The sequence below is a fragment of the Corynebacterium sp. LaCa_205 genome, assembly GCF_057458085.1.
Map to the genome: position 1 here is coordinate 447,310 of NZ_CP190931.1, position 55,529 is coordinate 502,838.

General features: G+C 61.2%; 55 protein-coding genes and 1 pseudogene (1 of these 56 running past the window's edge). 35 read left to right on the plus strand and 21 right to left on the minus strand.

The features are described 5' to 3' along the window. On the plus strand, positions 1 to 528 hold the 3' portion of the coding sequence (rpsI, locus tag ACP8J1_RS02280; protein ID WP_023020604.1) for a 30S ribosomal protein S9. 6 nt of this gene lie to the left of the window's left edge; only the last 528 of its 534 coding nucleotides appear in the window; the start codon falls outside the window, past its left edge; it ends in the stop codon at positions 526 to 528. A 218-nt stretch (positions 529 to 746) separates the two neighbouring features. Here rpsI and ACP8J1_RS02285 read toward each other — a convergent pair whose 3' ends face one another. After that, positions 747 to 2,666 (minus strand): BCCT family transporter, encoded by a 1,920-nt coding sequence (locus tag ACP8J1_RS02285; RefSeq protein WP_486696954.1) that lies wholly within the window; start codon positions 2,664 to 2,666, stop codon positions 747 to 749. Positions 2,667 to 2,848: 182 nt separating this feature from the next. Between ACP8J1_RS02285 and glmM the strand changes: the two genes are divergently transcribed. The 4 genes from glmM to ACP8J1_RS02305 all read left to right on the plus strand — a co-directional run bounded on the left by glmM (position 2,849) and on the right by ACP8J1_RS02305 (position 6,653). Further along, positions 2,849 to 4,192, plus strand: a complete 1,344-nt coding sequence (gene glmM, locus ACP8J1_RS02290) for a phosphoglucosamine mutase (protein ID WP_023020606.1) — start codon at positions 2,849 to 2,851, stop codon at positions 4,190 to 4,192. Positions 4,193 to 4,304: 112 nt separating this feature from the next. Next, complete coding sequence (locus tag ACP8J1_RS02295) at positions 4,305 to 4,619, plus strand: hypothetical protein (protein ID WP_023020607.1); 315 nt, start codon at positions 4,305 to 4,307, stop codon at positions 4,617 to 4,619. Between the two features lie 94 nt (positions 4,620 to 4,713). Next, complete coding sequence (locus ACP8J1_RS02300) at positions 4,714 to 6,396, plus strand: hypothetical protein (protein ID WP_486696957.1); 1,683 nt, start codon at positions 4,714 to 4,716, stop codon at positions 6,394 to 6,396. Then, positions 6,396 to 6,653 (plus strand): hypothetical protein, encoded by a 258-nt coding sequence (locus ACP8J1_RS02305; RefSeq protein ID WP_034655755.1) that lies wholly within the window; start codon positions 6,396 to 6,398, stop codon positions 6,651 to 6,653. The genes ACP8J1_RS02300 and ACP8J1_RS02305 overlap by 1 nt, the downstream gene beginning before the upstream one ends. A 4-nt stretch (positions 6,654 to 6,657) precedes the next feature. Here ACP8J1_RS02305 and ACP8J1_RS02310 read toward each other — a convergent pair whose 3' ends face one another. Further along, the gene (locus tag ACP8J1_RS02310; protein WP_023020609.1) at positions 6,658 to 7,491 is read right to left on the minus strand and encodes a dienelactone hydrolase family protein; all 834 of its coding nucleotides are present in this window, start codon (positions 7,489 to 7,491) and stop codon (positions 6,658 to 6,660) included. Between the two features lie 201 nt (positions 7,492 to 7,692). Between ACP8J1_RS02310 and ACP8J1_RS02315 the strand changes: the two genes are divergently transcribed. The 11 genes from ACP8J1_RS02315 (at position 7,693) to ACP8J1_RS02365 (ending at position 20,899) form a co-directional block, all read left to right on the plus strand. Continuing rightward, entirely contained in the window at positions 7,693 to 10,497 is a 2,805-nt protein-coding gene (locus ACP8J1_RS02315) for an FAD-binding and (Fe-S)-binding domain-containing protein (protein ID WP_034655758.1), read from the plus strand. Between the two features lie 95 nt (positions 10,498 to 10,592). Beyond that, complete coding sequence (glmS, locus tag ACP8J1_RS02320) at positions 10,593 to 12,464, plus strand: glutamine--fructose-6-phosphate transaminase (isomerizing) (protein ID WP_023020611.1); 1,872 nt, start codon at positions 10,593 to 10,595, stop codon at positions 12,462 to 12,464. Positions 12,465 to 12,626: 162 nt separating this feature from the next. After that, on the plus strand, positions 12,627 to 13,730 hold the full coding sequence (gene alr / locus ACP8J1_RS02325; RefSeq protein WP_034656247.1) for an alanine racemase: 1,104 nt from the start codon (positions 12,627 to 12,629) through the stop codon (positions 13,728 to 13,730). Then, the gene (gene tsaE, locus ACP8J1_RS02330; RefSeq protein ID WP_023020613.1) at positions 13,720 to 14,220 is read left to right on the plus strand and encodes a tRNA (adenosine(37)-N6)-threonylcarbamoyltransferase complex ATPase subunit type 1 TsaE; all 501 of its coding nucleotides are present in this window, start codon (positions 13,720 to 13,722) and stop codon (positions 14,218 to 14,220) included. Before alr ends, tsaE begins: the two co-directional genes overlap by 11 nt. An 89-nt stretch (positions 14,221 to 14,309) precedes the next feature. Continuing rightward, the gene (locus tag ACP8J1_RS02335; protein ID WP_023020614.1) at positions 14,310 to 15,899 is read left to right on the plus strand and encodes an aspartate:alanine exchanger family transporter; all 1,590 of its coding nucleotides are present in this window, start codon (positions 14,310 to 14,312) and stop codon (positions 15,897 to 15,899) included. 162 nt (positions 15,900 to 16,061) lie between these two features. Beyond that, positions 16,062 to 16,571 carry a hypothetical protein gene (locus ACP8J1_RS02340; protein ID WP_023020615.1) on the plus strand — a complete coding sequence of 170 codons (510 nt, stop codon included), beginning with the start codon at positions 16,062 to 16,064 and terminating at the stop codon, positions 16,569 to 16,571. Next, positions 16,571 to 17,278 (plus strand): tRNA (adenosine(37)-N6)-threonylcarbamoyltransferase complex dimerization subunit type 1 TsaB, encoded by a 708-nt coding sequence (gene tsaB, locus ACP8J1_RS02345; RefSeq protein ID WP_023020616.1) that lies wholly within the window; start codon positions 16,571 to 16,573, stop codon positions 17,276 to 17,278. Before ACP8J1_RS02340 ends, tsaB begins: the two co-directional genes overlap by 1 nt. Further along, entirely contained in the window at positions 17,275 to 17,757 is a 483-nt protein-coding gene (locus ACP8J1_RS02350) for a GNAT family N-acetyltransferase (protein ID WP_023020617.1), read from the plus strand. Before tsaB ends, ACP8J1_RS02350 begins: the two co-directional genes overlap by 4 nt. Before the next feature lie 19 nt (positions 17,758 to 17,776). Then, positions 17,777 to 18,820, plus strand: a complete 1,044-nt coding sequence (gene tsaD / locus ACP8J1_RS02355; RefSeq protein WP_023020618.1) for a tRNA (adenosine(37)-N6)-threonylcarbamoyltransferase complex transferase subunit TsaD — start codon at positions 17,777 to 17,779, stop codon at positions 18,818 to 18,820. Positions 18,821 to 18,911: 91 nt separating this feature from the next. Next, positions 18,912 to 19,340: a hypothetical protein gene (locus ACP8J1_RS02360; RefSeq protein WP_023020619.1), complete on the plus strand. Its 429-nt coding sequence runs from the start codon at positions 18,912 to 18,914 to the stop codon at positions 19,338 to 19,340. 122 nt (positions 19,341 to 19,462) lie between these two features. Beyond that, a complete protein-coding gene (locus ACP8J1_RS02365; protein ID WP_023020620.1) occupies positions 19,463 to 20,899 on the plus strand; it encodes a purple acid phosphatase family protein in 1,437 nt (478 codons plus the stop codon). Positions 20,900 to 20,917: 18 nt separating this feature from the next. Here the strand turns inward: ACP8J1_RS02365 and ACP8J1_RS02370 are convergent, their stop codons facing one another. Together ACP8J1_RS02370 and ACP8J1_RS02375 are read right to left on the minus strand one after the other, a co-directional pair. Then, positions 20,918 to 21,553 carry a response regulator transcription factor gene (locus ACP8J1_RS02370; RefSeq protein WP_023020621.1) on the minus strand — a complete coding sequence of 212 codons (636 nt, stop codon included), beginning with the start codon at positions 21,551 to 21,553 and terminating at the stop codon, positions 20,918 to 20,920. After that, on the minus strand, positions 21,550 to 22,698 hold the full coding sequence (locus ACP8J1_RS02375; RefSeq protein WP_023020622.1) for a sensor histidine kinase: 1,149 nt from the start codon (positions 22,696 to 22,698) through the stop codon (positions 21,550 to 21,552). The genes ACP8J1_RS02370 and ACP8J1_RS02375 overlap by 4 nt, the downstream gene beginning before the upstream one ends. A 112-nt stretch (positions 22,699 to 22,810) precedes the next feature. Here ACP8J1_RS02375 and ACP8J1_RS02380 point away from each other — a divergent pair, with 112 nt between their 5' ends. The 5 genes and pseudogenes from ACP8J1_RS02380 to ACP8J1_RS02400 form a co-directional block, all read left to right on the plus strand. Beyond that, entirely contained in the window at positions 22,811 to 23,416 is a 606-nt protein-coding gene (locus ACP8J1_RS02380; protein WP_023020623.1) for an ABC transporter ATP-binding protein, read from the plus strand. Beyond that, complete coding sequence (locus tag ACP8J1_RS02385; protein WP_486696965.1) at positions 23,400 to 24,641, plus strand: FtsX-like permease family protein; 1,242 nt, start codon at positions 23,400 to 23,402, stop codon at positions 24,639 to 24,641. Before ACP8J1_RS02380 ends, ACP8J1_RS02385 begins: the two co-directional genes overlap by 17 nt. Positions 24,642 to 24,827: 186 nt before the next feature. Beyond that, complete coding sequence (gene groES / locus ACP8J1_RS02390) at positions 24,828 to 25,121, plus strand: co-chaperone GroES (protein ID WP_005322702.1); 294 nt, start codon at positions 24,828 to 24,830, stop codon at positions 25,119 to 25,121. 8 nt (positions 25,122 to 25,129) lie between these two features. Then, a complete protein-coding gene (gene groL, locus ACP8J1_RS02395; protein ID WP_023020625.1) occupies positions 25,130 to 26,746 on the plus strand; it encodes a chaperonin GroEL in 1,617 nt (538 codons plus the stop codon). Positions 26,747 to 26,830: 84 nt separating this feature from the next. Continuing rightward, a pseudogene (locus tag ACP8J1_RS02400) lies at positions 26,831 to 27,184 on the plus strand (hypothetical protein); the annotation flags it as partial. Here the strand turns inward: ACP8J1_RS02400 and ACP8J1_RS02405 are convergent. Beyond that, the gene (locus ACP8J1_RS02405; RefSeq protein ID WP_023020627.1) at positions 27,181 to 27,483 is read right to left on the minus strand and encodes a WhiB family transcriptional regulator; all 303 of its coding nucleotides are present in this window, start codon (positions 27,481 to 27,483) and stop codon (positions 27,181 to 27,183) included. The pseudogene ACP8J1_RS02400 and the gene ACP8J1_RS02405 sit on opposite strands and share 4 nt — an antisense overlap. A 306-nt stretch (positions 27,484 to 27,789) precedes the next feature. Between ACP8J1_RS02405 and ACP8J1_RS02410 the strand changes: the two genes are divergently transcribed. Continuing rightward, positions 27,790 to 28,362: a sigma-70 family RNA polymerase sigma factor gene (locus ACP8J1_RS02410; protein WP_023020628.1), complete on the plus strand. Its 573-nt coding sequence runs from the start codon at positions 27,790 to 27,792 to the stop codon at positions 28,360 to 28,362. A gap of 65 nt (positions 28,363 to 28,427) precedes the next feature. Then, entirely contained in the window at positions 28,428 to 29,183 is a 756-nt protein-coding gene (locus ACP8J1_RS02415) for a hypothetical protein (protein WP_023020629.1), read from the plus strand. A 3-nt stretch (positions 29,184 to 29,186) separates the two neighbouring features. On the opposite strand, the gene ACP8J1_RS02420 is transcribed toward ACP8J1_RS02415, so the two are convergent. After that, positions 29,187 to 29,558, minus strand: a complete 372-nt coding sequence (locus ACP8J1_RS02420; RefSeq protein WP_005326826.1) for a DUF5319 domain-containing protein — start codon at positions 29,556 to 29,558, stop codon at positions 29,187 to 29,189. A 118-nt stretch (positions 29,559 to 29,676) separates the two neighbouring features. Between ACP8J1_RS02420 and guaB the strand changes: the two genes are divergently transcribed. Then, positions 29,677 to 31,197: an IMP dehydrogenase gene (gene guaB / locus ACP8J1_RS02425; protein WP_023020630.1), complete on the plus strand. Its 1,521-nt coding sequence runs from the start codon at positions 29,677 to 29,679 to the stop codon at positions 31,195 to 31,197. Between the two features lie 7 nt (positions 31,198 to 31,204). Next, the gene (locus ACP8J1_RS02430) at positions 31,205 to 32,368 is read left to right on the plus strand and encodes a GuaB3 family IMP dehydrogenase-related protein (RefSeq protein WP_023020631.1); all 1,164 of its coding nucleotides are present in this window, start codon (positions 31,205 to 31,207) and stop codon (positions 32,366 to 32,368) included. A gap of 103 nt (positions 32,369 to 32,471) precedes the next feature. Here ACP8J1_RS02430 and ACP8J1_RS02435 read toward each other — a convergent pair whose 3' ends face one another. Next, complete coding sequence (locus ACP8J1_RS02435) at positions 32,472 to 32,843, minus strand: hypothetical protein (RefSeq protein WP_023020632.1); 372 nt, start codon at positions 32,841 to 32,843, stop codon at positions 32,472 to 32,474. A gap of 33 nt (positions 32,844 to 32,876) precedes the next feature. Here ACP8J1_RS02435 and guaA point away from each other — a divergent pair, with 33 nt between their 5' ends. Continuing rightward, positions 32,877 to 34,451 (plus strand): glutamine-hydrolyzing GMP synthase, encoded by a 1,575-nt coding sequence (gene guaA, locus ACP8J1_RS02440; protein ID WP_023020633.1) that lies wholly within the window; start codon positions 32,877 to 32,879, stop codon positions 34,449 to 34,451. Positions 34,452 to 34,516: 65 nt separating this feature from the next. Here guaA and ACP8J1_RS02445 read toward each other — a convergent pair whose 3' ends face one another. Then, on the minus strand, positions 34,517 to 35,554 hold the full coding sequence (locus tag ACP8J1_RS02445; RefSeq protein WP_023020634.1) for an HNH endonuclease signature motif containing protein: 1,038 nt from the start codon (positions 35,552 to 35,554) through the stop codon (positions 34,517 to 34,519). A 137-nt stretch (positions 35,555 to 35,691) separates the two neighbouring features. Further along, positions 35,692 to 36,111: a hypothetical protein gene (locus ACP8J1_RS02450; RefSeq protein WP_023020635.1), complete on the minus strand. Its 420-nt coding sequence runs from the start codon at positions 36,109 to 36,111 to the stop codon at positions 35,692 to 35,694. A 130-nt stretch (positions 36,112 to 36,241) separates the two neighbouring features. Here ACP8J1_RS02450 and ACP8J1_RS02455 point away from each other — a divergent pair, with 130 nt between their 5' ends. Together ACP8J1_RS02455 and ACP8J1_RS02460 are read left to right on the plus strand one after the other, a co-directional pair. Next, entirely contained in the window at positions 36,242 to 36,838 is a 597-nt protein-coding gene (locus tag ACP8J1_RS02455) for a hypothetical protein (RefSeq protein WP_023020636.1), read from the plus strand. Continuing rightward, positions 36,835 to 38,358, plus strand: coding sequence for a Y-family DNA polymerase (locus ACP8J1_RS02460; protein ID WP_023020637.1), 1,524 nt, complete (start codon positions 36,835 to 36,837; stop codon positions 38,356 to 38,358). Before ACP8J1_RS02455 ends, ACP8J1_RS02460 begins: the two co-directional genes overlap by 4 nt. Here ACP8J1_RS02460 and ACP8J1_RS02465 read toward each other — a convergent pair. Continuing rightward, entirely contained in the window at positions 38,355 to 38,912 is a 558-nt protein-coding gene (locus ACP8J1_RS02465; protein ID WP_023020638.1) for an AMIN-like domain-containing (lipo)protein, read from the minus strand. The genes ACP8J1_RS02460 and ACP8J1_RS02465 overlap by 4 nt on opposite strands. A gap of 110 nt (positions 38,913 to 39,022) precedes the next feature. Here ACP8J1_RS02465 and ACP8J1_RS02470 point away from each other — a divergent pair, with 110 nt between their 5' ends. Beyond that, positions 39,023 to 39,883 carry a ferredoxin family protein gene (locus ACP8J1_RS02470; RefSeq protein WP_023020639.1) on the plus strand — a complete coding sequence of 287 codons (861 nt, stop codon included), beginning with the start codon at positions 39,023 to 39,025 and terminating at the stop codon, positions 39,881 to 39,883. A 21-nt stretch (positions 39,884 to 39,904) separates the two neighbouring features. Here the strand turns inward: ACP8J1_RS02470 and ACP8J1_RS02475 are convergent, their stop codons facing one another. From ACP8J1_RS02475 to ACP8J1_RS02485, 3 genes are all read right to left on the minus strand, one after another. Further along, positions 39,905 to 40,585 (minus strand): methionine ABC transporter permease, encoded by a 681-nt coding sequence (locus ACP8J1_RS02475; RefSeq protein WP_023020640.1) that lies wholly within the window; start codon positions 40,583 to 40,585, stop codon positions 39,905 to 39,907. Then, the gene (locus tag ACP8J1_RS02480) at positions 40,582 to 41,619 is read right to left on the minus strand and encodes a methionine ABC transporter ATP-binding protein (RefSeq protein ID WP_023020641.1); all 1,038 of its coding nucleotides are present in this window, start codon (positions 41,617 to 41,619) and stop codon (positions 40,582 to 40,584) included. The genes ACP8J1_RS02475 and ACP8J1_RS02480 overlap by 4 nt, the downstream gene beginning before the upstream one ends. A 70-nt stretch (positions 41,620 to 41,689) precedes the next feature. Beyond that, positions 41,690 to 42,547: a MetQ/NlpA family ABC transporter substrate-binding protein gene (locus ACP8J1_RS02485; RefSeq protein ID WP_023020642.1), complete on the minus strand. Its 858-nt coding sequence runs from the start codon at positions 42,545 to 42,547 to the stop codon at positions 41,690 to 41,692. 137 nt (positions 42,548 to 42,684) lie between these two features. On the opposite strand from ACP8J1_RS02485, the gene ACP8J1_RS02490 reads away from it, so the two are divergent. Beyond that, a complete protein-coding gene (locus ACP8J1_RS02490) occupies positions 42,685 to 45,804 on the plus strand; it encodes an error-prone DNA polymerase (RefSeq protein ID WP_023020643.1) in 3,120 nt (1,039 codons plus the stop codon). On the opposite strand, the gene ACP8J1_RS02495 is transcribed toward ACP8J1_RS02490, so the two are convergent. The 3 genes from ACP8J1_RS02495 to ACP8J1_RS02505 are packed head-to-tail and all read right to left on the minus strand — an operon-like array spanning position 45,801 to position 46,753. Next, entirely contained in the window at positions 45,801 to 46,298 is a 498-nt protein-coding gene (locus ACP8J1_RS02495) for a hypothetical protein (protein WP_023020644.1), read from the minus strand. The genes ACP8J1_RS02490 and ACP8J1_RS02495 overlap by 4 nt on opposite strands. Next, on the minus strand, positions 46,298 to 46,561 hold the full coding sequence (locus tag ACP8J1_RS02500; RefSeq protein WP_023020645.1) for a helix-turn-helix transcriptional regulator: 264 nt from the start codon (positions 46,559 to 46,561) through the stop codon (positions 46,298 to 46,300). The genes ACP8J1_RS02495 and ACP8J1_RS02500 overlap by 1 nt, the downstream gene beginning before the upstream one ends. Positions 46,562 to 46,603: 42 nt before the next feature. Then, the gene (locus ACP8J1_RS02505) at positions 46,604 to 46,753 is read right to left on the minus strand and encodes a helix-turn-helix domain-containing protein (RefSeq protein ID WP_080972300.1); all 150 of its coding nucleotides are present in this window, start codon (positions 46,751 to 46,753) and stop codon (positions 46,604 to 46,606) included. A gap of 87 nt (positions 46,754 to 46,840) precedes the next feature. On the opposite strand from ACP8J1_RS02505, the gene ACP8J1_RS02510 reads away from it, so the two are divergent. Both ACP8J1_RS02510 and ACP8J1_RS02515 read left to right on the plus strand, forming a co-directional pair. Then, entirely contained in the window at positions 46,841 to 47,302 is a 462-nt protein-coding gene (locus ACP8J1_RS02510; protein WP_084278972.1) for a PH domain-containing protein, read from the plus strand. Further along, positions 47,299 to 48,624, plus strand: coding sequence for a PH domain-containing protein (locus tag ACP8J1_RS02515; RefSeq protein ID WP_023027814.1), 1,326 nt, complete (start codon positions 47,299 to 47,301; stop codon positions 48,622 to 48,624). Before ACP8J1_RS02510 ends, ACP8J1_RS02515 begins: the two co-directional genes overlap by 4 nt. On the opposite strand, the gene ACP8J1_RS02520 is transcribed toward ACP8J1_RS02515, so the two are convergent. After that, positions 48,608 to 49,078, minus strand: a complete 471-nt coding sequence (locus ACP8J1_RS02520; RefSeq protein WP_023020648.1) for a tRNA (cytidine(34)-2'-O)-methyltransferase — start codon at positions 49,076 to 49,078, stop codon at positions 48,608 to 48,610. The genes ACP8J1_RS02515 and ACP8J1_RS02520 overlap by 17 nt on opposite strands. Positions 49,079 to 49,101: 23 nt before the next feature. On the opposite strand from ACP8J1_RS02520, the gene ACP8J1_RS02525 reads away from it, so the two are divergent. The 3 genes from ACP8J1_RS02525 (at position 49,102) to ACP8J1_RS02535 (ending at position 51,367) form a co-directional block, all read left to right on the plus strand. Further along, positions 49,102 to 49,950: a bifunctional methylenetetrahydrofolate dehydrogenase/methenyltetrahydrofolate cyclohydrolase gene (locus ACP8J1_RS02525; protein WP_023020649.1), complete on the plus strand. Its 849-nt coding sequence runs from the start codon at positions 49,102 to 49,104 to the stop codon at positions 49,948 to 49,950. Further along, a complete protein-coding gene (locus tag ACP8J1_RS02530; RefSeq protein ID WP_023020650.1) occupies positions 49,947 to 50,261 on the plus strand; it encodes a DUF3017 domain-containing protein in 315 nt (104 codons plus the stop codon). The genes ACP8J1_RS02525 and ACP8J1_RS02530 overlap by 4 nt, the downstream gene beginning before the upstream one ends. Before the next feature lie 125 nt (positions 50,262 to 50,386). After that, positions 50,387 to 51,367, plus strand: a complete 981-nt coding sequence (locus ACP8J1_RS02535; protein WP_023020651.1) for an HNH endonuclease signature motif containing protein — start codon at positions 50,387 to 50,389, stop codon at positions 51,365 to 51,367. 81 nt (positions 51,368 to 51,448) lie between these two features. Here ACP8J1_RS02535 and metX read toward each other — a convergent pair whose 3' ends face one another. From metX to pdxR, 4 genes are all read right to left on the minus strand, one after another. Beyond that, complete coding sequence (gene metX, locus ACP8J1_RS02540; protein ID WP_023020652.1) at positions 51,449 to 52,567, minus strand: homoserine O-acetyltransferase MetX; 1,119 nt, start codon at positions 52,565 to 52,567, stop codon at positions 51,449 to 51,451. Continuing rightward, positions 52,564 to 53,880: an O-acetylhomoserine/O-acetylserine sulfhydrylase gene (locus ACP8J1_RS02545; protein WP_023020653.1), complete on the minus strand. Its 1,317-nt coding sequence runs from the start codon at positions 53,878 to 53,880 to the stop codon at positions 52,564 to 52,566. The genes metX and ACP8J1_RS02545 overlap by 4 nt, the downstream gene beginning before the upstream one ends. Before the next feature lie 123 nt (positions 53,881 to 54,003). Next, the gene (locus ACP8J1_RS02550) at positions 54,004 to 54,165 is read right to left on the minus strand and encodes a hypothetical protein (RefSeq protein ID WP_023020654.1); all 162 of its coding nucleotides are present in this window, start codon (positions 54,163 to 54,165) and stop codon (positions 54,004 to 54,006) included. A 37-nt stretch (positions 54,166 to 54,202) separates the two neighbouring features. Further along, a complete protein-coding gene (pdxR, locus tag ACP8J1_RS02555; protein ID WP_023020655.1) occupies positions 54,203 to 55,507 on the minus strand; it encodes a MocR-like pyridoxine biosynthesis transcription factor PdxR in 1,305 nt (434 codons plus the stop codon). Positions 55,508 to 55,529: the final 22 nt, after the last annotated feature.

The following is a 55,529-nucleotide window of genomic DNA, read 5'->3' on the forward strand; positions in this document are numbered from 1 at the left end:
GAGCAGAACATCGACAACAACGTAGCCGACGCTGCTGACATCGCTGCAGCAAGCGCCGCTACCGAAGAGTTCACCAACACCATCGGTGATTCCATCGCACCGGCCGAGACCGAAGAGGTTGAGGCTGCCGCTCCGGTACACGAGGGCCCGATCCAGACCGTCGGACGCCGTAAGCGCGCCGTCGCTCGTGTTCGCCTTGTTGCTGGCTCCGGCCAGATCGTGGTTAACGGCCGCGAGTTCGGCGAGTACTTCCCGAACAAGCTGCACCAGCAGGACATCCTGTTGCCGCTTACCCTGCTGGAGCGCGAGAACCAGTTCGACCTCAAGGTCACCGTCAACGGCGGCGGCCCAACCGGTCAGGCTGGCGCCCTGCGTCTGGCTATCGCTCGTGCACTGAACATCTACAACCCAGGTGACCGCACCGCCCTCAAGAAGGCTGGTCTGCTCACCCGAGATGCTCGTGCAGTTGAGCGTAAGAAGGCTGGTCTGCACAAGGCACGTCGCGCACCGCAGTACTCCAAGCGTTAATCTCGCTTCTACTGCGCGCGCAAGCGCTACGAAAGCCGCTGCTTCCTTTTGGAGGCGGCGGCTTTTGTCATTTCGAGTTTCAGTCGTGTTGCTTCTTGGGGCCCTAGGAGGAAGGTCTAGGTAGGAATAACAGAGCCCGTCTGCCACCGCGGACGTTATGGGAATCGGGGTGGGCCAGACGGGCTTAGCGGTGAAAGTGAAAGTGAAAGTGGATGAGACTATTCCTCGTGTGCCGAATCCTTTTGATGCTTCTCTTCGAATTCTTCGAGCTCAGCTCGTTGCCCATCCCGCACGGATGCTTGGTCTGCTAGGTACTCGTCCGTTGCGGATTCGGTGTACCATTCGTGGAGGTACGGATCATCGCTTTCGATCTTTGCTCCGGCGCCTTGGCTTTCGGGAACGGCAGACGAGCCGAAAATGAAGTCACCGTTATGCTCTTGCAGACCGTGCTGGACGCCTCGGGCGATGGCGGCAGTGGCGTAATTCCTCCGTAGCATTAGCGGATCTCGTGCTAGATCTTTGCCCCACGCGACCATCACGCCGATGAGGATAAAGGCAAAGGGCAAAGAGCAAGACACCATGATTGACTGCAGACCACTTAGAGCATCTTGGCCAGCGATGAGAAGAAGCGCCAAGGAGATCCCGCCCAGGGCAGCTCCCCAAATGATGGAGATTGGTGTTGCAGGCACGGGGCGGCCGGATTGGGACATCGAGCCCATCACATTGGTGGCGGAATCGGCGGCAGTATTAAAGAATACGACCACTGCTACGAGAACGGCGATTGTACTGATGCTAGAAAGCGGCAGCGTTTTCATGACGTCGAACATGACGTTTTCACCGGAATCTTTGATTTCGATGCCGTGTCCGTCGAGGTGAGTTTTGATAGCTGTGGCCCCAAAAATCACGTACCAGAGCAGCGACAGCGACGTTGGCACGAGCATGATGACCAGTACAAATTCGCGGATAGAGCGGCCGCGCGAGATTTTTGCAATGAACATACCGACGAAGGGCGACCAAGAAATCCACCATGCCCAGTAGAGCATTGTCCAAGCGGTAACAAATTCTTTTTCTGTCTCACCTTGCGAGGGAGCAACGGACATCATGTCAGCGAAGTTGTTGAAAAACTGCAACAGTGACGCTGGAATCAGATCGAGAATATACATCGTCGGTCCCGTAATTAGGACGAATATGCCCAAGCCGATAACGAGGCCCATGTTGATATTCGACAGAATGCGAATACCTCGTTTGATGCCGGACATCGCCGAAATGATGAAGATGACGGTGAGTATGGAAATGATCACAACGATTATTCCGTCGCCTTCCAAAGGCTTTCCGGTGACAATCGATGTTCCAGTACGGATCTGTAGCGCGCCAATTCCTAGCGAGGTCGCTGTACCAAAAAGCGTGACCAGGACAGAAAAGATGTCGACGATCTTTCCTATGACGCGGTTATTGGAGTTGGTTGCGATGGGCTCGAAAAGGGAGGAAATGAGCGGTAGACGCCCGCGACGGTAGGCAGCATAAGCGAGGGACCCGCCGACTAGCGCATACACCATCCACGGCAATGTAGCTTGGTGGAGAATAGCTTGCGAGAAGGCTGGCAGGACTGCTGCCTCGCTGGCTGGTTCCACATCGGAGAGATACGGCGGTGGGGTCAAGAAAAGGGATAGCGGCTCCATTGGGCCGTAAAAGACCAGCCCGATTCCCAATCCTGCGGCGAATAGCATTGCGATCCACGAGGAACGGGAGAAGTCAGGTTCCGAATCATCAGAACCTAATTTGATCTTTCCTGTGGGAGCGATTGCAATGGACAGTAGAAAAATCGTAGTCGCGATCATGACAATCGTGAAAAGCCAGCCGAAGTGTTGGACCACCCATGCCTGCAGGTTGGTTCCCGTGCTGGCCAGGTTTTCTGGTGCCACGATCGCCCACACGATGATCGCGATGGTCGCGGCAAGTGCTACTGCGAAGACAGTTTTATTCGTCTTGAAATTGGCACGCGTATCTTCAACGCTGACGCCGGGAATGAGCGCAGGATGGATAGAGCGCTCGCCCGAAGCCGCCTTGGCTATAGCCGATCGTGCCTTCTGCGAAGCAGAATCAAGTGAGTCATCACCTATTGAGCGAGATCTCGTCATGAGAAGTTCCTCTCTAAAGGGTAAGAGCGAAATGTCACTTACTAGATAGTTACATACTTCATCCGAAATGGAACACTTAATTATGTCTTCGGGGTTAACAAGGAAGGACTGGTTGGGGGTTAAACCTGCCTAGGGCCGCCCCAACATGCAATCGCTGGGCACAGGCGTGCATAATTGACTGCATGACTCGACTTTTTGGAACCGATGGCGTTCGCGGCCTCGCGAACAAGAAGCTGACTCCGATTCTGGCCTTGCAACTAGGCCAGGCCGCTGCGGAGGTATTCACCGCCCAGCGGGAATCCTATGAGCGTCGGCCGTTGGCCATTATTGGTCGCGACCCGCGCGTTTCCGGCGAGATGCTGGATGCGGCGATTGCCTCCGGTTTGGCCTCCCGCGGCGTTGACGTGGTGCGCGTGGGCGTGTTGCCGACCCCGGCGATTGCCTACCTGACGGATGATTATGGCGCGGATCTCGGCGTAATGATTTCTGCCTCCCACAACCCTATGCCGGATAACGGCATTAAGTTCTTCTCCGCCGGCGGCAAGAAGCTACCGGACGAAATAGAAGACAAGATTCAGGCCACTATGGAAAACCTCACTGAAGACGGCCCGACTGGCACCAAGTTGGGGCGCATCATTTCGGAGGCGCCAGACGGACGCGAGCGCTACCTCAACCATTTAAAGGAAGTGGTCTCCACGGATTTGAGCGGCATCAAGGTGGTCGTAGATACCGCCAATGGTGCGGCCTCCAAGGTTGCTCCCATCGCCTATGAGGCGGCCGGGGCTGAGGTTATTGCTATCCACAATGAGCCGAACGCCTTTAATATCAATGAGGACTGCGGTTCGACGCATATTGAAAAGGCACAGGCGGCCGTCGTCGAGCATGGCGCCGATTTGGGCCTGGCCCACGATGGTGACGCCGACCGTTGCTTGGCTGTGGACGCCGAGGGCAATGTGATTGACGGCGACCAGATTATGGCGCTGTTGGCCGTGGGCATGAAGGATGATAATGACCTGCGCTATAACACCTTGGTAGCAACCGTGATGTCCAACCTAGGCCTGAAGCTGGCGATGCAGGAACAAGGCATCGAGGTGCGTCACACCGCAGTAGGCGACCGCTATGTTCTAGAAGAGCTCAACCGCGGCGATTTCTCCTTGGGTGGCGAGCAGTCCGGCCACGTGGTGTTGACGGATGATTGCACGACCGGCGACGGCACCCTTACCGGCCTGTCTATCATGGCGCGCATGGCCAAGTCCGGGAAGTCCCTAAAGGAATTAGCATCGGTAATGACCGTGCTACCGCAGGTGCTCATCAACGTGCCGGTTTCTGATAAGGGCGTCATCATGGATGCCCCCGAAGTACAAGAAGCCATCGCTCAGGCCGAGGAAGAACTCGGCGAGACCGGCCGCGTCCTGCTGCGACCTTCCGGCACCGAGGAAGTTTTCCGCGTCATGGTAGAGGCTGCGGACAAGGAGCAGGCCCGCAAGGTTGCAGGGAGGCTTTCCGCCATCGTTTCTTCGGTCTAGAGTCACCGCTTAGTGTGGAAGATTTTTATAATCCGAGGGAACCATTTGGCGCAATCCCCAGTCCAATGAAGGTGAGAACTTTTACCGCATATGGATTTGGGGGAATACACAAGTGTCTGAGGTTTTTCTTCGCCCCTTGGAGGCGATGTCCGCACTACGGCAGGTCGTAGCCGATAACGACGAGCAACGCGATGCCCACCGGGCCGAGGTACCGGATTTTCCGGTGGCCGCGGCTGGACGCAATTTTGGCGGCCACGGTGAGCGCATTCGTGATGTCTTGGCGCGCATCCATGAGCGCGGCGGGCAGAGGTTGGATAATTTATCCGCCACCGCCCACGCCGCTCATGAACAGGTGCGCGCCTTCGCCGATTTTGATGAGTCCTTTGGCAGCTCCTTTGCACGCGGTAGGGAGGCTGGCAGCAAGTGAGTACGCTGACAAAATCCCTGTTGGGGACTACTCTAACGCTATTTCTCAATTCCAATTCGCCTGCCTGGGCAGCTACTCGGGCCCCAGCATGCCGATGAATCTACTAGGAGAGTTAGTCGGTGCGGTTGATGGCATTGCGCCCGAAAATTTGGTGAAAAATACCGTTGCGGCCGTGGGCGGCAATCGCCCGAAGGGAGGCGGTGCTGAACTAGCGGGCTATTTGCAGCAGGATGATTCCGAGGTTGCTCAGGGCGCCATGCGTGAGCACCTGTGCGGCGTGCAGGAAGACTTCGACATTGACCGCCAAGATGCCGCACATCTGACTAGCTCGGCGGAGCAGTGCTCAGGCGCTATTGCTGACGTCGTTGATGTCTCTGACACGGCCCTTACCGAGCTCGTCTCTGCGGTCATCCCACTGTTAAATATTTTGTCCATGGTCGCCACCAAACACCCTTTAGCCAGGTTCATCATCCCGATTCTTTCCACGATCGGGGGGCAAATTATTGAGGAGACAAATCACAATATCGCCAGCACCTGCCGCGACCGCGATGATGCGATCGAATCCTGTTATAGCGAGTTCGAATCGCGCTGTGAGTGCGTCTGTGAGCGCCCGATGCCGGAAGAATGCCCGACGCCGGCTAAACCTGCAGATGAAGCCTGCCCGGCACCCGTAGAGAAGTGCCCAGACGCTCCACCTCCCACGAATCCGATGCCAAAGGATGAGTGCCCGCCATCGCGGCCCACCGAGCCTGCGCAAGTGGAGTGCCCACCTGTGCCCAAACCGATGCCGGAGCCTGATTCCAAGCCGGAATCACACCACGCCACCTCCGTTCCACCACAACCGACGCCTCTTTCACCAACGCCTACTCCACCTGAGGCATGCCCTGCACCGGAGCCTGCAGCCGAGACGGAAATGCACACGGAGACCTCATCAGAGCATGGTGCTGGGTGCCACTGCTGTGAGTGCACCGAGCAATCAAACACCGAGCGGCCAGTACAGTCGGAGCGCGAAGTAGAGACCACTAGGCCGGCGCAGGCGGAGATCATTCCGCCGCAGGAAGCACCGGAACAGCCGCAGCAGGTAGAAGAGCCGTGCCCGGAACCAGAATCTCATCCAGAGCCGAAGCCCAAGCCAGAAATGGAAACCGAACCCGCTTCTGAAACGGACACAAGCGAAGAACCACTGTGCCCAGAGAATACCGGGGAGAGTACTGAAGAATGTGTCACTACTACCCAGACCAGCTCAGAAGTCTGTGAGATCGAATCCTCCTGTAGCGGTAGCCTCGGCTTGGTCGGAGCCGGAATCGCATTGGTGGGCGTGGGCCTCATTGTGGAAGGCGCTGCACAGTGCTTGGAGAACATGTCCGAACTGGATTGTCCGGTGCAAGAACCCGAACCCGATCCCGTACCTGAGCCAGAACCTGATCCCTGCTCTGAGCCTAAGCCAGAGCCCGAACCGGAGCCTTGCCCTGAACCTGAACCGACTGGTGATGACGGAGTCATAACACCGCCCCCAGAGCTGTCTCAGGTAGAGGAGCCAACGCCGCCACCGGAAAAGGTGGCGCACCTCCAAGCCGCTGGTGCAGCGGAGACACCAGCCCCAGCACCGGCGCCTGAACAGGCACCTGCGCCAGCGCCTCAGCCGGGCCCAGAACCGGCTCCTGAGCCAGCACCAGCTCCCGACCCAGCACCTGCGCCGGCGCCAGCGCCCCAGCCAGAGGCAGGACCCGCGCCAGAAGAACCATCCATTAAGGCACGAAAGGCAGGGCAGTGGTAATGAATAATGATTTCGCAGAGTTTGCGCAGGGCTTTCGAGAAAGGACGGCTAAACGCTTGCTGGAATTTGAAAAAACGCTGGCGAAAGCGCAAGACGAGCTTGAAAAATCCGCGGATAAGGCCATGCAGGAGGCACGGAGGGAGAAGGGGCAAGTGGGGCGTCGACAAGCAGCGGCGCCCAGGCCCCGATATGGCGCTGCCCCGGCGCGTTCACGAAACGCGTCGGGGCAGGTGCAATCAGTGCTGCGGCGGGGCTAAAGCCTTAGGCGTCGCGGGTTACGCCGGCGCGCTCGGCCAGGTCTTCGCCTACCAGGCTTTCTACCTTCTTCGCGCTTGCCTCTGGATCTGCAAAGGCGGCGTAGGTGGAATCATCATTTAGGGTGGCCAGCAGGAAGCCGGTGAGCAAACCGCGGGTGATTTCGGTAGGGCCGGACTGGAAAGCAGCCGTTCCGATGGCCAACTTGCGCAGGCGATCCTCGGTAAAACCAGCCTGGCTGCCCTTGTCGATGGCGCGGAAGCACACCGGGCCACGCCAGTTATAGGCCAGCTTGGCGGGGTTGCCAGCATTGAAGATGTCTTCTTGGCCGGAACCGATGACTAGGCCCGGGGTGTCAATGCGGCGGGCAGCCTGCACCGCAGAGGGGGAGGTGACCGAGGGGTAAATAGCGGCGACGGCGGCGACTTTCTTATTGTCCAAGGCCCCAAGCACGGCGGTGCCACCGCCCATGCCGTGGCCAATCATGCCGAGCTTGCCCGGGGAGACCGTAATGTTTCCGGAGCCTAGCTTTACCCCGGCGGCAATCTGCAACGCGGATTCCATATCCGCAGCTAGGTTGCGGTGGTCGGGGAAGGGGCCGGTCTCAGAATCGGGGGCTACCACGACGATGCCCCAGCTAGCCAGGTGGCGCAGGGTGGCGTGGTAATCCTTAATTTTGTGCATCCAGTCATGGCCAAAAGCCACCGCGGGCAGGCTCTGGCCCTCCGCGGGGGTATAAACCTTGCCGGTGATTCCGGCATAGTCAAGGTCGCCAACCAAAACTCGGTTGCGGCCACGCTTCGACAACGTTGCTAGATGTTTTTTCAAATTCGCAGACACGCATTCCAGGATAGATGAAGATCACCCGCCAGGCGGGAAAGGGTGCGGGTTTATCTGAGAAAAATCTACGCAGTATCCGGCCGAGGAGCGGGTGTGGCGGCGAGCTTTCCTAAGCCCCTCCTAACTTGCGACGCTAAGCGCAGGGGAGTGCAATGTGTGAACAACTACGTACTCTTTTTCTGGGAAGGCAGGCTGCGGTACATGACTACCGGCGTCGTTGATGTGCAAGAACTTTCTACTCGCTATGGGATGGAGGTAAAGACCGAGGTCATTGACCGCGTGGCACATGCCTCCGATGCCTCGCACTACCTGTACACCCCCAAGGCAGTCATCGAGGCTCGCTCCGCCGAGCATGTGGCGGCCATCTTCCGTGCGGGCCGGCAGCAGAATGTTCCGGTAACTCTGCGCTCCGGTGGCACCTCTCTGGCAGGTCAGGCTTCCGGCGATGGATACCTGGTGGATGTGCGCAAGCACTTCCGCGGTATAGAAGTTCTTGATGAGGGCAAGCGCGTGTGCGTTCAGCCCGGCGCGACGGTGCGTCAGGTCAACGCCCGCCTAGGCCTGCGCAACCGCAAACTGGGGCCGGATCCGGCCAGCGAGTCTGCCTGCACCATCGGCGGCGTGGTGGCTAATAACTCCTCCGGCATGGCCTGCGGCACTGAGCTCAATACGTATAACACTCTGGAATCGCTGACCTTTGTGCTGCCTACCGGCACCGTAATTAACACCGCCGATCCGGATGCAGACCGGCAGTTCCAGGAGCAGGAACCGGAGCTGGTGGACACGCTTATCCGCCTGCAGCGCCGTGTGCGCGATAACCAGGAATCCGTGGATATTATCCGCCGTCACTTCCAGCTGAAAAACACGATGGGCTATGGTCTCAATTCCTTCCTCGACTTTGATAGCCCGGTCAAGCTTTTTGAGCACCTGCTTATCGGTTCGGAAGGAACCCTGGCCTTCATTGCGGAAGCGGTTTTCCGCACGGTGCCGATTTCTAAGCTGACCACCACCACGGTGGCCGTATTTGATGATCTCAGCGCTGCCACCAAGTCCCTGCCGGCACTTTTGGAGACCGGAGCGGCCACCCTGGAGCTGATGGACTCTGCCTCTATTCGCGTCGGTCAAGGCTTTGATAAGGTGCCGCAGGCCATTACCGGTTTCGATGTGGATAAGCAGGCCGCGTTGCTCATTGAGTATCACGCTGATGCCCAAGAGGAACTGCAGGAGAAAGAAAGCAAGGGATCGCAGCTCTTGCGCGAATTGCCGCTGCAGTCCCCGGCAGCCTTCTCGGCTGATGCCACAACGCGCACTACCGCTTGGAATTTCCGCAAGGGTCTGTACGCCCAGGTAGCAGAGGCGCGCCCGTCTGGCACGACGGCCCTTTTGGAAGACATCGTCGTGCCTGTCGGCGATCTGGCAGATACTTGTTCTTCGCTGCAGGAACTCTTTGCCCGCTATGGATATGATGATGCCGTCATTTTCGGCCACGCCAAGGACGGCAATATCCACTTCCTGCTTACGGACCGCTTTGAAGGCGATGATGCCATCGGTCGCTATAACGGTTTCAACGAGGGCATGGTGGACTTGGTCCTCTCGGCCGAGGGCAATCTCAAGGCGGAACACGGCACCGGCCGCGCCATGGCGCCGTATGTGCGCCGCCAGTACGGCGATGAGCTCTATGAGGTAATGCAGGAACTCAAGCGGGCCTGCGATCCCACCAACACGATGAACCCCGGCGTCATCTTGGACGATGACCCCGATGCACACATCAAAAACATCAAGCTCAATCCCACCGTGGAAGAGGAAGTAGACCGCTGCGTGGAGTGCGGCTACTGTGAGCCGGTCTGCCCGTCGCGCGACCTCACGCTTACCCCACGCCAACGCATTGTGGTGCGCCGCGCCCGCAAGCGCGCGGAAGAAGCTGGCGATAGCCAACTCGTCGCTGAGCTAGATCGGGCCTACGAGTACATGGGCGTCGAGACCTGCGCCGTGGATTCGATGTGCCGCACTGCTTGCCCAGTAGGCATCGATACCGGCAAGTTCATCAAGCGCTTGCGCCGCGAGGAAGCCCAGCCAGCGCAGCAAAAGCTGTGGGGTGCTGCCGCCAAGAACTGGCAGGTAGTCAGCCAAGGCGCCGGGGTAGCGCTTACCGGCGCGCACCTATTGCCCACCGAGCTAGTCAAAAAGGTTACCGATGTGGGCCGCAGTCTCATCGGTGCCGATAATCTCCCGCAGTACCAGCCAGAGTTGGGCAAGGGCGGCAAGTCCCGCGGCCGCTTGGCCGGCCGCGTAGGTGATCGCTATGCCCAGACCACCGGAATCTATCTGCCCGCCTGCGTGAACACCATGTTCGGCCCGCAAGGCGGCGGCAAGGGTGCTACCGATTCCTTTGTGGCACTCTTGGAGCGCGCCGGGGTCGCGCTGGAGGTTCCGCAGGGCATCGACAAGCTTTGCTGTGGTACACCATGGTCTTCCAAGGGCATGCAGGCCGGCCACGATGCAATGGAGCAGCGCGTGCGGGATATCGTCATGGACGCTACTGATGGTGCGCGCCTGCCGGTTATCGTGGACGCCAGCAGCTGCACCGCTGGCTTTAAAGATATGTTGGAGTCGGTGGGTATCACCGTTATTGACGCCATTAGCTTTACGGCCGATACCTTGCTGCCGCAGCTGGAAGTAAAGAATCCAGTGGCTTCCGTGACTGTGCACCCTACCTGCTCTGCTTTCCAACTGGGCATGATGGATGATGTAGAAAAGGTGGCCCGCGCCGCCGCGGCCGAGGTACACATTCCCACCGAGTGGAATTGCTGTGGCTATGCCGGCGACCGCGGCATGCTTCACCCGGAGCTTACCGCTGCCGCCACCCGCGCCGAAGCGGCACAGGTCAGGGCAATCGGAGCGCAGTATCACGCCTCGACCAACCGCACTTGCGAGCTTGGTCTCACCCGAGCCACCGGCGAGGATTACCACCACATTTTGGAGCTTTTGGAACAGGCATCGCGCTAGTTTTCCCAGCACAGTAGCGGGTGGGGTGCCGTGCCTTGCTTGCCGACGCCCCGCCCGCCTAGAGCTTTGCCCCTTGTGCTGTAAAATCAGCAACCATGTGTGGAATTGTTGGATATATTGGTCACGCTGGTGGTGGCCGTGATTACTTCGCCCTCGACGTAGTTCTAGAAGGGCTGCGCCGTTTGGAATACCGCGGTTATGACTCCGCTGGCGTAGCAATGTACGCCGATGGAGATATCAGCTGGCGCAAGAAGGCCGGTAAGGTCGCTGCGCTGGATGCTGAGATTGCAGCCCGCCCGTTGCCTGACTCCGTGCTGGGTATCGGCCATACCCGCTGGGCTACCCATGGTGGCCCCACCGACCTGAATGCGCACCCGCACGTGGTCGATGGCGGCAAGCTGGCAGTGGTACACAACGGCATCATCGAGAACTTTGCGGAGCTCAAGTCCGAGCTTTTGCACAAGGGCTATAACTTCGTTTCCGAGACCGATACCGAGGTCGCTGCCACCTTGCTGGGAGATGTCTTCCACAACGAGGCAGCCGGTGACCTGACCAAGGCTATGCAGCTAACCTGCGCTCGCCTGGAGGGCGCGTTTACCCTGCTAGCCATCCACGCCGAGCAGGCCGATCGCATTGTTGCCGCTCGCCGCGACTCCCCGCTGGTTATCGGCTTGGGCGAGGGCGAGAACTTCCTCGGCTCCGATGTATCCGGCTTTATTGATTACACCAAGTCTGCCGTGGAGATGGACAACGACCAGGTTGTGACCATCACCGCGGACGAAGTGGAAATTACCGATTATGAGGGCAACCCTGCACAGGGCAAGCCTTTTGAAATCAAGTGGGATGCCGCCGCTGCGGAAAAGGGCGGCTTTGATTCCTTCATGGAAAAGGAAATCCACGACCAGCCTTCCGCCGTGCGCGATACCCTGCTGGGCCGCTTCGATGAGCAAGGCCAACTGACCCTCGATGATCTGCGCATCGATGAGACCGTGCTGAAGTCCATCGACAAGATCATCGTCATTGCCTGCGGTACCGCCGCCTACGCCGGCCACGTGGCGCGCTACGCCATCGAGCACTGGTGCCGCATTCCTACCGAGGTCGAGCTCGCCCACGAGTTCCGCTACCGCGATCCGATCGTGAACGAGAAGACTCTCGTTGTTGCGCTGTCCCAGTCCGGCGAGACCATGGATACCTTGATGGCCGTGCGCCACGCCCGCCAGCAGGGCGCCAAGGTCATTGCCATCTGCAATACCCAGGGCTCGTCCATCCCGCGCGAATCCGATGCCGCGCTCTACACCCACGCCGGCCCGGAAATCGCCGTGGCCTCCACCAAGGCCTTCCTCGCGCAGATTACCGCCACCTACCTGCTTGGCCTCTATCTGGCTCAGCTGCGCGGCAATATGTTCGCCGATGAGATCCAGGGCGTTCTTGCTGAGCTGCGCCACATGCCGGATAAGGTCCAAAGCGTCATCGACGAGGAAGACCAGGTGGCCAACCTGGCCAATTCCATGAAGGACGCGGAATCCGTGCTCTTCTTGGGCCGCCACGTCGGCTTCCCGGTGGCTCTCGAGGGCGCGCTGAAGCTCAAGGAGATCGCTTATCTGCACGCCGAGGGCTTTGCCGCAGGTGAACTCAAGCACGGCCCAATTGCGCTTATTGAGGAGGGCCAGCCGGTCTTCGTTATCGTGCCATCCCCACGTGGCCGCGACTCCCTGCACTCCAAGGTCGTCTCCAATATTCAGGAGATCCGTGCCCGCGGTGCCATCACCATCGTGATCGCGGAAGAAGGCGATACCGCCGTGGAGGATTACGCAAACCACGTCATCCGCATCCCGAAGGCCCCGACCCTCATGCAGCCGCTGCTGGCTACCGTGCCACTGCAGATCTTCGCCGCCCACGTAGCCAAGTCCAAGGGCTACGACGTGGACCAGCCGCGCAACCTGGCCAAGTCCGTGACCGTGGAGTAATCCACTCCAAGCGTCCGCCGTTAGGCCCCCTTACCTGCCGCGTTTCTTGCGTGGTAGGAAAGGGGGCGTCCTTTTTGTTTGTACAAATCTGTGTAGGCACGTTGCTCGCTCACCGGCCGCTACCCGCCCGAATTCAGCAAAAGGGTGAGCAGTGGCACAATGGTGGACATGCTGAAAACCACCATTGATCTCTCCGCCATCGCGCACAACGTCCGCCTCATCAAAGAAAAGGTAGGGCCTGAGGTCAAGCTCATGTGCGTGGTCAAGGCCGATGCCTATGGCCACGGCGCGGCCAAAGTCGTGCCGGTAATGGCGCGTGCAGGCGCGGATAGCTTTGGCGTGGCCACTCTGCGGGAGGCGGTGGATTTGCGCCGCGCGGGTGTGGAGGCACCCATCGTGGCGTGGATTTGGCAGACGGACGAAATCCTCGAAGAGGCACTTGCCTGCGGCATTGAGGTAGCAGTTAACTCTCTTGAACAGGCACATAAGCTGGTTAAAGCCGATTTTCCTGCTGAGATATATGTCAAGGTAGAAACCGGCATGCACCGTTCCGGTGTGGATGAAGAGGATTGGGCGGACACTTTTAAGGTGCTGCGCGACGCCCCACAAATCAAGGTCCTCGGCCTTATGTCGCACTTTGCCTGTGCTGATGAGCCGGATAATCCACACAACGACGCCCAAGAGGAGGCGTTCCGCAAGGCCCTGCGGCTCGCGCGCGAGATTGGGCTGGAGTGCCCAGTCAATCACCTGGCCAATTCACCAGCTGTGCTGACGCGTCCTTCCTCCTATTTTGAGCAGGTACGTGTAGGCGCCGCCTGCTATGGTTTGGAGCCTATTGACGGCCGCGAGCATGGTCTGCACCCAGCCATGACTTGGTCCGGGCAGATTTTTAACGTAAAGCCGATTCAGCCAGGGGAAGGCACCTGTTATGGACTGACCTGGAAGGCGGATAAGCCGGGATTTTTGGCCACCGTGGATTGCGGATACGCCGATGGTCTACCGCGTGGTTATCAAGGCGACTTGCATGTAGGCATCGGCGGGCACCTGTATCCACAGGTAGGCCGAATCTGTATGGATCAGATTGTGGTGGACTTGGGCGACAACCCCCATGGCGTGGACACGGGTCAAGCTGCCGTGATTTTCGGCAACGGGGGAGTATCGGCTACGGATCTCGCCGCGGCGGCAGGAACCATCAACTACGAGGTGGTCTGCTTGCCCGATGGCCGCACCGAACGCGAATACATAGGAGAAGAAGATGCGCAGTAGCTTTCCGGAATCCGGCAGCCGTGACCTATCCACGGTGGAAGAAACCTATGCTTTCGGCGAAGAGCTGGGCGCGGCGCTCGAGGCTGGCGATGTGGTGATCCTGGATGGGCCATTGGGGGCTGGAAAGACGACGCTAACGCAGGGCGTCGCCAAGGGCATGCAGGTCAAGGGGCGGGTAACCTCGCCGACCTTCGTGATTGCCCGGGTGCACCGCTCAACCGTAGGTGGGCCGGACCTCGTTCACGTTGATGCCTACCGTTTGCTCGATGAAGGCGGCGCTAATTCCGGGGATCCGCTAGGGGAGCTCGATGCTTTGGACTTGGACACGGAGCTAGAAAACGCCGTGGTCATCGCCGAATGGGGCGGGGGACTGGTAGAGCAGATTGCGGAACGTTACCTGTTTATTAGCATCGACCGCGAGCCGGCGGAATATGCGGGCGCAGACGAGGATGTTCGCCGCTTCACATGGTCGTGGCGGGGAGGTCTATAACACATATGCCCACCTTAAGGGCGGATAAGTGATGAATATCCTAGGTGGAGAACTTGCTCCGAGTATAACCAGTACGTAATTCTATTGAGGTGTTGAATTTTCTCGCCTCTAGTCCTTTGCTATCTCTCTTCGTCATCATGGCGGTGGGTCTAGCGATTGGCAAGATCAAGATCTTCGGCATCTCCCTCGGTGCCGCGGCTGCGATGTTCGTAGCTTTGGGTCTATCTACCGCTAATCCTGATATCCAAATCCCGCCTTTGGTCTATCAATTTGGCCTGGCGATTTTCGTTTATGCCATTGGCCTAAGCTTTGGGCCTTCCTTCGTCCGCGAGTTTAAGACCCGTGGCTGGAAGCTCACGGTATTCATGCTGGGAATGCTGGTTATCCTGGTCGCCGTAGGCTTTGGCCTCATCCGCGCCTTTGGCCTGAGCGTGCCAGAAGCTACCGGTATGTTCGCTGGTTCGCTTTCCTCCACACCGGGTATGGCCGCCGTGGTGGAAATGGTGGGCGATTCCACCCCGGTTGTCGGTTACTCCCTGGCCTACCCGGGTGCGGTTATCGGCGCGATTCTGGTCGCAGCTATCGGCGCCAAGGTGGTTAAGGTCAACCATGAGGAAGATGCCCGCGCGGAGGGCATGATTCCCGCCGAGCTCGTGGCCAAGGGCGTGCGCTTGACCAAGAACTTTAATGATACCGCTGGTCATATCTACCGTGTAACCGGCCAGACTGTCGTTGCTACTCGTATCGTTTCTGACGAAGAGCGTCACCGCCTCGCCGTCCCAGAAATGCCGCTATGCGAGGGCGAAGCATACCTCCTCAATGGCTCCGAAGAGGCCGTCGATAAGGCCATTGAGATTTTGGGTGAAGAATACCCGGTGGAGCTGACCGAGGAAGCCGGTCTAAAGTACGCCCGCGTTACCGTGTCTAACCCGGACATTGCAGGTAAGTCGCTTCGCGAGATCAAGGCCCTAGACAACGGCTTTATCATCGCTCGTATTCGTAAGGGCGATAAGGACCTCGTCCCGCATCCAGATACGGTGCTTAACTATTCGGATCGTGTTCGCGTAGTAACCAGCCCGAGCCGCTTGTCTTATGTACGCAAGTATCTCGGTGACTCTGAAGCTGCTTTGGGTAACGCGGACCTGCTGTCCATGGCTATCGGCCTGACGCTGGGCATGTTGCTTGGCCTCATTCCGATTCCGATGCCAGGCGGTTCCACCTTGCAGCTAGGCTTCGGTGGCGGCCCCGTGGTCGTCGGCTTGCTGCTGGGCTACCTCAACCGGACAGGTCCGCTTAACTGGCAGATGCCATTCCATACGCGCGAAACCATTTCTAATATGGGACTGACCCTCTTCCTCGCTGGCGTGGGTACTTCGGCCGGCGCTTCCTTCCGCGATGCCCTAACGGATCCGTCCTCCCTGACCATTATGGGCGTGGGTCTCATTATCACCTTGACCTCCGCTATCCTGATTGGCGTCATCGGCATGCTGGTGCTGAAGCTGAAGTGGGACGAGGCCATGGGCTGTGCGGCTGGCATGACCACCAATCCGGCGGTCTTTGCCTATATTCGCGACCAAACCGGCACCGAGCTGGCCGGTCGTGGCTGGGCCACGGTGTATCCCACGACAATCATCGGCAAGATTATCGCCTCGCAGGTGCTGCTTTTGCTATTGCTATAGCGTCAATACATCGCGTTAATTACTCACCCACAGGGGTGCCCGCCTACACTGGCAGGCACTACCCTGTGGGTTTTGTGTTGCGGCTAACCAGGTAGCATCGGTTGCCAGATAAACCGCCCACCGCCTGAAATCTAAAACTTTTCAAGGAGCTTTACTCACCCCATGACTAAATTCGCTCGCAACCTTACCGCCGCCATTATCGCCATCTTTATTGTTGTCATGATGGTTCTCCTCGCCTCGTCTACCTTGCGCGAGGACAATCCATTGGAGGGAAACCTCAGCTCCACGCTGTCTAAGACGCCGAAAAACCTGGAGGCGATGAGCCTTATTCCGTCCGATGTCTACGGCAAGGACTATGCCGCTATTGGCTTCATCTGCCCGGGCATGCAGGAAGAGAAGGTCAAAGAGGCACAGATCGATACCAAGGACATCACTTTTGAAGATGGCAAGGTCCCAGAGGGCAAGAGCTACGCGGTTGCCATCTCCCAGAGCACTGAGCCCTTCATCGAAGAGCTGGACCCGGAAAAGGTCGAAGTCTGTGAAATGATCAATACCCAAATCAAGGCCATGGAGCAGCAGGGCCAGAGCCTGGATGGCGGAGTACCGATGGTCCAGGGTGCTCAGCCTTTGGCGTTCCAGCGTCAGGATGGAACCTGGAAGCTGGTTGGCTAATGCGCGTCCTCGCGATCGACACGGCAACTACCGCCTTGGTCACCGGGGTAGTAGATACCGCCACTGGGCAGACCACCGAGCGCGTATTGGAAGATACCCGCGCTCATAATGAGCTGCTCATCCCCACCATCACCGAGGTCCTCGCCGAGGCGGAAATGGAGTATTCCGACCTCGATGCGGTGGTCACCGGCGTAGGTCCAGGTCCATTCACTGGCTTGCGCGTGGGTATGGCGACGGCCTCCGCGCTTGCCGACGCCCTGTCCATCCCCCTCCACGGCGTATGCACCCACGATGCAATCGCCCATGCTGCCGGCCTCCCCGCGAGCCCCGCAGACGCGGACGGCGAAGCCACCGCCTTGGTGGCTACCGACGCACGCCGCAAAGAGATCTATTGGGCCACCTACCGCGCTACCGGCTCGGGCGTGCAGCGCATCTCTGGTCCTGAGGTAACTAAGCCGGCAGAAGTTGAGGTGGGACTTAACGCTACGGCCGAGGTCATCATCCCCGAGCGCCTCGCCGCACAGCTACCGGAGGAGCTGACCGAGCTGCCACACCGCGCGGCCCATCCCACCGCAGCAGCCCTAGTGGCCGTAGCTGACCTCACTGCGGAACCAGCCCCCGTTGTGCCGCTCTACCTACGCCGCCCGGATGCGGTTCCGCCGAAGCAGCAACAGCTGTCTGCCGCCATCCCCAAGGTGGAACTGTGAAGCTGCGCGAGTTGACCCCGGCCGACGCGCCTCGGTGCGCCGAGCTGGAAAAGGTCCTTTTCCCCGGAGAGACCCCATGGTCCAGCGGAATTTTTTACCAGGAAATGGCCCAACCCTTCAACTTCTATTTCGGGGTAGAAGGCGCGCTAGACCTCGCGCACGAATCTACAGTGCTGCTAGGTTATGCGGGAATCGGCATGATGGGCCCGGCTGCGGACCCGGAATTTGAAATCCACACCATCGGCGTTGACCCCGCCGCACAGCGCCGCGGCATCGCTCGCATGATGATGGACAATATTTGCCATATCGCGGATCTTAAAGACGCCCCGGTCTTCCTCGAGGTACGGGTAGGCAACGAACCTGCTATCGGTCTCTATGAGCGTTATGCCTTTGCCAAGCAGGGGATCCGTAAGAAGTATTACCAACCTTCCGGAGCAGATGCGCACGTGATGGTGCGCCCGCGCCAGTCCGAGCGTTAAAGATAATTAAGGAGCAGTCATGAAGATCATGGGCATCGAGTCCTCCTGCGATGAAACCGGCGTGGGCATCGTCGAGCTTAGCGAGGACGGTCACATGGAGATCCTCGCAAATGCCGTCGCCTCCTCCATGGAGCAGCACGCCCGTTTCGGCGGCGTCGTCCCGGAAATCGCCTCCCGCGCTCACCTTGAAGCCATGCCGCAGGTCATGCAGGCGGCGCTCAAAGAGGCCGGCATCGCCAAGCCAGATGCCATCGCCGCCACCGTGGGGCCCGGCCTGGCCGGCGCGCTGTTGGTGGGGGCCTCGGCAGCTAAGGCCTATGCCGCAGCCTGGGGCGTGCCTTTCTACGGCGTGAACCACCTTGGCGGCCACGTTGCCGTGGCCAACCTGGAAGGCGAAGAGCTGCCGCACTCGGTGGCCCTTTTGGTCTCGGGTGGGCATACACAGCTGTTGGAGGTAGAGGCCGTCGGCAAGCCTATGCGCGAGTTGGGCTCCACGCTTGATGACGCCGCCGGTGAGGCCTACGACAAAGTCTCGCGCCTGCTTGGCCTCGGCTACCCGGGTGGCCCGGTGATTGATAAGCTCGCCGCGCGCGGTAAAGCCACCATCGACTTTCCGCGCGGTATGTCCCGCGCCGAGGACCTGCGCGGCCCTCATCGTCACGATTTTTCCTTCTCTGGGCTAAAGACTTCCGTGGCTCGCTATGTCGAGCGTGCCGAAAAGGCAGGGGAGACCATCAGCGTGGAAGACGTCTGCGCTAGCTTTCAGGAAGCCGTGGCCGATGTTCTGACTGCCAAGGCCGTCCGCGCCTGCGCAGATACTGGCGCCCGCGTCCTGCTGCTGGGAGGAGGGGTGGCCGCAAATTCCCGCCTGCGCGAGCTGGCTAGCGAGCGCTGTGCCGCCGCTGGGGTCGAGCTGCGCGTGCCGCGCTTTTCGCTGTGTACCGACAATGGCGTGATGATCGCGGCCATTGGTGCGCAGCTTATTCATGAAGGTGCCCAGCCCTCTGGCCTCGGAGTTGGCACCGATACCCAGCTGGATGTGGAAGAGCCGCAGTTAACCTAAAGTTCTTCTTTCTCGCTCTGCAGGCGGGGTGCGGGGCCGGTACTCTAAAAGGCGTTCATGCCCTCTCGGCTTTGTGAAGGAGCTTTCTCTCATGACCGTCGGTTTCCTTGTCAACCCTGATCTCACCCGCCGCAAGCTGGAATTCGAGCTGGAGCACGCCAACCAGTTCTTGGGCGGCACCACTGAGGACCGCGTCTCCGTAGTATTCCAAGAAGACGGCACCACCTATGCGGCGCTCTACAACCCCGAAGCCAAGGCTGAAGGCGCCGAGCCCAACCCAGTAGCCTCCTTGGCGCGCAACGCCGCCGCCACCGGCAATGCCGCTTTCTTGCAAGACCCCATCCGCTCCATTTGTGGTCCGGTCATCTTCGTTGATGCCGAGGGCGAAGATAAAACCATTGACGCCGTCATCGAGTCCGTGGAGCAGGGCATTCGCGCCGTCAAGAACTACCGCGAAGATAACCCAGAGGAGTACACGCTCTGGCGCGCGGCCGTTATCAATTCCACCAAGAGCCTTTAAACCTAGCCCCTCACAGGTAGGGTTCAAGCGCTTTTCGCGCGCTCGTAATACGGTGTTCACATTCTTATGGTGTCCTAGGGAGCCGTACTGCTTTTTCTAAGACTCCAAAAGGTGAAAACTGTATGCTTCGATCATCGCGCTTCGTCGCCTCCTTCGTTACCGCCCTTGCCGTGGGCGGTGCCGCCACCATCGTGCCCGCCACCCCGGCGCTGGCCGCTGATTCGCCCATCTACCGCACCATCCTGCAGCCGGGCGAGGATGAATCCCAGGTAATGGTTACGTGGCGCACCAAGTCCAAAGCCGACGAAGTCCTCGAGGTTACCGGCCCGGAAGGCACCAAGACTTTCCGCGCCGAGGAACGCGATTACGGCGCCCTGCTTTATAAATCCCAGTTCGCCACCGCCACCGATCTGCAGCCGGATACCGAGTACTCCTATCGCGTCGGTTCCGAGGAAAGCGGCTGGTCCGAACCAGAAACCTTCAACACCGGCTCCAACGGTGATGAGTGGTCTTTCCTCACCGTTGCGGACCCACAAATCGGCGTGGACCTCAAGGTAGATGACCAAGCGGAGCAATGGCGCAAAACCATCGCTCACGCGGCTTCCCATGTGCCCAATGCCAACATGATCTGGTCCCTAGGGGATCAAGTAGAAGGCTGGGGCGCCCAAGTGCCGCAGTACGATGCCTACTTCTCCGCCCCGGAAATTCGTCACATCCCGACCAATACCGTTCCGGGCAACCACGAGACTTATAACCTCACCATGAAACATCATGATGAGCACTTCTCTAACCCCCACCAGGCCGAAGATATCCGCGACCACTACTTCGAGCGCAATAACGTGCTCTTTATTGGCCTGGACTCCAATGCTTCTTCCGACGCCGATATTGCCCGCCACGAGCAATTCCTGCGCGAGGCCGTGGAATCTCGTGGCGCGGATAATGACTGGATCGTAGTTGGCATGCACCACGGTCCGTATTCACAGGGCTCGCACCACTTTGATAAGGACGTCACCAACCTGCGCGAGAAGCTCACCCCGGTACTCTCTGAGCTCAACGTGGATGCCGTGCTCTCCGGCCACGACCACATCTACACCCGCAGCCACCTGATGAAAAACAACAAGCCAGTCCTGCCAGAAAAGAAGCCGCAGCGCGGCGATGTCCTCGAACCCAAGGATGGTGCGGCCCTGTATCTGACCACCACCACCGCGGGTGGCGGCAAGTACTACGACTTCACTGACGTTAATAATCAGAAGCACAAGGGCGCACGCATGGAGACCATCGATCCGAAGCTCGCCCATGAGTCCACCGCCATGTGGCGCCAGGACTACACCGAGGACTACATGCGCGTGGATGTCTCCGATGACAAGCTCACCTTCGCTACCTTCAACGAAGCCGATAACACCCTGGTAGACAAGGTTTCGCTGAAGAAGAAGGACCGTGGCGCTGCGCCTGCCGACGCCTCTACCGACCCCGACACCCCAGAGGTGCCACAGGATCCGGAAGGCGGCAGCTCCCTGAGCTCCAGCGATGCTTTGAGTGGACTCAGCTCCAAGAAGTAGCTCGCGTCGCCGGCGTTATTAGCGCTCGGTGTGGCGCAGCCACGCCAGCACGGCCTTGACCCGTCGGTTAGAATCCTCGGGCAGGAACCCGAGCTTCGTAAAAACATTGGAGACATGCTTGCTTACCGCGCCAGCGCTAAGAACGAGCGTGCCTTCAATTTCTTTATTGCTCAACCCCTGCGCCATCAGTCCCAGCACCTCCCGTTCGCGGGCGGTGAGTTCGGCGAGGCCAGTGCGCTTTGCAGACAGCAGTGCCGTAACCACCTCTGGGTCCACCACGGTGCCGCCGCGGGCGACCTCGTCGAGCGTGCGCACGAATTCCTCTACATCAGAGACGCGCTCTTTGAGCAGATAGCCAAATCCCCCGTGCTCCAAGAGGCGGTCGAGGTAGCTTGCCGCTACGTATTGGCTTAGCACCACCACTGGTTGGGTAGGGTTTAGCGCTCGCAGGTCATGGACGGCTCGCAGGCCGTCGTCAGTCATGGTGGGCGGCATGCGCACATCGCTGATAATGAGGTCGAAGGCTTCTCGCCCAGCGATTGCGCGCAGTTCTTCGGCATCCGTGGCGGCTGTAACTCTATGGCCCAAAGAGCTGAGTAGCTGCTCGAGCCCGGCGCGCAGCAGCGCGGAATCTTCCGCGAGTAATAGTTTCATTCCGCCTCCTTCAGCGGCAGCTCGACTAGTAGTCGGCCGCCGCGTTCGCCCGCGGCAGTCTCGTGTGCCGCGGCAAGTTTTAGCGTGCCGCCCAGTGCGGCGGCGCGCTCGCGTAGCCCGGCTATGCCGGTACCGGCCCCCGTCGTGGCGTCTGTCGCTGCGCCGGAAGCGGCTGCCTCGGCCGAGGGGCGGTCGGGGCCGGTGCCATTATCAACGATGTCCAAGCGCAACATGTCCTCAAAGGTAACCATTACTGTGGCTTCGGTGGCCGCGCCGTGCTTGGAGGCATTGGTAAGTGCCTCGGCCACCGCATGATAGGCCAGCAGGGCAGTGGTCTCGTCCACGGAGCGTTCCGGCCCGTCCACGTGCAGTTCAGTCTCCAGCCCGGAGTGGGCGAGTAGCTCGTCGAGGGCGGGGATAAGCCCGGCGTCGAAAAGCACCTGCGGGGCAATGCCGCGCACCGTTGCGCGCAGGGAAGCCAGGGCCAAAGAAGCATTATGTTCCGCATCGGCCAAAGCAGGCAGCGCCTCGGACGGGGCCTGCAACTTCGCCGCCGCCAAGTTGAGCTTGAGCGCGGTCAGGTACTGCTGCGGTCCATCGTGCAGCTCGCGCTCGATGCGGCGGCGCTCGCCGGAGAAGGCATCGATAAGCGTGGCGCGCGAGGCCGCCAACTCCTCGGCCGAGGGGCTCAACGCCAGCCGAGTCAACGAGGTCGACGCCAAGACCAACAGGCGGTTGAGCCCCACCAATAAAGCCACCAGCAACGGCGCGGTGAGCCAGCAGGTAAAGAAAATGAGCGGCCGGTTGGTGGTAGACCACTCGCCAAAGGAGAATTCGGTCTTTGGCACGAATGGCGCAATGACCAGCACACCCGCCGTAAAACCCAAGGCAGTCCACGCGGCAAAGCAGGCAGCTGAAAGCAATAGCTGCATAATAAGGTGATAAAACTGCTGCCAATCAAACCACCGGCCCGCACGCCGGGAAGGGATCTCCACGCCCATCCACCGTGCACCCAACCGGCCGACAAATTCCGCGGCGCGTCCCACCAGCGGAACCCACGGCAGCATCAGCACCGAAACCACCAACGCCGGGATAAATAGCGCGCCAAGGACAAGGCTCCACGCGCAGGCTTTGAGGGTTCGCATAACCCAAGAGCCTAGCCGCCTTACCCGGCGTGGAGCAGTAGAGCTAGCTCTACCATTTTCTGGGCAGCCCGCCCCATGTCTTTCTTCTGCGCGGCCGAGTGGAATCAAAGGCATGTTAAAAGCAGAAAATCTCACCAAGCGCTACGGCCGCCGCACTGTGCTCAAGCGGGTCACTGTTTCCATCGCCCCGGGCGAATTCGTCGCCATCATGGGGCCTTCCGGTAGCGGTAAAACCACGCTCCTAAACCTGCTATCCGGGCTGGATAAACCCACTTCCGGACAAGTCAACGCGCCGGGGCGCAGGCAGCGTGCCTTTGTATTCCAGGACTATAACCTCTTGGAATCCCTCAATGCGCAGCGCAATGCCACCTTGACCGCGCGATTTTCCGGCCGGCGCCCGTCACGCAGCCGGGTGGCGGAGGTCTTTGATTCGCTCGGCCTTGCTGGTCTGGAGCGCCGCCTGCCCGCACAGCTTTCCGGTGGTCAGCAACAACGCGTGGCTGTAGCCCGGGCCCTGCTGGCTCAAGCGCCCTATATCTTCGCCGACGAACCCACAGGCGCGCTTGACGACGCCACCGCATCCACCGTCCTTTCCCACCTGCGCACCGCCGCCCGCGATGGCGCCAGCGTGATTATGGTGACCCACTCGCACCTCGCCGCTGAAGCGGCCGACCGCGTTATTTCCCTTGAGGAGGTAGCCCATGCTGGTGTGGCTTAAGGACTTACAGTCCAATTGGTTATCGTGGCTGGCCGTGGCGCTGACGTTGGTGGTCTCTTCCACCTCGTGCACCCTGGCGCTAGCCATGCTGGTCGCCTCCTCCGGGGCCGAAGAAAACCCCGCCGGCCCGGTGGGCGGCACGGTACTCGGCATGGCCCTGTGCGTGGTGGTGTTGGTGACGCTATCGCAAATGCGCCTTATCATCGCCGAGCGCGAGCCGGTCTACCGTTCCTGGCGCATGGTGGGCATGCCGGGGTGGATGATTATTGCCTTCATTCTAGGCCAGGTCGCCGTAGTCAGCGCGGCCGCAGGGCTCCTTGGAGTACTGCCGGCCGGCCCGCTGCTCGCTCCGTGCGTACGCGCGCTACGCAGCGATGGCATCCCCATGCCGGACCTTGCCATTACCGGCCAGGTCACGGTCATTGCGGTCATAGTCTGCATGTCCGCAGCGCTAGTTGGCGCGCTGCCTCCACTGCGCCGAGTCTTCCGGCCGCGCACCACCGCACACCCGGCCTGGACCGTGGTGAAATTCTTGCTCGCGTCCGCGGCCATCGGCAGCACGGTTTACGGGTGCCTGCACATTGCCGATCCCGGCGATCTTCTCTCGGCCGAGATGGGCTTGGTCATCCTCGTCGCCCTCTTTTGGCCCTGGCTTATGCCCGCTATCGACCAATGGACCCGCGCGGCCGGCATCGCTGGGGCCAATGTACGCGTGCGTCGCAACTTTTCTACCCCGCACATCGTGCCGTGGGTCCTCGTCGGCGGATTTATCGTCGCCGTAGGCTCTGGCCTGCGCTTTGAAAGCGCCGCAGGCGCCGGCGGCACCCTATCGTCCTGGCAGATCTTCGTCGCCCTTTTAGGGCCTGTCTTTGCCCCCAGCATCGTGAGTGCCGTGCTCACCTCGCTGCTCATGCACGGGCGCATTGCCTCCGATATCCGCGGCCTCACCCTCGCCGGCGCTACCCCCGGGGCCTGGGCGCGCATACAAGTGGGGGAGGCGGCCTGCCTCACCCTGACTGCGGCCGGCGTGGTCTGGGCGCTGTGCTTGGCGACGCTCCTCCCACTCCACCACCTGCTCACCCCACAGGTTCCTTTCGGCCAGACGTTGGTGGAGCAGCTGTGGTGGCCGGCCTTCGCCGTAATTTTTGGTGCGATGTCTATCGCCCTGGGCGTCGTCAAGCTGGCGCTTGCCGGCTTTGTACGCGCGGGGAATCGGGAGCGCTGAAAGGATCGCTGAGGGCTTAAGAATGTGGGCCGGGTCATTGTTGAGGGTTAGCAGTCGCGAGGGTAGAGTGCTAATCAGGTTGTTTGACCCACAGTTGTTCACCCGCGACGACGGCTGTGCTGGACATCCACAACCGGCACGCGCGTGCCATACCGGCGCGCATACGAACACTACGGAGGAAACATCATGGCAAACATTAAGCCTCTCGAGGACCGCGTCCTCGTACAGATCGTAGAAGCTGAAACCACCACCGCTTCCGGCCTGGTTATCCCGGATTCCGCTAAGGAAAAGCCGCAGGAAGCTACCGTCGTTGCAGTAGGCCCAGGCCGCACCAACGACAAGGGTGAGGTCACCCCGGTAGGCGTCAACGAGGGCGATACCGTGGTCTTTTCCAAGTACGGCGGCACCGAGCTGAAGTACAACGGTGAGGAGTACCTGCTGCTGTCCTCCCGTGACCTGCTCGCCGTCATCGAGAAGTAGGCCTCACTATGGCAAAGCTTATTGCATTCGACCAAGAAGCCCGCGAGGGAATTCAGCGCGGCGTCGATACGCTGGCTGATGCCGTCAAGGTCACTCTCGGCCCGCGCGGCCGCAACGTCGTGTTGTCCAAGGCTTTTGGCGGCCCCACCGTCACCAATGATGGCGTGACCATCGCCCGCGATATCGACATCGAGGAACCATTCGAGAACCTCGGCGCCCAGCTGGTTAAGTCCGTTGCAGTCAAGACCAACGACATCGCAGGTGACGGCACCACTACCGCCACCTTGCTGGCCCAGGCACTCATCTTCGAAGGCCTGCGCAACGTCGCAGCTGGCGCTAACCCAATCGAGCTTAACCGCGGCATCGCGGCGGCGGCCGAAAAGGCCGTGGAGGAGCTCAAGGCTCGCGCCACCGCGGTCAACTCCTCGTCCGAGATTGCCCAGGTAGCCACCGTCTCTTCCCGCGACCCGGAGGTCGGCGAGATGGTTGCCGGTGCTATGGACAAGGTGGGCAAGGACGGCGTTGTCACCGTCGAAGAATCCCAGACCATCGACTCCGCCGTCGATGTCACCGAGGGAATTTCCTTTGACAAGGGCTACCTTTCCCCGTACTTCGCTACGGAGGAAGAGACCTACCACGCCGTGCTGGACGACGCCGCTGTGCTCCTCGTCCGCAATAAAATCTCCTCCCTGCCGGACTTCCTGCCGCTGCTGGAGAAGATCGCCGAGACCAACCGCCCAACCCTCATCATCGCAGAGGACGTTGAGGGCGAGCCGCTGCAGGCGCTCGTCGTCAACTCCATCCGCAAGGTGCTCAAGGTCGCGGCCGTGAAGGCCCCGTACTTTGGCGAGCGCCGCAAGGGCTTCATGGATGACTTGGCTGTCGTTACCGGCGCCACCGTCATCGACCCAGAGGTGGGCGTTAACCTCAACGAGGCTGGCCTCGACGTTTTGGGTTCCGCTCGCCGCGTGACCATCACCAAGGAAGACACTGTCATCGTCGATGGTGGCGGCACCGCTGAAGCGGTAGAGGAGCGCCGCGAGCAGATCCGCCGCGAAATCGAGCGCACCGACTCCACCTGGGATAAGGAAAAGCTGGAGGAGCGCCTAGCTAAGCTCTCCGGTGGCGTGGCCGTCATCCGCGTCGGCGCCGCCACCGAGACCGAGGTCAACGAGCGCAAGCTGCGCGTCGAAGACGCCATCAACGCGGCCCGCGCGGCCGTTGAAGAAGGCGTCATCGCCGGCGGTGGCTCTGTGCTGGTCCAGATCTCTAAGGAGCTGGAGTCCTTCGCTGAGGGCTTTGAGGGCGAAGCAAAGGTCGGCGTCCTCGCCGTCGCCCGCGCGCTGACCCGCCCGGCGTTCTGGATCGCCGAAAACGCCGGTCTCGACGGTGCTGTCGTCGTCTCCCGCGTTGCCGAGATGTCCAATGGCGAAGGCTTCAATGCCAATACCCTGGAGTACGGAAACCTCATTGATAACGGCATCATTGACCCAGTCAAGGTCACCCACTCGGCCGTGGTCAACGCCACTTCCGTGGCCCGCATGGTTCTTACCACCGAGGCCTCCGTGGTGGAAAAGCCACAGGAAGAGCAGCCAGCTGACACCGGTCACGGCCACCAGCACTAAACTGGCTACCAACATCACCCGCCCCGCTTCCCGCGAGGCGGGTTTTGTTGTACCTGGACTAGGGCCGTGGAATACATCAAGGTCACCGGTGATACCGACCCCGTTCGCAAGGCCTTCGCCAAGGCCAATGGCATCAAACCCGCACTCTTATTCCGCGAGTTTCGAGGGTGCCTGCCTCAAGCGCAACGGCGCGGGTGTGGTCTACGTGGAGCCGGGCGTGATGAGCAGGTGGACTCCGGCCATACCGTCATCCGTATCGACCACAACCTGGCTGTGCTCGCGCACGCGGACTACGCCATCGATTTGGGCCTCGGAGCCGGTTTGGCCGGCGGCCAGGCGGTCTTTAGCGGCACGCCAGCAGACTTAGCCGAACAGCGTGACTCGGTGACGGGGCGTTTTTGCCGACGCCCTCGTCTCCCCCTAACTTTCCTGCCTTAAGCGTTGACCGGCGCGGCGGCGCGGCGACGCTGGCGAAGCTCTACCACGCGTTCGGATTCGCTCATTCCGCCCCAGACACCGTAGGGCTCGGCGGATTGCAAGGCATGCTCGCGGCACAAATCAATGACCGGGCAAGAATTGCAGATGGCTTTGGCGCGATTCTCGCGCTGGGCGCGGGCGCGGCCGCGCTCGCCATCCGGGTGATAAAATACGTCCGAGTTTTCTCCGCGGCAGGCGCCTTGTAGCTGCCAATCCCACAGGTCAGCGGTGGGACCGGGAAGCAAATGAGGCTGAGACACGTTATTAAGCTCCTTTGTAAGGGCGAGAATTCTTGTGTGGCTTCCGCAGCGTCGCGGAAAGCAACCTCACGTAGTGTTTCGCGCGTGGGTAAACGGTGGGTTACCGATTTTTGACTTTTAAGTATTATTCTCGCACTTCCTCTTCCTGCACCATGGTTTACCAGCGCAAACGCCGAAGGTTAACGGTTTGTGAATTTTCTGCCGCTCAGCTTGCATAGGTAATGGGGGTGCGCGTTGCCTTTGCATAAACTCCCCGTGTGCCAATATGGTTAGTTACCGGTCGAAAACATCTCAGAGGGTGCATACGTGAGCGATAGGGAACAGGAGCTAGCGGATCTCGTTCCGCATGCCGTCGACGGCAGCCGTCGAGCGCTGCAAAAAGTCCTGCAGATCATTCACCCGCAGGTCCTGCGTTACTGCCGCGCCCGCATCGGGGGCGGCAGCCAACCCACCGCGGAAGATGTGGCCCAAGAGATTTGCCTAGCAGTGGCTACCTCGATTGGTTCCTATGAGGACAAGGGCCGTCCTTTTATGGCCTATGTTTATGGCATCGCATTTAATAAGGTCACTGATGCTCACCGCGCGATGGGCCGCGATAAGTCCACGCCTACCGAAGAAATTCCGGAAGACTCCGCGCGTGAAGCCACTCCTGAAGAGTGGGCGCTAGAGGCCGACGGTAGTAACAGAATGCGCGCCTTGCTCGATACATTAAGTGATAAGGCGAAAAACATCGTTATTCTGCGCGTGTTCAACGGGTTGTCAGCAGAAGAGACTGCGGAAATTGTGGGTTCCACTCCAGGCGCGGTCCGTGTGGCACAACACCGAGCACTAGCTCAATTGCGAAAGACCCTCCAAGTCGCGCAGGAAACTGCACACTAAGGGGCTTGTGGCCCAATCTCACAGCAGGTATTTCATAACAGAAAGGAAGGGGGAGAGACACCATCATGGCTTCTAAGCACCACGGCGATAACGACGACCTAGCGGACCAGCTCCAGCCCTTGGTCGATGATGATGCATTCCTCACTGAGCTTTCGAAAGGCAACGACCCTTCCGACCGTCAGGATGACCTGGCGGGGTTGCTGCTGGAGTTAAAGGGGGACGTCGACAAGCACATGCCTCCGGCCCCGCTGGTAGAAGGCGCTGAGGCGGAGCCTCAGGTTATTGATCTTGGTAAGGCGCGCAAGCGTCGCCGCGGCGGGCCTTTCGTGCATGGTCTCATTGGCGCGGCCGCTGCAACCCTAGTCATTGCTGGAGCCGGTGGCGCAATGCTGCATGCCGGAACTTTTGATAAAGGGGATAAGACCCGCAATGTAGAGCTGGCCGGAACGCTGGAAGAGATGGAATCTCGCGCGGCCGAAGGCGATATTGAAGGTGCTCGGGAACTGATGAGGGATGCCCGAGCCAAGCTGGACGCGGCCGAAGGCAAGGAAGAAAAGGCCATCGCCGCCAACAGTGAGGCGGAACACAAGCGCTCTGCGCACCCGAAGCCCGCCCCGCACACCGTGACGGAGACCGCCACCGAAACCGTGGCGGAAGAAGCTTCCCAACCGGAACAGCAGCCGGAGCAGGTTACCGTGACCGAAACTCAGTACGCCACCGAAACCGTGGTGGTCACGGAACAAGGGCAGCCAAACCCGCAGCCCAACCCCAACGTTGAGGATGAGCCGACGACCACCATCGAGTTGGGCCAGCAGCAGTAGAAGCTAGCGGCCCTCTAGGCCATCCAAGTAACCCAGGGCGTAGTCCCAGGGAACATAGCGGGAGGGATCCGGCTCGGCGCCTGGCTCATGCACTGGCGCTAGCTCCCCTTCGAGCGTGGCGCGCATATTTGCGGCCATGATATCCCACTCATAAAAGTGATTTTCCTGGCAATCCTCGCAGAGGAAGAAGATGCCGTCGATGCCGCGCGGGCCGAGGATGGACGCGAATTTCTGCACCAGCGCGAGGTCGTGGATGATGGCGATTCGGTCGTCGTCGGTAAGCGGCATGACTTGCTCGTCCTCCTCCAAGAAGGAGGCGGGGTCATTCGGGTCATCGGCGAAAGGATCGCGGGGCATATTGGCGAAGAAGTTCACGCCTGCGAGCCTATTGAACTTACCCTCCCGAGGCAATTTACCCCTGCCCAAATGGTGTCGTCGGCCGGCAAAGCACTACAGTTGTGGTAGCCGCTAAACCTGTTAAGGAGAGACCTCGATGAGCGAGAACCGTATTCATACTGGTGGAGATGACCCGAACAAGGTAGCCCTGCGCGGCCTGACCTTTGACGATGTGCTTCTGTTGCCCGCCGAATCCAATATCGTGCCCTCCGAGGTCGATACCGGCGCGCAGTTTACCCGCAATATTCGCCTCGGCGTCCCGCTTGCCTCGGCCGCCATGGATACCGTGACTGAGGCCCGCATGGCCATTGCCATGGCGCGCCAGGGCGGCATCGGCGTGCTGCACCGTAACCTGTCTACCGAGGACCAGGCCGAGCAGGTAGAAATAGTCAAGCGCTCCGAGTCCGGCATGGTCACCGACCCCATCACTGCCCGCCCGGATATGACCATTGGGGAGGTAGACGCGCTGTGCGCCCGCTTCCGTATCTCCGGCCTGCCGGTGGTAGATGAGGACGGCACTTTAGCCGGTATTTGCACCAACCGCGATATGCGCTTCGAGCCTGACTTTGATCGCAAGGTCAGCGAGGTTATGACGGCCATGCCGCTCGTCGTAGCGCGCGAGGGCGTATCCAAGGAGGAAGCCCTCGAGCTGTTGTCGGCCAATAAGGTGGAAAAGCTGCCCATCGTCGATGCGGATAATAAGCTCACCGGCCTGATTACCGTCAAGGACTTTGTAAAGTCCGAGCAGTACCCTAACGCGTCGAAGGACTCGGCCGGCCGCCTGTTGGTTGCGGCCGGCATCGGTACCGGCGAGGAGTCCTACCAGCGCGCCGCCGCGCTTGTCGACGCCGGCGTGGACGCCCTCGTCGTCGATTCCGCCCATGCCCACAACAACCGCGTGTTGGAAATGGTTTCCCGCGTCCAAAAGGACTTTGGCTCCAAGGTCGATGTCATCGGCGGTAACCTTGCCACCCGTGAGGCCGCCCAGGCAATGATTGATGCCGGCGCGGATGCCATCAAGGTCGGCATTGGCCCGGGCTCCATTTGCACCACCCGCGTCGTCGCTGGCGTGGGAGCGCCGCAGATTACGGCCCTGATGGAAGCCGCCGCGGTAGCTGGCCCGGCCGGTGTACCGGTGATCGGCGATGGCGGCATGCAGTACTCCGGCGACGTCGCCAAGGCCCTAGCGGCCGGCGCCGATACCGTCATGCTGGGTTCCATGTTTGCCGGGACCACTGAGGCGCCCGGTGACATCGTGGTCTACCAGGGCAAGCAGTACAAGCGCTACCGCGGCATGGGCTCCATGGGTGCCATGCAGGGCCGTGGACTTTCCGGCGAAAAGCGCTCCTATTCCAAGGATCGCTACTTCCAGGCCGATGTTCGCAGCGAGGACAAGCTGGTTCCAGAAGGCGTCGAGGGCCGAGTGCCCTTCCGCGGCGATATCGATGCCATCGTGCACCAGATTATCGGCGGCCTGCGCGCTTCCATGGGCTATACCGGCTCCGCCACCCTGGCCGAGCTGAAGACCAAGCGCTTCGTTCAAATCACCGCCGCGGGCCTGAAGGAATCCCACCCGCACCACCTGCAGCAAATCGCAGAAGCACCAAACTACCGCTAGGAATATCATGCGTGAATACGCCGAAATTGGCATCGGCCGCGAGGCCCGCCGCACCTTTGATCTAGAGCAACTATCCATCGTGCCGCAACGCCGTACCCGCTCCTCCAAGGACGTGGATACCACCTGGCACATCGATGCCTATACCTTCGACATCCCTTTCCTGTCCCACCCCACCGATGCGCTCGCCACGCCCGAGTTCATCATCGAGATGGGCAAGCAAGGTGGCCTGGGCGTCATTAATGCTGAGGGGTTGTGGGGCCGCCACGAGGATCTCGAAGGCGCTCTAGCTCGCATTTACTCGCAGCCGGGCGATAACTCCATCATTCAGGAGTTGCACGCCGCCCCGCTTGACGACGCCCTCCTTACCGAACGCATCTCCCAAGTCCGTGACTCCGGCGTCACCGTTGCTGTGCGCGTTTCTCCGCAAAATGCTCGTGAGATGGCCCCGAAGGTGATCGCGGCCGGTGCCGAGCTGCTGTTTATTCAGGGCACCCTGGTCTCGGCCGAGCACGTAGCTACTGGTGGCGAGCCGTTGAACCTCAAGGAGTTCATCGGATCGCTGGATGTGCCGGTCATCGCGGGCGGAGTTACCGACTACACCACCGCGCTGCACCTGATGCGCACTGGCGCGGCCGGCGTTATCGTGGGCGCGGGCGTGACGACCAACGCCGAGACCGTTGGTATCGACTCGGCCATGGCCACCGCTATTGCCGACGCCGCTGCCGCCCGCCGCGACTACCTCGACGAGACTGGCGGCCGCTACGTGCACATCATCGCCGATACCGAGTTTGAAAACTCCGGCAATATTGCCAAGGCTTTTGCTTGTGGCGCCGACAGTGTCGCTCTCGGCCCACTGCTTGCTCAGGCCCGCGAGGCCGGCGGTAAAGGCTGGTACTGGCCCGCCACGGCCGGTCACCCGCGTTTCCCCCGCGGCTTCGTCCAGTTCTCCGGAGCTGATGCCGACTTGGATGTTGATTTCCTCACCGCCGGTACCCCGGCCGAAGCTGCAGAAGAGTCTGCCGCTCCTTCGCTTGAAACGGTGTTGCACGGTCCCTCCAGCGAGCCCTTCGGCCGCACCAACTTGGTCGGCGCGCTACGCCGCTCCATGGCAAAGTGCGGCTACACCGACCTGAAGTCCTTCCAGAAGGTTGAGCTCGCCGTCCGCCACTAATCGGCAATCTCGAACGCGGCTGTGCTTTCTTGGCGCAGCCGCGTTTTGTCTTCAAGCTTTCTTTTCCTCTGGAGAGGTAGAGCGTGGCGGAGAAGGAGGGTGGTCAGGAAACCAACTGCCAACCGCCTTCCCTCCTCCATGTGGTCTCGCGCGACATCGGCCGCCATTGTCCTGCATCGTGGACTGGGCACACGCGTGCTCCCGCAGGATTGAGTTCTACAACCTTCTTTTCCTCTTTCGCGCGCAGCACTACCGAATTATGCGCTACTTCTGGGTATCCCATGCGCTCTGCCTGCTGAGTGCCGCATAAGGGAGCCCACTCGTCCCACTTGCTTCCAAAGACTTCTGCGGCTGGGAGTGTTACCCGTTGTGGACCTTGTTCATCCAGCGCAGACGTCACCTCGGCCGTAGTTGGGGTAGCGTCACAACCGCATAACAATAGCCCGGTGGTGAGCACAATAGCCAAGCGCTTCATAAGCTATCAGTTTAGTGGGTTAGACTATGGGGCGTGACTAAGCCAAACACTACCCCGCGCCCCGTCCTCGTTGTGGACTTTGGCGCTCAGTACGCGCAGCTTATTGCCCGTCGCGTGCGCGAGGCCAAGATTTACTCCGAGGTTGTCCCTCACTCCGCGTCTGTGGAGGAAATCAAAGCTAAAGATCCCGCCGCGCTTATCCTGTCGGGTGGCCCGTCCTCCGTCTATGCTGACGGTGCCCCGGCCCTGAAGCCGGAGCTGCTTGAGCTCGGCATTCCTGTCTTCGGCATCTGCTATGGCTTCCAGGCCATGAACCACGCTCTTGGTGGCACTGTGTCGTCGACTGGCGAGCGTGAGTACGGCCGCACCGATATGAACGTTAAGGGCGGCGTACTGCACGCTGGCCTGGAGACTACCCATAAGGTATGGATGTCCCACGGTGATGCCGTATCTGCCGCTCCCGAGGGCTTTGAAGTTACGGCCACTTCGGCCGGTGCCCCGGTTGCAGCGATGGAGTGCCTGGAAAAGAAGATGGCCGGTGTGCAGTACCACCCTGAGGTGCAGCACTCGCCGCACGGCCAAGAGGTACTTACCCGCTTCCTGACCGAGATTGCCGGCCTAGAGCAGAACTGGACGGCCGATAATATCGCCGAGCAGCTCATCGCGGACGTTCGCGCTCAGGTGGGCGAGGACGGCCGCGCCATCTGTGGCCTATCCGGCGGTGTGGATTCCGCTGTAGCGGCGGCACTGGTGCAACGTGCCATCGGTGATCGCCTCACCTGTGTCTTCGTCGACCACGGCTTGCTGCGTGCTGGCGAGCGGGAGCAGGTGGAAAAGGACTTTGTCGCCTCCACCGGCGCGAAGCTGGTGACTGCGGATGAGCGCAGTGCCTTCTTGGAGAAGTTGGCCGGCGTTGACGACCCAGAAGCAAAGCGCAAGGCCATCGGCGCGGAGTTTATCCGTGCCTTTGAGCGTGCGGTTGCGGGCGTGCTTGACGACGCCCCTGCAGGCTCCACCGTCGACTACCTCGTCCAAGGCACGCTGTACCCGGACGTGGTCGAGTCTGGCGGCGGCGACGGCACGGCGAATATTAAGTCTCACCACAATGTTGGCGGTTTGCCAGATGACGTGGAGTTCGAGCTGGTTGAGCCGCTGCGTCTGCTGTTTAAAGACGAGGTACGCGCCGTTGGCCGCGAGCTGGGATTGCCGGAAGAAATCGTTAACCGCCAGCCATTCCCAGGCCCAGGTTTGGGTATCCGCATTATCGGTGAGGTAACCGAGGAGCGCTTGGAGACGCTGCGTGAGGCGGACCTCATTGCCCGCACCGAGCTGACCAATGCCGGCCTGGATGACCAGATTTGGCAGTGCCCGGTCGTGCTGCTGGCCGACGTCCGTTCCGTTGGTGTGCAAGGTGATGGCCGCACCTATGGCCACCCGATCGTGCTACGCCCAGTGTCCTCGGAGGACGCCATGACTGCGGACTGGACCCGCTTGCCATACGAGGTACTGGAGAAAATTTCTACCCGCATCACCAATGAGGTGAAGGACGTCAACCGCGTGGTCTTGGACTGCACTTCCAAGCCACCGGGAACCATCGAGTGGGAGTAAAACGGCATGCGTAGAAGGCGCTCAGGCTATCTCTGAGCGCCTTTTCGCGCGTTTGAGGAGCGTGTTTACTCGCGCGGGGTAAACGGTGGACGCCACACAATGCGCCCGCCCACCCGCTCGAGGCGGCCGCGCCGGGGCGGAGCGTTGGGGTCATCATCGTTGACGCCGTTATGGTAGGCGCAGCACATGACCAGGTTTTTCATATTCGTCTCCCCACCGTTACTCCACGCCTTGAGGTGGTGGACCTGGGAGAGATCGGCCGGTTGGTTGCAGCCCGGCCAGGCGCAGCGTGGGTTTTCTGCAGCGGCCATGATGCGCTGTTTGTCATTGGCCACGCGCGCCGTGCGGTAGAGGTTGACCGGCCCTTCTTCGGGGTGCACGAGCGTGACGTAGCCGGTTTCTCTATCGCCAGAAAAGCCGACGTCGTTGAGTACGCGCCGCAGATATTCGGTGCCGGTAATGGTGGCGCCATTGGTCAGGTCGAGCTCGATATCGTCGCCGTGGCCGTCGCGGATGCGAATGAATTTGTCTAATGGCACGATGGCATTGGTTATCACCTCTGCCCGCGCGGCCGCTGCCTGGTCAAAGAAAATTTTTTCTACCGCCTCGAGCGATTGCTTCCCGGTCGCGGCCAGCGCGGCGTTGAGATCCGCGATGAAACTAGAGGTTCCGGTGATGGCAAGCGTCCAGTAGTCATTGGGGCGTCGGTAAGTGCGCACACCTGGAGTAACGGTGTTGTCTTTCATCTCGTGCAGGCGCCGGCGGGCGTGCTTGAGAATATGGCTCATCGCGCCGGTCATTGCGCAGCACTCCGCGCGTAGCTCCCAGGCCTGTTTCTTGCTCGGGGCGCGGTTAACAATGCGCTCTAGGGCGGTGAGTGTGGCGATAGAATGGGTGTTGCGACGGGCGTCGGCAATAGCACGGCGCTGTAGCCGGGTAAATTTGGTGCGGCCAAAGTAGCTCTCACACAAAAGAAGCAGATCGGCCGCGATGGCATCGGGCGCGCCGTGGTCCATAAGCTCGGACCCGGACATGCCCTGGCACCCGGCGATGATGTCCATGCCGGGGCCTAAGGCAGTGAGGTAGGTCTCGAGTGCGTTCATGCCTGCAACGCTACGACGCGCACCTACACCGGCGCACGGCCGGCGCAACCGCTGCGGCCAGTTGTGTGGATAACCCGGCCTACATACCCGAGGCGGGGCGGAAAAGCTGTGGATAACCCCGAAAAGTGTCGTATAGATTAGGCAAACGCGAGCCGTCGCGTGCCATCCACGTGGGGGAAGACGAGAAAGCTCAGGCCAAAAACCACCAGCCATACCAGGCCGGCGCCCCACGCGGGTAGGGCCACGATGGGGGCGAGCATCACCATAAGCCACAGAATCATCAGCGGCACGAGCTGTGCGATGCTAGGAACCAGAGTGACATTGCGCTTGGTGGCATAATCGCGCATCGTGTGGCGGTAGGGGTGGGCAAAGACGAGAACGAAAGCCGCCACGAGGCACACGAGCGCCCCGATTAGTGCAGCAAAAATATGTGCGCGGCTGGCCAAAAGCGCCACGGCCGCACCGATGAGGATGGACGAACCCAAACGCACCCATGGCGGAGTGGGAATGGGGGTGGTGTGCTCGCGCATGGCACCGTAGGCAGCGTTGAAGTTCATGCCGCTAAGGCTACCATTCGAACATACACTTGCATGTGTCCGGGTGAGGGTTCATACTATTCGGGTGAATCAAACGAGCGTTCGCCTAGAAAAAGCGGTGGCCGGACTAAGTAGGTCGGACCGTGTGGCGATGCTGCGTACTCGCATGCGCGCTATGGAGCGTGGCCCGGAAGAGGAGCTGGTAGATACGCTTCCTGGCCTGGCACGTCTGCTTCCTGCGGGCGGCTTGGCGCGCCGGCACGTGGTGCACTGTACTAACTGTCCAGCGCTTGTGGTGGAGCTTATCTGTCACCTCACGGCCCGCGGTGGGCATGTGGGTGTAGTGGGGTGGCCAGATCTTCTACTCACACAAGTGGCCGAGGAAGGTGTTATCGAACGTGTGGTAACCGTCCCAGATCCGGGCGTGGATTCCTGGATGGTGACAGGGGTATTGGCGGAAGGACTGGACCTAGTCATCCATCATGGGCCGCCCGGTGAGGTGAGCCCAACCAAGGCCCGGCCGGTGCTGGCGAAGGTGCGCGGCGGGCGCGCGGCGGTGCTGACGGTGGGCACGCGCTTGCCCGGCACGGCGGTGGAGATAGGGGCGCAGGTGAGTGCCTATCGGGGCGTCGGCAAGGGCAGTGGGCGCATTCGCGGCGTGGACATGGACGTTGAGGTGACCTCGAAGCAGGCTAGCGTGCATGGGGTGCTCACGGTGGGCCAACACCGCAGACTGGAGGCCGTATGAGGGTAGCGGCCGTGTGGTTTCCGGATTGGCCCATCCAGGCCGTCGGCGGGCAGGGCCCTATGGTCATTGCGCGCAATCACGCGGTTGCGGTATGCGATAGGACGGCGCGCCGGGCGGGGGTGCGGCGGGGGATGCGCCTGCGTCAGGCCCAAGCGCTGTGCCCCGAGGCGACGGTGGTGGAGGCCAATCCGGATCGGGATGGTGCGGCGTTTGCGGAGGTTGCGGCCGGTTTGGATGCGGTGGCGTCCTCGGTGGAGGTGCTGCGCCCTGGTTTGGCCATTGTGGACGCGGGCGCGGCGCTGCGCTACCACGGGGAGAAAGCATTAGAGATGCTTGTCGACGCCTCTTCGTACGCCGGCTTCGATTCCACCCTCGGCGTCGCCGATGAGATTGCTACGGCTGTCATCGCGGCCCGGCACCGTGGCATGGGTGCGGTGGTGCCAGAGGGCGGCTCGCGAGAGTTTTTGGCCACCCAGCCCATAGGAGTGCTCGCCGCCGATGAGGCCTTGGGCTTTGATGCTGGGTTTGTTGCGCAGCTCGATAAGTTGGGTGTGCGGCGCCTGGGTGACTTAGCGGCGCTGCCGTTTAAGCAGGTAGCCACCCGTTTCGGTGAGACCGGGCGTCGCGCGCACGAGTTGGCCCAAGCCCGTGCGGATAGGCGCGTAGCTCCAGAAATGGCACGCCCAGACCTGGCCGTGGAAATGGAAGAGCGCATCGAGCGCGTGGACGCGGCGGCCTTCGCGGCCCGTCAGCTAGCGTCCCGGCTGCATGCCCGCTTGGAAGAGGCCGGCAAGGTCTGCCTGCGGCTGCGCGTGGTGGCGGAGTTTGGCACCGGCGAGGAGTTGGCGCGGGTGTGGCGCACACAGGAAGCACTGACGGAGCAGGCCACCGCGGACCGCGTGCGCTGGCAGCTCGATGGCTGGCTCTCGCGTGCCACTGGTGGGGGCGCGGCTATCCGCCGCCTCGCACTGGAGCCGGTGGAGGTGGCCACCCCGTCCGCCACCGGGCTCTGGGGCGGAGAGGGATCTCAGGAGCAGGTCAAACGTGTGATCGCTCGCGTGCAATCGCAGCTGGGGGTTGACCGCGTGCTGCAGCCGCGGGCGGTGGGCGGCCGTGGGGTGGCCGAGCGCATCGAGTACGTGCCCTATGGCGAGCAGCGCGACGCACCGCCACAAGGCGAGTGGCCTGGCCGTATTCCGGCACCCCTGCCTGCGCGGCTGGGCGGTGGGCCTAATCATCCGGCCGCGCGCATCCGGCTTATCGACGCCGCTCGTCGCGAAGTATTCGTCACCGCCGAGGCTCTCCTTTCGGGGGCGCCGGTGGCATTGAGCTGGGGCGCTCATCGCTTCCGCGTGCTGGGCTGGGCCGGTCCCTGGCCGGTGGATACGCAGTGGTGGACTAGTAACCCGCAGCACGTAGCGCGCCTGCAGGTGGTGGGCCAAGCCGACCACGAAGAGCACCAGCGGGCCTGGCTTTTGGTATGGTCCGGCGGGCGCTGGCGGGTGGAGGCGACCTATTAATCGCGAATATCGACTACGAGGCGGGTGGGGTTATCGAGCACCTGCACGGAATAGGGCTTGCGCGAGGTCATGCCGATGACGAATTGGCAGCGGCCCTCGTAGGTACCGCCATTGACCACCTGGGTGACGACTCCCTCTACGGGGGCATCCACCACGCCGATGTGGGGATCGTCCTTCCCCGCCTCGAAGGGGTAGACCACGCCGTCGATATTGACATTGAGTGCGGTCTCGCCGGAGTGGTCAATAGTCTTGCCAGAACCCTGCTGCGTGGGCGTGTCGGCATAGTCTACGAACCAGCCGGGAGAGCCGCTGCCGTCGAGTTCGAAGACGACGCGCTCGAAACCCTCGTGCTGGCCGATGCGCACGTTGGTCACCGTGAGCTCGGAGGGGGCCTGCGGCCGGAGGGTTTTCATTTCCATATTGGCCTGGCCTAGTGGATTGAGCCGGGAGTTATCCGCAGATGCAGCCATGGTGGTGCGGTCCGTCTCTTGGGCGGCGCAGCCGCTGAGGGAAGCAGCGACGAGGAGTGTTGCGGCGAGACGGACTTTTAGCATGCCCCCTAGGTTATAGTTTCGGCCGTGAACTGTATAGCCGAGGGGGTATTTCGTGGCCGAATTGTGGCCAAGGGTGTGAGCTGAAATGCAGAAAGGTTAGGCTTAGGTATATGACCGAGTTCTGTTCAGATATCCAGGTAGAGCCGCTGCCAGGCACGGCGAAGAAGGAATCCGTCTATGTGCTTTTTGAGTGGCCGGGCGGATGGTCGCGAGACGTGCTCGATGGCGATACCTTTGGGCCGGATCTCACGGCGCAGCTCAAGGCCAAGCTGAAAGGCGTGGCGGGGCTGCAGCTTATCCGTCGGCCGGGCCGCGACGGCCGCCAGGTAGGCAAGATGCACCGCTGCTACCTGGTGTGGGCCGAGCAGGGAGTGATGGAACTCGTGCTGCTGACAGAGCCAGAGAAAATCCTCGATCTGGATCTGACCGGGCCTGGACGCAATGGAGGCGGCGCAGTGGAAACACCGCTGGTTTTGGTGTGTACGCACGCGAAGCGCGATACCTGCTGTGCGGTCAAGGGGCGGCCGTTGGCCGCGGAGCTGGTGGAGGATTACCCGGATATGGTCTGGGAGACCTCGCACACGAAGGGACACCGGTTCGCGCCATCGGTCATGCTCATGCCGTGGGGCTATTCCTTTGGACGAATGAATAAAGAAGCCGCCGCGCAGATGATTGCGGCGGCGGCGCGGGGAAAGTATTTTTACCCGGTAAATCGCGGGCGCGGTATTTTCGGCCCGCGCGGCCAGGTGGCGGAGTTGGCGGTGGCCCGAGCGCTTATCGACGCCGGCGAGGAGCTCTCCTACGGCCAGCTCACCGCCACTGATAGCGGCGAGGTCAGCCACATTGACGGCCGGCGCTGGCGCGTGACGCTCGAGGAGCGCGAGGTAGAAGGTGTGGTTTCTTCGTGTGGTGACGCCCCGAAGACGGGCCAAGCCATCGTAGCGACCGGCGTGGAGCCGGTCGCGGGGTAGGGCGCCGTCGGCAAGCGGGGGCTAGCGGCGCATGACCTTGGAGGAGAGCCAGTTGCCGAAGAACTGGGCGGCCTGCACCAGCACGATGATGATGAGCGTGGCCACGACGGTGACTTCCCATTCGAAGGCGCGGTAGCCGTAGACGATGGCAAAGTCACCCAAGCCGCCGCCGCCGACGTAGCCGGCCATAGCGGACATGTCCACGATGGCGATAAACAGGAAGGTGTAGCCCAAAATCAGTGGGCCGAGGGCCTCCGGGACGATAACGGAGGTAATGATCTTCCACGGCGAGGCACCCATGGAGCGGGCGGCCTCGATAACGCCGGGGTCGATGGACACGAGGTTTTGTTCCACCACGCGGGCCACGGAGAAGGTCGCGGCGATCACCATGACGAAGGTGGCCGGTCCGCGGCCGATGGACCCGCCCATCACTATGACGGTCAGTGGCTGGGCAAAAGCCAGCAAGATGATGAACGGGATGGGGCGGACGAAGTTAACCAGCAGGTTGACAATGAAATAGACGAACCGGTTTTGCAGGATGCCGCCCGTGCGGGTGGTATAGAGCAGCATGCCTAGGCCAAGGCCGAGGATGCCGGAAACGATGAGGGTAGTCGAGACCATGATGAGGGTATCGACGATGGCATCGGCCAGTGAAGGGCCGAGGCGGTCCCAGTTGGCTTGGGCGAGGGTGGTGACGGTCATCGTGCAATCTCCTCAATCTGGGTGGTGGTAGAAAGCGTGCGGTAGAACTCTTCGATGGCGTTATTGTCGCCGCTAAGTCGCACGGTCAGCTTGCCAAAGGAATGCTGTTGCAGCGTGGTGATGCCGCCGTGGACGACGGCGATGGATACGCCGGCTTCCTTGAGCCGGGCGGCGGCGGTGAAAAAGCCGGATTCCTCGGTGAGGTTGATGGTAAACAGGCGGCCTTCGTGCGCGAGCAGATCGTCGGTTTCAACGACGTCGGGCTCGTTGCGCAGCGAGGTGGCTACGAACTTGGCGGCCACGGAGGTCTGTGGGTTGGAAAAGACCTCGTAGACGCTGCCTTGTTCCACGACGCGGCCGTTTTCCATCACGGCGACCTTATCGGCGATGGAGCGTACGACTTCCATCTCGTGGGTAATAACCACGATGGTGATGCCAAATTCCTTGTTTACCTGACGCAGTAGGTCGAGGACTTCCTGCGTGGTGGTGGGGTCGAGGGCGGAAGTTGCTTCGTCGGCAAGCAGCAGCGAAGGGTTGGTGGCCAGCGCACGGGCAATGCCGACGCGCTGCTTCTGGCCGCCGGAAAGCTGCTCTGGGTAGCTCTTGCCCTTGTCTCCTAGGCCGACGAAATCCAGCAGCTCTTGCACGCGCTTGGCGCGCTCCTGCTTGCCGACGCCCTGCAGCTGCAGCGGGTATTCAATATTGCCGGCTGCGGTGCGCGAGTTCATCAGGTTGAACTGTTGGAAAATCATGCCGATATTGCGGCGAATGCCGCGCAGCTTCTTTTCGGACATGCCAACGATATTGGTGTCATCAAGCAGCAGCTCTCCCGCGGACGGGGTGTCCAAGCCGTTGATCATGCGTACAAGGGTGGACTTGCCGGCGCCGGAGTAGCCAATGATGCCGACAATTTCGCCGGGCTCAATGGTCATGGAGACATGGTCGAGTGCCTTAACTCGCGCCTTTTTCTGCTTAAAGATCTTGGTGATCTCGCGGAACTCGATGCGGGTGCCGCGTTGAGTGGAATCTGCCACGTGTTTGCGTCCTTAGTTAGGAAAGTGCCAAACCCCGCCGGGGGTTCCGGCGGGGTAAAAGCAAGGGTGATTAGTCCAGATCTGCTTCGAGCTTATCTAGGATCTTCTGCAGATCCTCCTGGCTGCGCTCCACCTCGACGGAGGTGCCGGCGGAGTCTTCATCGACGCCCTCCTGGACGGCGTCGGAGTGCCATAGCTCGGCAAGCTTCTTGATGTCTTCGTTATCGGCGTCCTCCTCGCGAACGGCGAAGACGTTGATGTACGGTTCTGCTTCTTCAGAATTTGGATCGTCTTGGAAGATGGCAGTCTTCGGATCGATGCCGGCGCGCTCCAGGAAGGAGTTATTGATGATGGCTGGCGTGCCCTCGCCGTGCGCGGACGTGGTCTGTGCGGCGTCTACCGGGGTGACCTTGACCTTGGACTTCTTTTCATCAATGTCCAGCGGGGTGGGCTCCAAGTTGTCCTTGTCCTTCAGGGTAAGAAGGCCGGCCTGGACTAGCACGTTAATGGCGCGGGCCTGGTTGGTGGAGTCATTCGGGATGGCGACCTCTTCGCCCTCGATGCCGTCGAGGGAGTCGTGGTCCTTCCAAAACAGTGCTAGCGGCACGATTTCGGTGGCCACGATAGGCACCAGGTTGGTGTCATTGCCGTGGTTGTACTCCGCCAAGAACTTCAGGTGCTGGAAGTTATTGGTATCCAACTCGCCTTGATCCAGAGCCTGGTTCGGGGTGTTGTAGTCCGCGAATGGCTGGATATCAATGTCATAGCCAGCGTTTTTCGCTTCCTGCTCGAATGCTACCCACGCCTTCTTGGCGTCGTCGGTGGTGCCCACCTTGATGGACTTGGAATCATCGGAGGAGCAGGCCACCAAGCTGGTGGAAGCGATAGTTACAGCGGCGGCAGCAGCCACTACGCGACGGATCTGCATGGGGGTTCCCCTTCTTGTAGGAGTTGAAATAATTTGTCTGTTTAGCAACTTAGCAATCAGCGAACCGCTTTGTCTATTGTCGGCATCACGTCTTACGGGGTTGTATAGAACAATGATTCGATATTACGCTGTGCGGGGTGGAATTTAATGGCGGAAAAGCACTGTCGTGGTCGCGGGTGGAGCGCATTCTCTCTGGCCGCGAATCTGCCGCGCCCGTGCCGGTTAATCACCTTCATGGGCCAGCCGATTCTGCTCAGCGCGGCCATTCTGCCGTCCCCTTTGCGGAGTTGCACGCGGTAAGTTCGTATAGCTTTCTCGACGGCGCTGCTGAGCCGGAAGAGCTGGTTGGCCGGGCTGTGGAGCTGGGGCTCGAGGGGCTGGCAATCGTGGACCGCGATGGCTTTTATGGGCTCATGAAATTCGCTGAAGCCGCTGCTAAAGCGAATCTTCCGGCCGTATATGGCGCGGAACTATCGCTCGCGGAAGCGCCGGTGACCGTGTTGGCGCGCACCCCGGAAGGCTATCGCCGTTTATCGCGCCTTATTGCACACGCGCGGATGGAAGCTGGGGAGAAGGATCGGGTGGATTATCCGCCACTAGATGAGGTGGCGCGCGAGTTGGAAGGGGAGTGCTTCTTTCTGGTGGGGCCGGAAGCGTTAGCAGAAATCGATAACCTGCTCGAAAGAATAAAAATAGACAGCATAGTTCTCGAATATTCGTGCAGCATGTCCCCTGAGGATGCGGATCGGCACCGGTTCCTCGATAAATACAATAACCTGCGGGCCATCGCAACCGCACGGCCCGCGGCCGCGACTCGTGATCAGGCTCGGCTCGCCGCCGCCAAGCGCGCCTTGGCTCGCCGCGAATCCCTCGCGGCCGCTGCGCCGCACGCCCACCCCATGGGCGCCGGCTGGCTACGATCCGGCGAGCAGATGGCACAACTTTTACCTGACCGGCCGGAGCTTATTGCGGAAACTGTGCGTCTGGCTCGCGAGTGTTCCTTTACCTGGGATGCGCTTGCCCCGAACCTGCCGCACTTTCCCGTTCCGGAGGGGCATACCGAGATGAGCTGGCTGGAGCATGAGGTCTGGCGCCGTGCCAAGGAGCGTTATGCCTCGCGGCCGGCCGAGATTAAGCAGGCGGCGAAGAAGCAGATTAGGCATGAGCTGGGCGTCATCAAGCAACTGGGCTTTCCCGGCTACTTCCTAATTGTGTGCGACCTGGTGGATTTTTGTCGCCAGGAAAATATTTTGTGCCAGGGCCGCGGCTCGGCCGCTAACTCTGCGGTGTGTTTCGCACTGGGTATTACCAACGCCGAGCCCATCTCCGCGCAGCTGCTTTTTGAGCGCTTCCTTTCCCCGGACCGCGATGGCCCGCCCGATATTGATATTGATATTGAGTCCGGCCGCCGCGAGGAGGTAATCCAGTATGTCTATCGCACCCACGGCCGGGAACGCGCAGCACAGGTGGCCAATGTCATTACCTATCGCCGCAAGGGCGCGACCCGCGATGCCGCCCGCGCGCTGGGGTATCCGCAGGGCTCGGCCGATGCGTGGTCGAAGGGTACCTCCGAGCCGCCTGCCGATGTTTCCTCACTGGCTGAGCAATTCCTCGGCCAGCCCCGCCACCTAGGAATCCACTCCGGCGGCATGGTGCTGTGTGACCGCCCCATCGCGGACGTCGTGCCGATGGAATGGGCCCGCATGGAAAACCGCTCCGTGCTGCAATGGGATAAGGACGATTGTGCGGCCGCCGGCCTAGTGAAATTCGACCTGCTCGGCCTTGGCATGTTGGAGGCGCTGCACCACATGATTGACGCCGTGCGCGCTACCACCGGCCGCGAGGTGCACTTGTGGGAGCTCGACCTCGCCGAGCCGGAAGTCTATGACATGCTCTGCCGCGCCGATGCGGTGGGTGTCTTCCAGGTGGAATCTCGCGCGCAGCTAGCCACGCTGCCGCGCCTGAAGCCGCGCCGCTTCTTTGACCTGGTGGTGGAGGTCGCGCTTATTCGGCCCGGCCCCATCCAAGGCGGGTCCGTGCATCCCTACCTGCGCCGCCGCGATGGCTTGGAGGAGGTCACCTATGACCATCCCGTGTTGGAGAAATCCCTGGGCAAAACCCTGGGCATCCCGCTTTTCCAGGAACAGCTGATGCAGATTGCAGTCGATGCCGCCGGCTTTTCCGGCGCCGAGGCCGATGACCTACGCCGCGCCATGGGGTCGAAACGTTCCCCGGAAAAGATGGACGCGCTGCGCAGCCGTTTTTATGCTGGTCTGCGCGAGACTAATGGCATCGAGGGCGAGGTAGCCGATAAGCTCTGGACCAAAATTGTGGCTTTTGCCGCCTATGGTTTCCCGGAATCGCACTCGCAGTCCTTTGCCTCGCTGGTGTATTTCTCTGCGTGGTTTAAGTATCACTACCCGGCGGAATTCTGCGTGGGCCTGCTGCGCGCGCAGCCGATGGGCTTTTATTCCCCGCAGTCGCTCATCCAAGATGCCCGGCGCCACGGTGTGCGGGTGCTGCCGGTGAGTATCAATGATTCTGGTGCGCAGGCCCGGGCGACAAGGTCGGGCGAGATTCGGTTGGGCCTGAACCTCATCAAGGGGCTGGGGGAGTCTGCCGCCGAGCGCGTGGAGGCGGCCGCGCCTTTTGCTAGCGTGTCCGATCTTTCGCGCCGGGCGGATCTCAGCGTGGAGCAGGTGGAAGCGCTGGCCACGGCTGGAGCATTGGAGTGCTTGGGGCTGGATCGTCGTCAAGCGTTGTGGCAGGCCGGAGTTGCCGCCACCGAGCGCGAGGGAATGCTGCCTGGCACTTCCGCGCTGGCTGCACCGCACCTGCCTGGCATGTCCGCCTTCGAGCTTATGGCTACCGACGTCGCCTCCACCGGCGTGACCCATAACCAGCAGCCCATGGAGCTGGTGCGTGCCTCGCTTGCCGACGTCCTACCTGCTTCCCAACTTCCCCATGTTCCCGATGGCACCCGCGTGTGCATTGCCGGCATTATTACCCACCGCCAGCGCCCGCGTACCGCATCTGGCCTGACCTTTTTGGGTGTGGAGGATGAAACCGGCCTGATGAATGTGATGGTTTCACCTGGATTGTGGTCGCGGCACAAGGTGTTGGCCCGCACCGCCCGCGCAATGATTATTCGAGGCATCGTGCAAAATGCCACCGGGGCGGTCAGCGTGGTCGCGGACAAGCTCGAGCCGCTGGACTTTGGCGAATTCCTCTCCCGCGGCTCCCGCGATTTCCGCTAGTTTCCTCCGCTGCGCAGCTCGTCCGCGTTGAGCTTATTGGCCAATTCCTTGGCTACCGCAAAAGGGATCCACAGCAGTTGGGTATAGATGAGCTTGGCAAAGAAGATGGCGATACTAGCCCCCGAGGTCGCCTCCTCCACTGCAACCTGCTCCGCCCCGAGAAAGCGCAGGCCGAATGCGGTGGTGACGGCGACGAGGAAGAGCACTATAGAAATAACCACTGCGGTCTTAAGTCCTGTGTCGCGGGCGTCGGTATGCAGGCGCAGTTCGTACTCATCCATCTCCGTGGTGGGTGCGTCGAGGTGACGGATGGACTGCCGGAGCGACGTGGTGTAGATGGTGGCCGCGATACCGGCAATCGGCCATAGCAAGTTAGACAAGCTGAGCGTGAAGAAGTGCAGGGCCGCAGCCACGATGGCCAGGCCGAGGAAAATGTCGCCGGCCAGGACAAGGCGCTTGCGGCGAGAAACGGAGGCGGGGATTGGGCTAGCCATTAGGAATTCTTCCTATAGATTTCAGTGGACATGGGAGAAAATTCCTGGCGGGAAAAGATAGCCTCCACGGGGAGATCAAAGACCTCGCAGACGCGGAAAGCTAGGTCCAGGCTGGGCGAGTGGTCGCCGCGCTCAAGCGCGCCGACGGTCTGAGGATTGACGTCGATGGCCTCGGCCAACTGTGCGCGCGACATGTCCCGCTCGGCGCGCAGCACACGAACCCGGTTATAAATGGGTGCGGAGGGCTTCTTCTTTGGGGACATAAGTCAAAGTATTGCATAAACCCAACGACCTGGCAAGGGTTACTACTCGACGCCGAAGATATCCCCTGGCTGGCAGTCCAGTGCCGCGCATAATGCTGCCAGAGTGCTAAAGCGTACGGCCTTGGCCCGATTATTCTTCAGAACGGAGAGATTAACTGGAGTGATGCCGCGCTGGATGGCCCACCAATCGATGTCGAGCTGACGAGGGTACCAATGGTTTTCCGTTAAGGAAACGGTAAGTTGCCCAAGGGCTTCTCCTGATTGTTACTGTCAATAACTATGAGCGAAGAAATGAATCCCGTCTCGCCGCGGCTGGTGACCTCGCGCTATATCCACCATTTGAGCTGGATGTTTCTGCTCGCCGCGGCCGCCGCTGCAGCGGGGTTTTGGTGGACCCCGTGGTTCTACTGGGCGGCCGGCATCTTCGTCGGTCTTTTCTTCTGGCTGCTCTGGCTCATTCCCGCTCAAGTGCGCAATATGGGTTGGCTCGAAACCGACGACGAGCTGCTTATCACCCGCGGCAAGCTCTGGTACACCTTCACCGTCGTGCCCTACGGCCGCATCCAATTCGTCGACGTCACCTCCGGGCCCATCGATCGCGCCCTCGGGCTGAAAAAGCTGCAGCTCCACACGGCTTCGGCCAGCACGGATGCCACCATCAAAGGCCTAGAAGCCCCGCTTGCCGACGCCCTCCGCACCCGCCTTGCCCACCAAGCCCGCGAACGGATGAGCGGCCTATGAGCCCCCAGCCGAGCTTCCGTCGCGTCCACCGCCTTACCCCACTGTTGCGTCTGTGGTCGGTCATCCTGGCCCTCATCGCGGGCTTCGCCCTCAACGCCAACATGGAGGCCCTGCGCGATATCTTTGCCTTTATTACCGGCGAACACCGCGGCGAGGCCTTGCGTGATACCGCCCTTGCCCTCGCCGGTTTCATCGCGGTCTGCGCGGTGGTGTGGCTCGCCTCCGGCCTATGGTGGCGCCGCATGGGTTATCAGCTCGGCGCGGAAGAGCTTTCCCTGCGCCGCGGCCTCTTATCTGTCCAATTGCGCACCGCGCGCTATGACCGCACCCAGGCCGTTGACGTCGTGGAACCCGTCATCGCCCGCCTCTTTCGTCTTGCGGCCGTGCGGGTGGAAACCGCAGGCGGCCAATCATCTGTCATCGAAATCGCCTACCTCAAAAAGTCTGACGCCGAGGCCCTCCGTGATGACATCCTCGCCCGCGTTCACGGCGCTCCCACCTCCCAAACCGAGGCGCCGGCCGAGGAATCGGCTGAAGAAACGGCCGAGGAACCAGCTCTCGTGCCCGAGATCCCCATCGCCCGCTCCCTTATTGCTGCCGCGTTGCGCACGTCCACGCTTTTCCTCGTCGGCTTCCTCATCCTGGTTGTGGTTACGCGGCTGCCGCTCTCGGCCGCGCTGCCCATCCTCGTCGGCGCCCTGCCCAACGCCTGGAACGTGCTCGATTCTTCCTGGCGTTATACCGCCCGCACCGACGGCGAGGTACTCAATATCACCTACGGCCTGGCCGATCGCCGCCGCCAAAGCATTCGCCTTGACCGCATCCACGCCGTGCAGATAACTCAGCCCTTCCTCTGGCGGCCACTAGGCTGGTACGAGGTACGGGTCTCGGTGGCGGGGTATGGGGCGTCGGCAAGCGGAAAGGCTTCTGGTTCCACCCGCATCCTGCCGGTGGGCACCCTCGCCCAAGCCCGGCAATTCCTGCCGGCCGACGCCGCGCCCACCTACGCCTCGCCAGCCCGCGCCAAGTGGGTCTCCCCGCTGGACTACCGCCAACAAACCGTGGCACTTACCGGCGGCTACGTCATAGTGCGCAACGGCCGGCTCAATCGCCGCGTCAAAGCCATCCACACCTCCCATATCCAGGAGCTGACCTACCGCCGCGGGCCGATTTCCCAGGCGCTCGGCCTAGCCACCGTCGGCCTCGACCTAGTCCAGGGCCCGGTACGTATGGACGCGCGCAACCTCACGCTTGCCGACGCCACCGCACTCCTTACCCAGCTACGCTCCCGCCAACTGCCGGAGCTTAAACCGCCCCGTTAAATCCCAATTGGCGCCACGCCTCAAATACGGCCGTCGAGGCCGAATTCGACAAGTTCATTGAGCGCCTGGCCGGCACCATCGGAATGCGCACGTGGTCCGTTACGCGCGGATGATTGATGTGCTCCTCTGGCAGGCCGGTCGGCTCCGTGCCAAAGAGTAGGACATCGCCTTCTTGGTATTCGATATCCGTAAACCACTTATCCGTATGCGTGGTAAAAGCGAAGACGCGCGCGCCCGGCACCGCATCCATGCAGGCCTGGAAGTCCTTGTGAATCTGCACATCGGCCAAATCGTGATAATCCAGACCGGCGCGCTTTAAGTGCTTATCGTCGAAATTGAAACCCAGCGGCTCAATCAGGTGCAGGCTCGCACCCGTCACCGCGGCCGTGCGAATCGCGTTGCCCGTATTAGTAGGGATGACTGGGTTATCAAAGACAATGTGCAGCTGGCTCATGCCTTCAGTCTAGGATGGTGGCTATGAGCGCTACCAAACTAGATGGCACACTGTACCGCGACGAGATTTTTTCCGACCTTGCCCAGCGCGTGTCCGCGCTGAAGGAGAAGGGGATTACCCCTGGCCTGGCGACCGTCCTCGTAGGTGAGGATCCGGGCTCCCAATCCTATGTGAAGATGAAACATCGTGACTGTGAAAAGCTTGGCATCAACTCCATCCGCAAGGACCTGCCGGCCGATATCACCCAGGAAGAACTAGAAGCCGTCATCGATGAGCTCAACGCCGATGATGCCTGCACCGGCTACATCGTCCAGTTGCCGCTGCCTAAGCACCTGGATGAAAACGCCATCCTCGAGCGCATTGACCCCGCCAAGGATGCCGATGGCCTGCACCCAGTCAACCTGGGCAAGCTCGTGCTCAACGAGGAGGCGCCCTTGCCGTGCACCCCGAACGGCTGCCTGCATCTGCTGCGCCGCTTCGGCGTCGAGCTCAACGGCGCCAAGACCGTGGTCATCGGCCGTGGTGTTACCGTAGGCCGCCCCATCGGCCTGATGCTTACCCGCCGCAGCGAGAACTCCACCGTCACGCTGTGCCACACCGGCACCAAGGACTTGGCCGCTGAGACCCGCGAGGCCGATATCGTCATTGCCGCCGCCGGCCAGCCCCACATGCTCACCGCGGACATGATTAAGGAAGGCGCCGCGCTTCTCGACGTCGGAGTCTCCCGCGTCGACGGCAAGCTCACCGGCGACATTCACCCAGATTGCTGGGATAAGGCCGGGTTCGTCTCTCCGAACCCAGGTGGCGTCGGCCCGCTGACCCGTGCCTTCCTGGTACGCAATATCGTCGAACGCGCGGAAAAGTTGGCGTGAATCTAGATAATCCGCACGACGCCGAGCTCGCGCCCTCCCCACTGCCGCCTGCCGCGCAGTGGGCAGCAATTGGCATCTTCGTGGCCGGCGTGGTTATCTCCGGCGGCTATGCTGTCTTCGAATACTGGCGCCGGGCCACGTTCCTCCTCGGCCTGGCCTTGCTGTGGCTCACCGTGGTCCGACTGACGTGTGATTCCAGCCGCGTCGGCGTGCTGGCCGTACGCTCGCGCCGCTTTGACGCCTGCTTTACCGGCTTAGTCGGCGCCGTGATGGCCTTTCTGGCCTTTTCTGTGGACGCGCTCGGTAGCTAGTTATCCACAGGTTTTTGTAGAGCCTTCACCTAACTCGGCCCGAAAGGGTGTGGTTCGGGCGGTTATCCACAGGCTCTGGGCCACCACCGCGCGCCGTTATGCACGGCCGGCTTAGGTTCGGTGCCATGATTTCGAACTACCTGGCTGCCGTGAACTCCCCGATGGTGCTCATCGAGGAGTGCGTTGGGCTGTCGGTAGAAGAGCTCGTCGATAAGGGCTTTAGTGATCGCGAGGCCGCCGAGTTTGCCCGCCTGGCCGATACTTACTTCGGCCGCACCGCCTTTGGTGCTAAACAGCGCGCCGCCCGCCGCACTTCGCTGCCGCTCGACGCGCTGAAAATTATCGAGCACTTCGCACAGAAGATGAAAACCCAGCGGGCGGCCTGGGCATTGCGCGAGGAACTATGTGCCCTGCGCCTTTCCACCAGCGAAATTGATAAGCACGCCCGTCGCCTAGTGCGCGAGGAGCGTACCACCAAGCGCTCCGAAGGCGTGCGCCTGACCCGCCGCCGCGATGACCTGTGGACCCTGACAATTACCGCCGAGTCCGAGTTGGTTGCAGAAATTAATAACCACGTCTCCACCGTCGCCGATGCTCGTCGCGTCTTTGCCGAGGGCGCCTCTACCTCCACAATCACCACCAATGTGGTGCTCAACCTGAATGAGATGGTGAAGGTCACCCACGGCGAGGACGTCACCTTGCAGCTGACCAACGGCGCCCAGATATCTGGTGCGGATCTTGTCCGCCGCGCGCTTGCCGACGTCGGCCTTATCACCCTCATTCACCCCGTCACCGGCCCCGTCAACCTTTATCAATCGCGGCGCTTGGCTACATGGAAGCAACGCCAAATGGCGATGGCAGAAAACCCGGTGTGCCCGTGGCCCGACTGCCACACGCCGGCGGATGAATGCCAAGTCCACCATCTCACCCCGTGGCTGCTCGGCGGCGATACGAATCCCGAAAACCTCACCATCGCGTGCAAGTATCACAATGCTGTGAACGACGATGACCCGAATGCGCCGCCGCGTCGCGGCCGGCTCGAGCGCCGTCCTAGAGAAGGCATCGTGTGGCGCCCGCCTTGGGCGAAGCCACCCGACGATCGCTGAGCCGCTTCGTCCCTTCGCCGCCCCAGCGCAGCGCATAGTGCGCGCTGCGCGGCTTTGGCGATCCTTGCTGCCGCGAGTTTTTTAAATCGAGTACTCGGTGGGATCGCCTGCCGCTGCATCAATGCGTGGGTCCGGCTGGGAAAGTCTAAGGAAGTTGCGCAGTATGCGATCCATTTGGCGTGACTCGGTAAGGAAGGCGTCGTGGCCTACCGGGGAGACCACCTTGGCCATAGCCAATAGATTTCCCAGATTGCGCGAGATATGTTCTTGCTGGTGATACGGGTACAAGATGTCCGTGTCTACTCCTACGACCATTGTAGGTACCTTGGATGATCCCAGCGCGCGGTTGAGCCCACCGCGGTCACGGCCGATATCGTGGCGGTTGAGCGCCTCGGTGAGAGTGACATAGGAGCCGGCATCGAAGCGGTCGGCCAGCTTGATTCCTTGGTAATCCAGGTAGGAGTTAACGGCAAAGCGATTATCGCGGCGACGGTAAGGCCCGAGCGGGTTCTCGCCGGTCTGTGCATGAACGCCGAAGCGCTCGTCAATTTCTTGTTCGCCGCGGTAGGTCAGGTGCGCAATGCGGCGCGCGGCCGCCAGCCCCTCGCGCGGGCGCTGGGCGGAAGCGTAATAATCGCCGCCGTGCCAGAACGAATCTTGCTCGATGGCCGCGATTTGCGCCGACTGGATGCCAATCTGCCAAGCAGAGGCGCGGGCCGAAACGGCAATGACGCAGGCTGCGTCGAGGAAATCGGGGTGCATCAGTGTCCACTCCAGCGTGCGCGCGCCACCCATTGAGCCGCCGATGACGGCATGCACGTGGGTGATGCCAAGTTCATGCAAAGCGGCACGCTCGGCCGCAACGAGGTCGCGCACGGAAAGCGCGGGAAAACGCGAACCCCAAGCACGGCCATCGTCTGGGTGCGGAGAAGCCGGGCCGGTAGAGCCTGCGCAGCCGCCCAGTGCATTGGTAGCGATAATGCACCACTTCGTCGTATCCAGCGCCTTGCCGGGGCCTACTAGGTCGGCCCACCACTCGGCCACATTCGAGTCCCCGGTTAGCGCGTGTTCGACCAGGATGACGTTATTGGCCCCATGCGGATCGCCGAGAAGGTGGCCGAAGCGGTGGTAGGCAATGTGGGCGTCGGCAAGCGTGGCGCCGGCTTCGGTGTGGAAATCGCCGATGCTAACTAGCTTCATACCAGCGCGTTAAAGCCCAGCTCGAGGTCCGCGATGATGTCATCGATGTACTCGATGCCCACGGACAGGCGGATAGTGGATTGAGTAATGCCGGCCGCTGCCAGCGCAGGTTCATCGGATTGCGAGTGCGTGGTGGTTGCCGGATGCACGGCCAGGGAGCGGGTATCGCCGATATTGGCGAGGTTGGAGTGGAGCTTGAGGGCGTCGATAAACGCCCAGGCTTCTTCGCGGCCGCCGTCGATGTCGAAGGAGAGCACGGAGCCGGTATAGGCATAGCCGAGCTTTTCCTTGGTGGCCTTATACGGCGAGGAGTCGAGGCCGGCGTAGTTGACCTTGGTGACCTTGGCGTGGCCTTCCAGGTACTCGGCGACGGCTTGGGCGTTGGCATTGTGCTTTTCGACGCGCAGCCCCACCGTCTCAATTCCATTCAGCGTCAGCCAGGCGTTGAAGGGGGAGATGGCGGCGCCGGTATCGCGCAGCAGGCCGGCGCGGGCCTTGAGCGCGAAGGCCGAAGCGCCGAGGTCGGCGTATTTGAGTCCGTGGTAGGCCTCATCCGGGGTGACGAAGTAGGGGAATACGGGCTCGCCGTTGCGGGTGACGGTCCAGTCGAAGGAGCCGCCGTCGATAATCGCGCCGCCGACGGCCGAGCCATTGCCGGTATAGAACTTGGTGGTGGAGACCACGACGATGTCCGCGCCGAGGTCCAGCGGCCGGGCGAGGGCGGCGGTGGCGATGGTGTTATCCACGATGAGCGGGACCTGGTTATTGTGGGCAACCTCGGCGATGGCGGGAATATCAAGGACATCAGCCACGGGGTTGCCGAAGGTCTCGCCATAGAATGCCTTGGTATTTGGCTGAACGGCGTCTTGCCAGGAGGCCGGGTCGTCCGGGTCCTCGACGAGGGTGACGTCGATGCCTAGGCGCTTGAGCGTGACGGTAAAGAGGGTGGAGGTGCCGCCGTAGAGACGCGGGGAAGTCACGATGTGGTCGCCGGCCGAGGCGAGGTTCAAAATGGCCGCGGTTTCGGCGGCCTGGCCGGAAGCGAAGGCAACGGCCGCGACGCCGCCCTCGAGGGAAGCGAGGCGTTCTTCCAGCGCGTCCTGGGTGGGGTTGGTCAGGCGGGTGTAGATGGGGCCGGCGTCGGAAAGATTAAAGCGGTTGGCCGCGTGCTCGGCATCGTTAAAAACGTAGGAGGTGGTCTGGTAAATCGGCACATTGCGGGCGTTGTGGTGCCCGTCGAGGTTTTGGCCTGCGTGTACAGAGCGGGTAGCGAAGGACCAGTTGGAATTGGAGTTATCGTATTTCGTCGTCATGCTTGGCAAGACTAGACCAAGCGGTATATATAGCGAACGATTTTGTGGAAACGCGCTGGCAGCCGTGAGAATAAAAATAGACCAAGCGGTCGGTGTGGAGCTTGGTCTGGTGGGGTGTCTTTCTTAGCTGCGGCGGTCGTGTTCCTCGAGCTGATTAGCAATGCGGCTAGTATTCGCGCGGGTGTCATTGCTATTGCGCACGAGCTTGACCACGAGGGCGATAATTCCAGCGAGGATAAGGACGAAAACGAGGATGAGAAGGAGCTCAATCGGACCTAAAGACATCTATTACCTTTCGTTTATAAACGTGGGCTTTACGGTATCACCCCTGTAAAGCCGCCGCGACTGCAGAAAGGCTTTCGCGTAGCTCGGTATCGCTGAGGTGGCCGAAGCCGAGTACGACGCCGTCTTCAGCTTCGGCCCCGCCCCAATAATCGCGCAGCGGGGTGAGTTTGATGCCGCGGGCGGCGGCGCGGGGGACAACGGCCGGGTCGCACAGTAGGACCGCGTGGAGTCCACCGTGGATGGGAAGGAGCTGGGTGCCATCAATGGAGCCAAGCGCTTCGGCCACTAGGTTGCGGCGGCGTTTATAGGTGCGGCGCATGCGGCCGGTGTGGCGTCGTAAAGCGCCGCTGGCAAGGTAGTGGGCGAGCGCGGCCTGGGGGATGGAGCCGACGGGTTGGCCGAAGATATCGCGCACACGGTCCACGGCCGGGCGCAAGCGTGGCGGGAGGACGAGGTAACCGCATGCAATCGAGGGGGAAATGACGGAGGAAAAAGTCCCGAGTAGCACGGTGTGTTCTGGGGCGAGCGCGGCCAGGGCGGGAAGTGGCTGGCCGACGTAGCGCAGCTCGGAGTCGAAGTCGTCCTCGATGAGGAGGGCGTCATGTGCGCGGGCCCATTCGACGAGCTCTGCGCGCCGGGCTGCAGGCAGGGAGCCGCCGTAGGGATATTGATGGCTGGGGGTGACGATGAGGGCGTCGAGGTCGGCGGTGGGAACAGTGACGCCGTCGCGGCCGGTGGGGATTTCCAGCAGCGTGTGGCCGAGGGCCTGGGGGACTCGGCGCAGGCTAGGGTAGCCGGGTGATTCCACGCCCACACGTAGCTGGCGGCCGAGGGCGCGCAGGAGTACCGAAAGGCCATCGCGGGCACCGGCTGTGATGAGGATGCGGGTTGGGTCGACGTTAAGCCCGCGCATGTGGCGCAGGTGCGCGGCGACCTCGCGGGGAAGGTCGCCGGAGGGGTCGACGGCCGCAGCGCGCCACGCGGCCCTCCATTCAGGGGTGAGGATTCCCGCGGTGTCGGGCAGTCCGGGCGTCAGTGACACCAGCTCGGGCTCGGCGGCCGGTATGGGGGCCGGCTCCGGGCGCGGGGCGCGGGCGTGGGGGAGCAGCGGGTTGATGACGGTGCCGGAGCCAACCTCGGCCGTAAGGTATCCCTCGGCCGTGAGTTGCTCGTAGGCGGTGACTACGCTGCCTCGGGAAACGCCGAGCTGCGAAGCCAAGTTGCGGGTCGAGGGAACGCGCTCGCCGGGCCGGAGGACGCCGGCGGCAACCTGGGTGCGCAGGGCCGCGGCGATTTGCACGGGCAGCGGCCGCGTATCAGAGGGATCGAGGCGGAGAGGCACTCCTTCATCATAAGTGGTCTAA

Coding starts and splice junctions, on each gene's coding strand:
- ACP8J1_RS02285 (WP_486696954.1), bottom strand. CDS start 2,666: ATGACGAGATCTCGCTCAATAGGTGATGACTCACTTGATTCTGCTTCG.
- glmM (WP_023020606.1), top strand. CDS start 2,849: ATGACTCGACTTTTTGGAACCGATGGCGTTCGCGGCCTCGCGAACAAG.
- ACP8J1_RS02300 (WP_486696957.1), top strand. CDS start 4,714: ATGAATCTACTAGGAGAGTTAGTCGGTGCGGTTGATGGCATTGCGCCC.
- ACP8J1_RS02305 (WP_034655755.1), top strand. CDS start 6,396: ATGAATAATGATTTCGCAGAGTTTGCGCAGGGCTTTCGAGAAAGGACG.
- ACP8J1_RS02315 (WP_034655758.1), top strand. CDS start 7,693: ATGACTACCGGCGTCGTTGATGTGCAAGAACTTTCTACTCGCTATGGG.
- glmS (WP_023020611.1), top strand. CDS start 10,593: ATGTGTGGAATTGTTGGATATATTGGTCACGCTGGTGGTGGCCGTGAT.
- tsaE (WP_023020613.1), top strand. CDS start 13,720: ATGCGCAGTAGCTTTCCGGAATCCGGCAGCCGTGACCTATCCACGGTG.
- ACP8J1_RS02340 (WP_023020615.1), top strand. CDS start 16,062: ATGACTAAATTCGCTCGCAACCTTACCGCCGCCATTATCGCCATCTTT.
- tsaB (WP_023020616.1), top strand. CDS start 16,571: ATGCGCGTCCTCGCGATCGACACGGCAACTACCGCCTTGGTCACCGGG.
- tsaD (WP_023020618.1), top strand. CDS start 17,777: ATGAAGATCATGGGCATCGAGTCCTCCTGCGATGAAACCGGCGTGGGC.
- ACP8J1_RS02360 (WP_023020619.1), top strand. CDS start 18,912: ATGACCGTCGGTTTCCTTGTCAACCCTGATCTCACCCGCCGCAAGCTG.
- ACP8J1_RS02365 (WP_023020620.1), top strand. CDS start 19,463: ATGCTTCGATCATCGCGCTTCGTCGCCTCCTTCGTTACCGCCCTTGCC.
- ACP8J1_RS02370 (WP_023020621.1), bottom strand. CDS start 21,553: ATGAAACTATTACTCGCGGAAGATTCCGCGCTGCTGCGCGCCGGGCTC.
- ACP8J1_RS02375 (WP_023020622.1), bottom strand. CDS start 22,698: ATGCGAACCCTCAAAGCCTGCGCGTGGAGCCTTGTCCTTGGCGCGCTA.
- ACP8J1_RS02380 (WP_023020623.1), top strand. CDS start 22,811: ATGTTAAAAGCAGAAAATCTCACCAAGCGCTACGGCCGCCGCACTGTG.
- ACP8J1_RS02385 (WP_486696965.1), top strand. CDS start 23,400: ATGCTGGTGTGGCTTAAGGACTTACAGTCCAATTGGTTATCGTGGCTG.
- groES (WP_005322702.1), top strand. CDS start 24,828: ATGGCAAACATTAAGCCTCTCGAGGACCGCGTCCTCGTACAGATCGTA.
- groL (WP_023020625.1), top strand. CDS start 25,130: ATGGCAAAGCTTATTGCATTCGACCAAGAAGCCCGCGAGGGAATTCAG.
- ACP8J1_RS02415 (WP_023020629.1), top strand. CDS start 28,428: ATGGCTTCTAAGCACCACGGCGATAACGACGACCTAGCGGACCAGCTC.
- guaB (WP_023020630.1), top strand. CDS start 29,677: ATGAGCGAGAACCGTATTCATACTGGTGGAGATGACCCGAACAAGGTA.
- ACP8J1_RS02430 (WP_023020631.1), top strand. CDS start 31,205: ATGCGTGAATACGCCGAAATTGGCATCGGCCGCGAGGCCCGCCGCACC.
- ACP8J1_RS02435 (WP_023020632.1), bottom strand. CDS start 32,843: ATGAAGCGCTTGGCTATTGTGCTCACCACCGGGCTATTGTTATGCGGT.
- ACP8J1_RS02445 (WP_023020634.1), bottom strand. CDS start 35,554: ATGAACGCACTCGAGACCTACCTCACTGCCTTAGGCCCCGGCATGGAC.
- ACP8J1_RS02450 (WP_023020635.1), bottom strand. CDS start 36,111: ATGAACTTCAACGCTGCCTACGGTGCCATGCGCGAGCACACCACCCCC.
- ACP8J1_RS02455 (WP_023020636.1), top strand. CDS start 36,242: ATGCTGCGTACTCGCATGCGCGCTATGGAGCGTGGCCCGGAAGAGGAG.
- ACP8J1_RS02460 (WP_023020637.1), top strand. CDS start 36,835: ATGAGGGTAGCGGCCGTGTGGTTTCCGGATTGGCCCATCCAGGCCGTC.
- ACP8J1_RS02465 (WP_023020638.1), bottom strand. CDS start 38,912: ATGCTAAAAGTCCGTCTCGCCGCAACACTCCTCGTCGCTGCTTCCCTC.
- ACP8J1_RS02470 (WP_023020639.1), top strand. CDS start 39,023: ATGACCGAGTTCTGTTCAGATATCCAGGTAGAGCCGCTGCCAGGCACG.
- ACP8J1_RS02475 (WP_023020640.1), bottom strand. CDS start 40,585: ATGACCGTCACCACCCTCGCCCAAGCCAACTGGGACCGCCTCGGCCCT.
- ACP8J1_RS02485 (WP_023020642.1), bottom strand. CDS start 42,547: ATGCAGATCCGTCGCGTAGTGGCTGCTGCCGCCGCTGTAACTATCGCT.
- ACP8J1_RS02495 (WP_023020644.1), bottom strand. CDS start 46,298: ATGGCTAGCCCAATCCCCGCCTCCGTTTCTCGCCGCAAGCGCCTTGTC.
- ACP8J1_RS02500 (WP_023020645.1), bottom strand. CDS start 46,561: ATGTCCCCAAAGAAGAAGCCCTCCGCACCCATTTATAACCGGGTTCGT.
- ACP8J1_RS02510 (WP_084278972.1), top strand. CDS start 46,841: ATGAGCGAAGAAATGAATCCCGTCTCGCCGCGGCTGGTGACCTCGCGC.
- ACP8J1_RS02515 (WP_023027814.1), top strand. CDS start 47,299: ATGAGCCCCCAGCCGAGCTTCCGTCGCGTCCACCGCCTTACCCCACTG.
- ACP8J1_RS02520 (WP_023020648.1), bottom strand. CDS start 49,078: ATGAGCCAGCTGCACATTGTCTTTGATAACCCAGTCATCCCTACTAAT.
- ACP8J1_RS02525 (WP_023020649.1), top strand. CDS start 49,102: ATGAGCGCTACCAAACTAGATGGCACACTGTACCGCGACGAGATTTTT.
- ACP8J1_RS02535 (WP_023020651.1), top strand. CDS start 50,387: ATGATTTCGAACTACCTGGCTGCCGTGAACTCCCCGATGGTGCTCATC.
- metX (WP_023020652.1), bottom strand. CDS start 52,567: ATGAAGCTAGTTAGCATCGGCGATTTCCACACCGAAGCCGGCGCCACG.
- ACP8J1_RS02545 (WP_023020653.1), bottom strand. CDS start 53,880: ATGACGACGAAATACGATAACTCCAATTCCAACTGGTCCTTCGCTACC.
- ACP8J1_RS02550 (WP_023020654.1), bottom strand. CDS start 54,165: ATGTCTTTAGGTCCGATTGAGCTCCTTCTCATCCTCGTTTTCGTCCTT.